The organism is Thalassobaculum sp. (assembly GCF_040219615.1).
Classification (GTDB): Bacteria; Pseudomonadota; Alphaproteobacteria; order Thalassobaculales; family Thalassobaculaceae; genus Thalassobaculum_A.
Map to the genome: position 1 here is coordinate 1 of NZ_JAVJSE010000042.1, position 56,198 is coordinate 56,198.

Below are 56,198 nucleotides of genomic sequence, written 5' to 3' on the forward strand. Positions count from 1 at the left end.
GGTTCCGGAGCCGTCCCGGATCAAGTCCGAGACCCTCCGGAATGACGAAAGTGGGGAGGATCTGGTCGGCTTCCCTCCCGACTCCAACCCTCACTTCGTCATCCCGGAGGGGCTGCGCGAGCAGCCGGCTCCGGGATCCACGCAGTGACGAGCACTGCGAAATACCTCGAGCGGCTGACGTTTTCGCGATGTGTGAACACCGTAGACGAAGTGACGGGCGCCACTGGCCGCCGCTCCTATCCCAGAATCTCGAGCTCGTACTCGGTCGAGGGGATGACGATGCGCTGGAACGAGATCGGCGCGTCGCGGAAGCTGTAGCCGAGCGCCGTCATGTAGATGCCGGGCTCGCCCGGGCCACAGCCGATCAGCGCGGCATGCTCGGGGGCGAGCGGCCGGCAGTTCAGCCGGTGCACGCCACGCAGGGTCGGGGCGTTGTAGCTCTCGTGCAGCAGCACCCGCAGGTTCTTCTGGGTCAGGAAGCCGACCGGCAGGTCGAGCAGCGGCCGGAACCGGGCGGCGTCCAGGTAGAACCGGGAATGCACCTGGAACTCGCCGCCGACGTCGATGACCCGGTCGACCACGATGTGGCTGGCGCCGCCCAGGAAATCCGACCACTCGCCGTGCTCGGCGGTCTCCTCGACCGACCGGACCCGGATCTCGAACGGCATGAGCGACTGCCCGTCGCGGGCCCGGAACCGGAAGTGCCAGACGTTCGCGCCGATATCGCCGGCCTTGGTGATGAAGGTCCCAGCGCCCTGGCGACGGTCCAGCAGCCCGGCGGTGGTGAGTTGCCGCAGCACGCCCTGCACGGTGCCGAGGCTGAGCGACAGCGCCTCCGCCAGATCGCGTTCCGGCGGCAGCTGCTCGCCCGGGCGCCAGGCGCCGCGCTCGATCATCTGCAGGAAGGTCTGGTAGAGCCGCTGGCCCTTCGAGGCCGGCATGCCGGGCGCCGCCTCCTGCATCGCCCGGGCGAGCATGCGCAGGCGCAGGTCGCCCGAGGTGTCGGTTCGCGTTTCGGACATCGTCAGCCCCGCCCGGCCGCACCCGCCCGCGGCCGGCGGGCGAAGCGCCACAGCGAGAAGCAGGTGAGGACGACGAAGAACAACGCGATCGGGCTGGTCAGCAGGATCGTCATGTCCCCCTTGTACATCAGCAGCGACTGCCGGAGCGAGGTCTCGAACAGCGGCCCGAGCAGGAAACCGATCACCAGGCAGACCAGCGAGAACCCGGTCCGCCGCATCAGGTAGCCGAGGCCAGCGAACGCCAGCATCAGCCCGACGTCGAACAGCGAGTTCGACGGGATGTAGACGCCGACGACGCAGAGCACGATCACGATCGGCAGGATCACCGGCTTCGGGACGTAGGTGACGTAGCCCCAGACCTGGATGCCGAGCCGTCCGACCGCCAGGTGGATGACGTTGCACATCAGCATCGAGGCGAAGATCGCGTAGATCAGTTCGCCGTGCTGCTCCATCATGAACGGCCCCGGCACCACGCCGTGGATCATGAACGCGCCGATCAGCAGGGCCGCCGCGATGTTGCCGGGCACGCCGAGCGCGATGGTCGGCACCAGGTTGGCGCCGCAGACCGCGCTGTTGGCGGCCTCCGAGGCCATCACCCCCTCGATGGTGCCGCGGCCGAAGCGCTCGGGCTCCGGCGACGCCCGCCTGGCCGAGCCGTAGCCCAGGAATGCCGCCAGCGACACGCCCAGCCCCGGCAGCATGCCGATGCCGCTGCCGATCGCCGCCGAGCGCAGCAGGGTGCGCCAGTGTCCCCAGAACTCGGCCGCGCCGAGCCGGTTGAGCGCCGGGTCGGCATGGACCACCGCGGCGACGCCCGATCGGTCCGCGCCGCGCCGCAGGTCGAAGATCTGGTGGATCACCGAGCTGAGCGCCAGCACGCCGATCGCCAGGGCGTTCAGCGAGATCCCGTCATACAGCTCGACGATCCCGAAGGTCATGCGCTGGGTGCTGTCGACCGGGTCGAGGCCGACGGTGCTGAGGAACACCCCGAGCGCCGCGGCGACGATGCCCTTGGCCAGCGACCGCCCGGACAGCCCGGCGATCAGGGTGAACGAGAAGATCACGATGGCGGTGAACTCGGCCGGGCCGAACTGCAGGGCGAAGGCCGCGAACGGCGCCGCCACCAGGATCAGCACGATGTCGGAGAAGGTGTCGCCGCACACCGAGGCGTAGAGCGCCGCCTTCATCGCCTTGAACGGCTTGCCCTGGCGGGTCAGCTGATGGCCGTCGAGGGCGGTCGCCGCCGCCTCCGGGGTGCCCGGGGCGTTCAGCAGGATCGCCGGCACCGCGCCGCCCGAGGTGCCGCCCTTGGTGACCCCGACCAGAAAGGCGATAGCGATCATCGGCGACATGTAGAAGGTCACCGGGATCAGGATCGACAGGGCGGTCACGCTGCCCAGCCCGGGCAGGATCCCGACCACGATGCCGAGGGTGACGCCGACCGTCATGAACAGCAGGTTGGCGGGGTGCAGGGCCAGCTCGAAGCCCTGCATCAGCTGCTCGAGGATCATCGCGCGGTCACGGCAGCTGGACGTGCAGGAAGGCCCGGCACAGCCAGTCCAGCACCACCGGCACGGTGACGGCGACGGCGGCCCCGACGACCCACGACCGCAGCCCGGCATAGGCCAGCCATCCGGCCAGCAGCAGCCCGCCGGTGACCACGAAGCCGATGCGCGGCAGCAGCAGCAGCACCAGCACCGTCGAGCCGATCCAGACCGCCAGGTCGGCGACCACCTGGCGCGGTGCCGGGCGCTGGTCGCCGATCTCCTCGTCGCCGCCGGCTTCAGCCCCGCCGGCACCGGCGGGATGGAGCAGCGCCCGCGCCGTCATGACGAGCCCGAGAACGCCGGCGATCGCCACGCACACCAGCGGCATGAAGGCCGGCGCGATGTCGTTGCCGGCGGTTGCGGCCAGGTTGACGTTCGCCGGCACGAACCACAGGCCGGCGACGGCCGCCAGGGCCGTCACCGCCAGTCCGCCGGCAAGGTCGGAGCGCCGCACGGATGCGCCCGCCTGGGCCACGCCCGCCCGGGCCAGGGTCACTGCGTCGCCTCGAGCACGGTCTTCAGGTCGCCGACCATCTCCTTCACCAGAGGCTGCAACGTCTTCTGGCCAATGAAGCTGTTGGGGAACTTCAGCTTCTCGGTCAGCAGGTCGTTGTAGGCGGCCTCCTTGCTGGCCTTCTCGAGCGCCGTCTCCAGTGTCGCCGCGACGTCGTCGGGAGTGCCGGCCGGCGCCACGATCACCGCATAGCTCGGCATCGAGATGCCGTAGATCTCCTTCAGCGACGGGGCGTCCGGCGACGCCGCCAGCCGCGTCGAGTTGAACGACGCCAGCACGTGCATCTTGTCGCCGTATTTCTGGTGGACTCCGCCGCTCCAGGCGATGTCGACCTTGCCGCCCAGCAGGAACGGCACCATCTCGCCGCCGCCCTTGGTCGGAATGGCGGTCCACTCGATGCCTTCCTTCTTGCCCATGTAGTTGATGTAGGCCCGCGACAGCGCGCTCTGGTCGGCGAAGTTCATCCCCGGGTTCTGCCTGGCGTGGGCGATCAGTTCCTTGAAGGTCTTGTACGGCTTGTCCGGGGTGCTGATCAGCGCCTGCTGGTACTCGGTGATCGACGCGATCCAGCGGAAGCTGTCGGCGGTGTAGTCGACCTGCATCGACAGCGGCGGCCAGGTCAGCGCGGTCGCCGCGGCGAACAGGATCGTGTAGCCGTCCGGCGCGGCCTTGGCGACGAAGGTGGCGCCGATCGCCCCGCCGGCCCCGGGCTTGGTGGTGACCAGCACCGGCTGGCCCAGTTCCTTCTCCAGCGCCGCGGCGTAGACCCGGGCCATGGTCTCGGTGCTGCCACCGGCCTGGTACGGCACGACCAGGGTCACCGGCTTGGACGGAAACCCGTCGGCGGCGGCCGAGCCCGGCATGACGGCAGCGGCGGCGGCAACGCCGAGTGCCAAAGCCGAGGCGAGTGCGGTGCGAGTGATGTCGAGCATGTCCGGTCTCCCCCATCGTGACGGAGCCGCGCGGGGCCGGAACGGCCGATGCGCGTCCATGCCGAAAAATGCTATAGAGCTTTCAAAAACCTGACAACCGGATTCGGATTCCCGAAAACGCTCGGCCGCCGACGCTCGGCGTGCCGATATCGTCCATGAATTCAGATTACTGGAAGTACATGGCAACGACTGGAGGCATCCGGTCTCGCCACCCGCATGGCGAAGACCATTGAACCAACAATGCTATGAAGCAATTATGATGCCCTGACCGGCCGCCCGCGAGGCGGCCCCGAAAGCCAGGAGGGAAACGCATGTCGGCGAAGCCAGGAACCGTGGACGACGAGCTGGTGGGCGCGGTCTGGCCGGTGACGCATCCCGGCGAGGACCCGGTGCTGTATGGCCATGTCGAGCTGGAGCCGAAGGGCGCCTTCGAGGCCCGCAGCCTGCAGACCTTCCGCCTCGTCTACACGGTCGGCCGCTACGGCATCGACGACACCGGGGCGATCCGGGTGGTGTTCCGCTTCGTCGGCGACTTCGGCGAGCTGCAGACCACCAACCCGACCGGCTACAACTACGTCACCGCGACCGCCAGCAACGGCGCGCGGATCGCCCTGGAGTTCAGGGGCACCGGCGGCCAGCGCCCGTGGTTCCGCGCCCTTACCGCCCAGCTGTTCGGCGGCTATCTCAGCGAGGGCGACACCATCACCATCGTGTTCGGCGACACATCGAAGGGCTCACCGGGCATGCAGATGCAGACCTTCGTGGAGGCCGGTTTCGAGTTCAAGGTGCTGGCCGACGTCTGTGCGGTCGGCCATTTCGTGCCGCTGCCGGAGTCGCCGGCGGTGTCGATCGTGCCCGGTCGCGTCGACCGCTGGTGCGCGGTGCTGCCGACCCTGCGGCGCCCGGGCGAGCGCTTCCAACTCGGGCTCAAGGCCGAGGACCGCTGGGGCAACCCGACCGACCGCGCCGCCGGCCGGTTCCGGCTGGAGCCGAGCCTGCCGGTCGAGGGCCTGCCCGAGACCGTCGACTACCCGCTCGGCGAACGGTCGATGACCTTCGAGAACCTGACGGTGGCCGAGCCGGGCACCCTGCGCATCCGGGTGCTGGACCGGGCGACCGGCGACCTCGTGGCCGAAGCCGGGCCGCTGCTGGTCCGGGCCGGCGAGGTGTCGGGATACTGGGCCGACCTGCACGGCCAGAGCGGCGAGTCGATCGGCATCGGCACCTCGCGGGCGTATTTCGAGTTCGCCCGGGACTGCTCGTTCCTGGACGCCACCAGCCACCAGGCCAACGACTTCCAGGTCAACAACGCGTTCTGGGCGTATCTCAACCGGCTGACCGCCGAGTTCCACCAGGACCACCGCTTCGTGACCTTCCCGGGCTACGAGTGGTCCGGCAACACCCCGGTCGGCGGCGACCGCAACGTCTATTTCCGCACCGAGGGTCGGCAGATCCACCGCTCTTCGCACGCCCTGCTGCCGGACCGTTCCGACATCCACACCGACGCGCCGAACGCCCGCGCGCTGTTCGAAGCGCTCAAGGACGAGGACTGCGTGATCTACGCCCATGTCGGCGGCCGCTACGCCGACATCCGGTTCGCCCACGACCCGCGGCTGGAGACCGCGATGGAGATCCACTCGGCCTGGGGCACCTTCGAGTGGCTGCTGACCGACGGCTTCCCGCTCGGCCACCGCTGCGGCGTGGTGTGCAACAGCGACGGCCACAAGGGCCGGCCGGGCGCCAGCTATCCCGGGGCCGCCAAGTTCGGCGCCTATGGCGGGCTGACCTGCTTCGTCACCAACGAGCTGACCCGCGACGGCCTGTTCGACGCGCTGCGCCGCCGCCACCACTACGGCACCACCGGCTGCCGCCTGCATCTCGACGTGCGCGCGACCCTGCCCGGCGGCGGGACGCTCTACGACCGCGACCCGAACGCCTTCCCGGACACCGCCAGCCGGCGGGCCGACGAGGTCATGATGGGCGATATCGTGCGCACCGACGCGACCGAGGCGACCCTGTCGATCGAGGTCGCCCACGGCGCCCCGATCGAGCGCGTCGAGGTGCGCAACGGCACCGAGGTGGTCGCGGTGCTGCGGCCGTTCGAGGCGGCCGAGCTGGGATCGCGCATCCGGGTGCTCTGGAGCGGTGCCGAATACCGCGGCCGTGGCCGCCAGACCAACTGGATCGGCCGCGCCCGGTTCGGCGGCTCGGCGATAACCCGGTTCGAGCGCATCAACCGCTGGAACCACGAGCGCCTGCTGGAGCAGAACGGCTCCGACACGGTCGAATGGAACACCCTGACCACCGGCAACTTCGCCGGCTTCGACGCCTGGCTGGACGAGGACCCGGACGGCACCCTCGAGATCGCCACCAACCTCGGCACCTTCAGCGTGGCGATGCGCGACATCGGCCTCGACGACACGGTGATGGAGGCCGGCGGCCTCGCCCGCCGGATCCGGGTGTTCCGGCTGCCCGAGAACAACCCGCACCGCGAGCTGCGCCGCACCGTCACGGTCCCGCTGAAGCCGGACGGCGACAACCCGCTGTGGGTGTCGGTATTCACCGAAGACGGCTTCCAGGCCTGGAGCAGCCCGATCTTCGCGTTCCGGTGAGGGACGCCCGTCGCTCCGTGGGTTCCGGCTCGGCCGCGCCGAGGGCGGCGCGCCCGTCCGGAATGACGACGGGGAGGATGAGGTTTCCGGCGGCCCGTCACCGGAGCTGACGGTCGCGTCGCTCCCCTTGTCGTCATTCCGGACCGGATCGCCGCAGGCGAGACGGAGCCGGAACCCACGGAGCGACGGGCCCCACCGACTTGTAAGGCCTGCCTCCCCGGGTCTAGTCTTTGCCTAAGCAACAATCCCGGAGGAAGCCGCCATGGCCGCGGACATCAGCCTCGTCGTGCGCAACGGCACCATCGTCGACGGCACCGGCGCCGAGCCCTACGAGGCCGACGTGGCGGTGGCCGGCGGCCGGATCGTCGAGATCGGCAAGGTCGCCGGGCGCGGCGCCGAGGAGATCGACGCCCGCGGCAAGCTGGTGACCCCGGGCTTCGTCGACATCCACACCCACTACGACGGCCAGGCGGTCTGGGATTCCCACCTCGCTCCCTCGGCCTGGCACGGCGTCACCACCGCGGTCATGGGCAACTGCGGGGTCGGCTTCGCGCCCTGCAGGCCGGCCGACCGCGAGAAGCTGGTCGAGCTGATGGAGGGGGTCGAGGACATCCCCGCCCCGGTCATGCACGAGGGCCTGAACTGGCAGTGGGAGAGCTTCGGCGAGTATCTCTCGGCGCTGGAGCGCAACCCGCGCGACATCGACGTCGGCGCCCTGCTGCCACATGCCGCGGTCCGGGTCTACGTCATGGGCGAGCGGGCGATCCGCCACGAGGCCGCGACCGCCGACGACATCGCGGCGATGCGGGCCATCACCGCCGACGCGGTGCGCCAGGGCGCCTTCGGCTTCTCGACCTCGCGCACCATCAGCCACAAGAGCCTGAAGGGCGACTACACCCCGACCCTGCGGGCCCATGAGGACGAGCTGACCGGCATCGCCATGGGCATGAAGGACGGCGGCGCCGGCTTCCTGGAGATCGTCTCCGACTGGAACACCCCGGACCCGGCGACCGAGTTCGCCATGCTGCGCCGTGTGATCGAGAAGAGCGGCCGCACCGCGGTGTTCTCGCTGACCCAGCGCCACGACCGCACCGAGTTCTGGAAGGAACTGCTGGCGCTGTCCGGCGAAGCCGCGCGTGACGGCCTGTCGATCCGTCCGGTGGTGGCCCCGCGGCCGATCGGCATCCTGCTCGGCCTGGAGGGCAGCCAGAACCCGTTCTCCGGCACCCCGTCCTACAAGCGGATCGCCGGCCTGCCGCTGGCCGAGCGCGTGAAGGCCATGCAGGACCCCGAGTTCCGCCGGCAGATGCTGTCCGAGGATCCGGTGGCCGGCAGCACCTTCCCGCTGATCCACCGCATCGGCTACGCCCACATGTTCCGGTTCGGCAACCCGCCGGTCTACTCGCCGAGGCGCGAGGACTCGATCGCCGCGATCGCCGAGCGCGAGGGCCGGACCGCGCCCGAGGTGGCCTACGACATGCTGATCGAGGACGGCGGGCGCAACTTCATCTACACACCGCTGGTGAACTACGTCAGCTACGACATGACCACGCCCGAGGCGATGCTGGCCGACAGGAACGCGATCATGGGCCTCGGCGACGGCGGCGCCCATGTCGGCTTCATCCTGGATGCCGGCTTCCCGACCTGGATGCTGACCTACTGGAGCCGCGAGCGCGGCCGCTGGGCGCTGCCGGAGATCGTGCGCCGGCTGACCTCGGACACGGCGAGCGCCGCCGGCCTCGGCGACCGCGGCGTGGTCGCGGTCGGCAAGAAGGCCGACCTGAACGTCATCGACTACGACCGGGTCAGCTTCGGGCGGCCCTACGTCACCGCCGACCTGCCGGCCGGTGGCCGCCGCCTGCTGCAGAAGGCCGAGGGCTACGACGCCACGGTGGTGTCGGGCACCGTCACCTACCGCAACGGCGAGGCCACCGGCGCCCTGCCGGGGCAGCTGGTGCGGGGGCAGCGCGCGGGCTGAGGCCGGCTCAGCCCCGCCGGATCGCCGCGGCCAGCCCGTCGAGCCAGCCGTCGACTCTCGGCATGTCCGCCAGCCCGGCTCCGTCGTCGAACAGCCGGTCGACCGCCCCCGGATCCGCCCCGGGGTTGGCTCGGTTCAGGCAGTCGGTCCATTTCGCCCGCGCCTGGTCGGGCGTGATCGGGTCCTGCAGCGAGCCCGGCAGCGCGGTGACGCTGCGCGAAACCGGCTCGCCCGCCACCGGGTGCAGGGTCACCGTCACCGGCGCGGCGCCGACCTCCGCCCCCTGTTTCGGCGGTGCCGTGTCCTCGACCACCGCCACGTCGCGCAGGCGCTCCTGGACCCCGGGCCGGACGACCGCCTCGTCCGTGAAGCTGCGCAGGTCGATGCGGCCGTCGGTCAGCCCGGCCACCACCGCGTAGGGCGCGCTGAACAGCGCGTTCAGGCCGGACCGCGGATACGGATGGATCAGCGGCTTGGTGGCGCCGCTCGGCATGTCGACCGACATCGACGCGACGTCGGCGAGCGCGAGTCCGCTGTCGCGGCGCAGCGCCAGGGTCGCCTCGATGATCTTGTGCAGCATGTAGCAGCACGGATAGCGCTTCTGCTCGAAGCCCGGCTCGACCACCGCGAACGGCTGGCCGAGTTCGAGGCCCTCCGGCCAGCCCGTCACCGCACCGCCGCTGAAGGCATTCAGATAGCCCTCGCCGTCGAAGGCGTCGGCGGCTCCCTCGATGCCGCCGGCCGCCAACCGGGCCGCCTTCAGGCCGTTGGAGGCTGCGATCCCGACATGCAGCGACTTCACCATCGAGCCGAAGTTGGCGCGCAGCCCCGAGGCCATGCTGGCGGCGATCGCCAGCGCGTGGCCGGTCCGCCGCCGGTCCAAGCCCATCAGCCGGGCGCAGGCCGCCGCCGCCCCGACGGTGCCGAGGGTGGCGGTGGCGTGAAAGCCGAGCGCGTAGTGCCGGAACCCCATGGCCTGGCCGAGACGGATCAGCACCTCGGTGCCGACCGCGAACGCCTCGAGCAGGGCGCGGCCCGAGGCCGCCTGCCGGTCGGCGGCGGCCAGCAGCGCCGACAGCACCGGGACGCTGGGGTGGCACATCGCCAGCACGCTGACGTCGTCGTAGTCGAGCACGTGGCTGGCCATGCCGATCAGCAGCGCCGCGTCGTCCCGGCGGTAGCGTTCGGCGCCCCAGAACGACGGCACCGCCTCGTCGCCGGCATCCGGCACCAGGGTCCCGGCGAGCGCGCGGACCGCTGGCTCGGCGCCACCGGCCATGGTCACCGCCAGGGTGTCCAGGACGATCGGCGTCGCGGCCTTCAGGGTGCGACCGTCGACCGGCGCGCCGACCACGAAGGCGGCCAGCCGGTCGGCGGTGGTGGTGGACGGCTGGTCCGAGGTTTGCGCAAGCGGGATGGCGACGCTCATGACTGCCTCCGGGATGGAATGCGGGTCGAAATGAACGATCCGCCCCGACGGTCTCCGGGTCAACCGGGCGTCGGCCCGCCGACACGCGCCGTCCGGTGGTGCGCTCCCCGCGTCCGGCGGTATGATGCCCGGCCAACCAAGCTCCCGGAGGGCGGATCGGTACCGATGGCCTCGACAGAATCAGGGTTGCCGGCCGGCCACGACGAGCGGTCGGCCATGCCCGCCGCGTCCGGGCCCGAGCCGCAGATGGGGTGGCATTTCGCGGTGCCGATGCTGCGCTGGTGCGCGCCCGATTCCGGTGCCCTGAACGAGGCGCTCGAAGCGCTGATCCTGGCGCGCCGCGCCGTCGGCCCGGAGGCGCATCTCAGCAATGTCGGCGGCTGGCAGTCGCACCCCGACCTGTTCGACGGACCCGCCCCGTGCATCGGCACGCTGCGGCGCCACATCGTGTCCCTGATGCGGATCGTCATGGCGGTCCCGGCCGGCGGCGACCGCACGCGCATCGAAGGCCAGCTCGGCCTGACCGGCTGGGCCAACGTCAACCGCGACGGCGATTTCAACCGGGTCCACGACCATCCCGGCAGCCACTGGTCCGGCGTGTACTACGTCAGCCTGGGCGAGCCCGACCCGGGAACCGAGCTGAACGGCGCGATCGAGTTCCTCGACCCGCGGCCGTCCGCCAACATGCCGATCCCGGGCTATCGTGCCGGGTCGGCGATGTCGATGCTGCCGGCGGCCGGCGAGTTCATCCTGTTCCCGAGCTGGATCCAGCACTACGTGATGCCGTTCCGCGGCCGCGGCGACCGGATCTCGATCGCGTTCAACGCCGGCCTCAAGGACTACCGGGTGCTCTGACCGGAGGCGCTACCCGGCGGTCGCCGCGCGATAGGCCGCCGGGGTGACGCCCTTCACGGTCTTGAAGGCCCGGGTCATGTGGCTCTGGTCGGCGAAGCCGGTCTCGGCGGCGACCGCGGCGAGCGGCAGGCCCTCGCCGATCAGGTCGCAGGCCCGCCGGACCCGACGGTCGCGGACATACCGGCCGGGCGTCGTGCCGACGGTCCGCTTGAAGTCGCGGATCACCTGGAAGCGCGTCACCCCGGCCGCCGCGGCCAGCGCCGACAGCCGCAGCGGCACCGCCAGGTCGGCCGTCACCAGGTCGTCGTAAAGCGCGAGGCGGCCGGCACTGCCCGCCGGTCCCGCGCCCGTATCCTGGGCCCGGCCGTCGCCGAAGCGCCGGACGATCGCCGCCAGCGCCACCAGCATCGCCGCCTCGGACTCCACCGCCCCCTCCGCCCCGGCCCCGGCGTGCGCCACCAGGAAGGACCGCGCCAGGTCCGGCGCCGGCAGCACCGCCGAGCTGAACATCGGCAGGTCGGCCAGTTCCAGTTCGTCGGCGACCTCGCGCATCAGCCCCGGCGACGGGTAACAGGTCCGGTACGACCAGCCGGCCTCGCAGCCCTTCTCGCCGTCGTGCGGCTCCTCCGGGTTGACCACCAGGATCGACCCCGGCGCCGCCAGGTTGTCGGTCCGGCCGACCCGGAACCGCTCGACGCCCGCGGTGACCACGCCGAACACCCAGGTCGGATGGGTGTGCAGGGCGTAGGCGTGATCGCGATAGGTCGCCGCCAGCATCTCCAGGCCGTCGAGCGCCGGATGCCGGGTCAGCCGCGCGGTCTCCCGCAGGTTCGATGCGTTGCGCATGGGGCGACTATCGTCGCTGCGGTCAATCCGGTTCAAGACCCATGCCGCCCGTGGTCGCAGACTGCGCGTCGAGGCCAGAGCATCGGAGGACGCCATGACCGCGAACGACAGGGTGGCAGGGATCACCGACGAGGTGATCGGCTGGCGGCACCGCATCCATGCCGACCCGGAGCTGGGCTTCCAGGAGCATCGCACCGCGGCCTTCGTCGCCGAGCGGCTGCAGTCGTTCGGGCTGACGGTGCACACCGACGTCAGCGCGACCGCCGTGGTGGCGACGCTCCGGCGCGGCACCGGCGGCCGCAGCATCGCGCTGCGCGCCGAGCTGGACGCCCTGCCGATCGACGAGGCTGCCGACCTGCCCTACGCCTCGCGCAACCCCGGCGTGATGCACGCCTGCGGCCATGACGGGCACAGCGCGATCCTGCTGGGGGCGGCCAGGCTGCTGGCCGAGGACGGCGGCTTCGATGGCACCGTGGTGTTCGTGTTCCAGCCTGCCGAGGAGGTGGTCGGCGGCGGCCGCCGCATGGTCGCCGACGGGCTGTTCGAGCGGTTCCCGGTCGACCAGGTCTACGCCCTGCACAACTGGCCGGGGGTGCCGGAGGGCCACATCGCGGTGCGGCCGGGTCCGCAGATGGCGGCGGTCGACGACTTCGAACTGGCGTTCCGCGGCAAGGGCTGCCACGCCGCCATGCCGCATCTCGGCGACGACCCGATCCTCGCCGCCGCCGACTTCGTGGCGGCCGCCCAGCGCGTGGTCAGCCGCAGCATCGACCCCTTGCAGCCGGCGGTGCTGTCGGTCACCCAGATCCATGGCGGCCGGTTCAACAACTTCGTGCCGACCGAGGTTGTCGTCGAGGGCACCTGCCGGTTCTACGACCGCGGCCTGTCCGACCACTGCGAGGCCGAGATCCGCCGGATCGCCGACGGGGTGGCGGCGGTCCACGGCCTGACCGCGTCACTGGCCTACCGGCGCGGCTACCCGCCGGTGATCAACCCCGCCGAGGGCGCAGCGCTGGCCGCCGCCGCCGCCGTCGACACGGTCGGCCCGGATCGGACCATCACCGAGTTCGCCCCCAGCATGGGCTGCGAGGACTTCGCCTTCATGCTGGGGGCGGCCGGCCGGGGCGCCTATGCCTGGATCGGCGCCGGCCCGGTCGGCCCCGGCGAGGGCCTGCACGGCGACCGCTTCGTGTTCAACGACGCGGTCGTACCGGTCGGCATCCGCTGGTTCCTGAACGTGGTGCGGCGGGCGCTGCCGGCTCAGCCCACCAGCCCGTAGAGCCCACCCATGGCGAAGGCGCCGAGGAAGGCGAAGCCGAGATAGGCGGCGAACACCGGCGGCCGGGCCAGGGCCCAGACCGCGATCGCCGCCGGGATCGAGCTGACCCCGCCGGCCAGCAGGAAGGCCATGCCGGCGCCCGGCGCCATGCCCTGCTCGATCAGGCCGCCGACCAGCGGCAACGCGGCGTAGCCGTTCAGATAGGCCGGCACGCCGACGGCGGTGGCGCCCAGGACGGTCAGCCAGCCGTCGCCGCCGATCAGGGAACTGACCTGCTCGGCCGGGACATAGGCCAGCATCAGGCTCTCCAGGAAGAACGCTATGGCCAGCCACTTGCCGAGGAACAGGGTGTTGTCCAAGGCGTTCTTCGCGAACCGCTCGCGCCGCGCCGGCTCGCCCCAGAACCGCCAGGCCACCGCCTTGGGGTTGCGGATCGACGAGGCGCCGCAGCCGCCGTTGCCGACCCCTTCGCGCAGCGGCTCGGCGATCCAGCCGGTCCGGACGATCGCCGCCGTGCCGAACCCGCCGAGCAGGCCGATCGCGATCGCCGCCACGGTCTTGAAGACCGCGAAGGTGGTGCCCAGCGTGCCGGCGGTCAGCAGGAACATCGAGGGGTCCATCAGCGGCGAGGCCAGCCAGAACGCCATCACCGGGGCCAGCGGCACGCCCATCGCCAGCAGCGCAGCGATCAGCGGGATCACCCCGCAGGAGCAGAACGGCGACAGCGCCCCCATCAGGGCCGCCGCCACGATCATGGTCGGCAGGTTGCCGGTGAACGCCCGGGCGATCAGCGCGTCGGCGCCGCTGGCCTTGGCGTAGGCCGCGACCCCGATCGACAGCGCCAGGAACACCGACACCCCGATCAGGGCGTCGCCGGTGAACCGCAGGCTCTCCAGCGCCTGGGCCGGCGCCAGCGCGGCCAGCAGGGCGAACGCCAGCAGGACGACGAGCACGACCGGGTCGATGCGTCCGGCAAGCCGCCTGGTGGCGAGGGCGATTTCGGTCATGGGAGCTTCTCCGCTATTCCCAAGAGTTTCGACATAGTTGGGCAAAAAAAGTCAAGCCGCCGCCTCTTTGGCATCGCAGCCGGCCGTGCCGGCATCGACGCAGCATTCCCGGGTCAGGAAGCCCAGGGTCTCGTCCATGGCGGCGTAGTTGGCGTGGCAGAACAGGGTGGTGCCGTCGCGCTCCTGGTGGACCAGGCCGACGGCGATCAGCTTGTGCAGGTGGTGCGAGAGGGTCGAGCGCGCGCTGCCGGTGCGGCGCTGCAGTTCCCCGACCGGCAGGCCGTCACGGCCGGCCCGGACCAGGATGCGGAACACCTCCAGCCGGGTCTCGTTGCCCAGCGCCTCCAGGCGCATCGCGGTGGTCTTGGTGTCCATGCCGGCAAATATAGGCTGGCCTCCGCCCGACATCAACGGTATTCCCAAGAATAACGGAATATTATGCGATGCATCGGGAATCATCGAATGGACGCCGGTGGCGGCGCCGTGAAAGGATGCTGCACCCGCCCGCCGGAGACCGCCTCGTTGACCGCCTCCCAGCCCGCCCCGACCACCGCCCCGCAGCCCGGTTTGCAGCCCGCATCGCCCGGACGCACCGTCCTCGCCCTGGCCTTCGCCGAGACCATCGTGTGGGCCGGCGTGTTCTACATCTTCCCAGCCCTGATCAAGCACTGGGAGGGCGACCTGGGCTGGGAGAAGACCACGATCGCCGGCGCCTTCACCGCCGCCCTGGTCACCTCGGCGCTGTGCGCCCCGGTCGCCGGCCGGCTGATCGACGCCGGCCACGGCCGCCGGCTGCTGATCGGCGGCGCGGCCTGTGCCGGCCTCCTGATCGGCATGGTCAGCCTGGTGCAGGCGCCCTGGCAGTTCTACGCGCTGTGGGTCGCGCTCGGGGCCTGCATGGCGGCCTGCCTGTACGAGCCGTGCTTCGCCTTCCTGACCCGAACCCGCGGCGGCGCGGCCCGCAAGGCCATCACCCGCATCACCCTGATCGCGGGGCTGGCCGGCACGGTATCGTTCCCGGTCGCCAACCTGCTGGCCGAACTGTACGGCTGGCGGATCGCGACCGCCGGCTTCGCCGCCGCCATCCTGCTGATCGCCGTGCCGCTGTTCGGCCACGGCACCCGGCCGGTTCCGGAGACCGCGGCGCCGGCCGCCGGCGGACCGGACGTCGGCAAGGACGGCGACGGCCTGCGGGCGGCCATGCGGCGGCCGGTGTTCTGGCTGCTGGCGGTGGCGTTCGCGATGATCGCGCTGACCCACGGCATCCTGATCACCCACCTGCTGCCGATGCTGGACGAGCGCGGGATCTCGACCGCGGTCGCGGTGCTCGCCGCCTCCTGCATCGGCCCGATGCAGGTCGCCGGCCGGCTGGCCATGATGGCGGTCGAGCAGCGGGTCTCGATGAACGTGATCTGCGGGCTGTCCTTCGCCTTCATGCTGGCGGCCTCGACGGCGCTGATCGGCGCCGGCGCGATCCCCGCCCTGCTGTTCGTGTTCGTGCTGCTGCAGGGCTCGGGCTACGGCGTCACCAGCATCACCCGGCCGGTGGTGACCGCGAACCTGCTCGGGCGCACCGGCTTCGGCGCGATCTCCGGGGCGCTGGCGCTGCCGTTCATGGGCGCGACCGCGGTCGCGCCGACCCTGGCGGCGGCGATCTGGACGGTCGGCGGCTACGACGCGGTGCGGCTGACGGTGCTGGCGCTGGTCGGACTCGGCGGTCTCAGCTTCGTGCTGGCGATCCTTTCCGCCCGGCGTCGATAGCCTGCACGCATGGGCCGGTGCGCCGCCGTCGGCGCCGGACTACAGTACCGGGGACAGTGGCCGAACCGCCGGAGGACGCCATGGACGCCCCCTACGACCGCGCCCGCGAGGACGTCGGCAACATCGTGCATCTCGAGCACGTCAACCTGCTGATCCCCGACCAGCGGCTCGCCACCCTGTTCTACGTCGTCGGCCTCGGCCTGACCCGCGACCCCTACCTGATGGTCGGCACCACCAACATGTGGGTCAACATCGGGCGCAGCCAGATGCACCTGCCGTCGCGCCAGCCGGTGGCGCAGCGGGTGCGCGGGACCGTCGGCCTGGTCCTGCCGGATCTCGACCGCGCCGAGGCGTCGCTGGCCGCAGTGCGCGGCGACCTGAAGGACACCGCCTTCGGCTTCCGGCGCAACGCCGGCGTGCTGGAGGCGACCTGCCCCTGGGGCAACCGGTTCCGCTGCCACGCCCCGGACCCGGCCTTCGGCCCGGTCGACCTGGGCATGCCCTATGTCGAGCTCGACGTGCCGGTCGGCACCGCCGACCGCATCGCCGCCTTCTACGAGGCGATCCTCGGCGCGCCGTCGAGGGTCGAGGAGCCGGACGGGGTGCCCTGCGCCTTCGTGCATGCCGGCGCCCACCAGACCCTGCGGTTCCGCGAGACCGAGGCGCCGCAGCCGGACTACGACGGCCACCACGTGGCGATCTACATCGCCGACTTCTCGACGCCCTACCGCAAGCTGGGCGAGCGCAGCCTGGTGTCGGTGGAGACCGGGCAGCACGAGTGGCGGTTCGAGGACATCGTCGACCTGCATTCCGGCGAGACGCTTTTCACCGTCGAGCACGAGGTGCGCAGCCTGACCCACCCGCTGTTCGCGAGGCCGCTGGTCAACCGAAACCCGGCCCAGACCCAGCCGGCCTACGCCCGCGGCCTGGACGCCTTCGCCGGCCGGGCGTGAGGACGAACCGCAAGTGCCCGTCGCACCGTGGGTTCCGGAGCCGGGCGCTCACGCGCCCGCTCCGGAATGACGAGAGTTGAGAGAGAATGCGGACTTCGCTGTCCGCCGGCCCCTTCTTTCGTCATCCCGGAAGGCCCGCGCGAGCGGGCGGCTCCGGGATCCACCCGACGCTTCCTGCCGTCACCGCCACCAGCCTAGGAGCCCCCCCGCATGACCCCACCGTCCTCCGGCGTCCCCGGCGGCGGCGCCCGTCCCGCCGCCGACCTGCCCCTGGCACACCCCTGGTTCGCCATCGAGTGGCACGCCGACGGCATCGTGCGGATCTGGGAGCCGCATGTGTCGCGGCTGCTGCGCGCCAACATGTTCCTGGTGAAGGGTCGCGACCGCGACCTGGTGGTCGACGCCGGCATGGGGGTGGAGAGCCTGCGCGGCTTCCTGGCGCCGCTGCTCGACAAGCCGGTGACCATGCTGCTCACCCACGCCCATGTCGATCACGTCGGCTCGGCCCACGAGTTCGCCGGCGACCTGGTCATGCACGCCGCCGAGGCCGAACAGATGCGCAACCCGCCGGACGACTGGCGGCTCAGCTTCGACGAATACCCGGAGGACAAGCGCCGGCGGCTGCAGGCGGCCGGGTTCGACACCACCGGCCTGCTGATCGCCGCCCTGCCCCGCCGCGGCTTCGACCACCGGGCCTGGCGGGTGCCGGGCGCCGAGCCGACCTGGCTGGTCGACGAAGGCGACACGATCGATCTCGGCGACCGCCGGTTCGAGGTGATGCACACCCCCGGCCACTCCCCCGGCTCGATCAGCCTGTGGGAGCAGGCCACCGGCACCCTGATCGGCGGCGACGCGATCTACGACGGGCTGCTGATCGACACGCTGCCGGAAAGCGACCCGGCTGCCTATCGCGTAACCATGCAGCGGCTGAGAAACCTGCCAGCAAAGGTGGTGCACGGCGGTCATCGCGAGAGCTTCGGCCAGTCCAAGCTTCGTCTGCTCTGTGATGACTACCTGGGCAATGCCTGACGAAATTATGACCTTGCCACGCCAGTGTTAGCGGGCGCAGCATTCGGGCTGTCGAATATCCGCGTGTTCCTCGCGGACAACCAAAACAGCACGGCAACGGGGCATGACGGGTCGGTCTCACGCACTCGCCCTGCGCGGGCTTTCCAAATACTACGGCTCGCTTGCAGCGGTCGACGGCGTCAGCCTCGACATCGCGAGCGGGTCGTTCCTGACCCTGCTGGGCCCCTCCGGGTCCGGCAAGACCACGATCCTGATGGCGATCGCGGGCTTCGTCGAACCGAGCGCCGGCCAGATCCTGCTGGACGACGCCGACATCACCGCCCTGCCGCCGGACAAGCGCAACTTCGGCATGGTGTTCCAGGGCTACGCCCTGTTCCCGCACATGACGGTGGCCGACAATATCTGGTTCCCGCTGAAGGTGCGCGGCATCTCGCGCGGCCGGGCCGGTGACAAGATCCGGGCCGCCCTCGACCTGGTGCAGCTCGGCCACCTCGCCGAGCGCTACCCCTCGCAGCTGTCCGGCGGCCAGCAGCAGCGCGTGGCGCTGGCCCGGGCGCTGGTGTTCGAGCCGGCCCTGCTGCTGCTCGACGAGCCGCTGTCGGCGCTCGACAAGAAGCTGCGCGCCGATCTGCAGTGGGAGCTGAAGTCGCTGCACCACCGGCTCGGCACGACCTTCATCTACGTCACCCACGACCAGGAGGAGGCGCTCTCGATGTCGGACGAGATCGTCATCCTGCGCGACGGCAAGATCGAGCAGCAGGGCGGCCCCGGGCTGCTGTACGAGAAGCCGGCGACCCGGTTCGTGGCCGACTTCCTGGGCAAGTCCAACTTCCTGACCGGGAAGGTCGGCGCGGCTGAGACCGACCGCTTCGGCTATGCGGTGGGCGCGCAGACCCTTGTGCAGGCCGGCGCGCCGGCGCACCGCCGGGTCGACGGCAGCGTGCTGGTGGCGCTGCGGCCCGAGAAGATCGTGGTGGCCGAGGCGCGGCCGGACACGGTCAACGCCGTCCCCGGGACCATCACGGCATTCAACTACTACGGCTCGACCTATCACTTCCAGGTCGCCACCGAGCACCTCGGCGAGATGGTCGCCACCGCGCCGGCCTGGACCTGCGCGATCGAACCGTCGATCGGCAATCCCGTATGGCTCGGCTGGCAGCCGGACGCCTCGGTTGTCGTGCGCGACCGCTGACCGACACCAAGGCCGGACTTCCGGCCCTGCCCCCCAGCCGCGGATGGGGCGCGGCACGACAGAGGAGGAGGATGCGATGAGTCTGCTGAAATCCCTTTACGAGAAGGACCTCTATCCCGAGATCGACGACGCCGGGCAGAGCGACTTCGCCCGCGACTGCGTCGAGATCGCCGCCACCCGGCTGGCCCGCGGCGAGATCGACCGGCGCACCTTCATGAAGGCCCTGACCGCGCTCGGCGCGCTGCCGGCCGCCGTCACCCTGGCCGGCCGCCCGGCCGGCGCCGCCGCCGGCGAGGTCGTGGTGGTCAACTGGGGCGGCCCGGCGGTCGAGGCCTACACCAAGGCGTTCGGCGTACCGTTCGAGAAGGCCACCGGCGTCAAGGTGGTGATCGACGGCACCGGCCCGCTCGGCTCCAAGATCAAGGCCATGGTCGACGCCAAGGCGGTGACCTGGGACGTCTGCGACACCGGCACCGGCACCACGCTGGTGCTGCAGAAGCAGGGCGTGATCCAGAAGATCGACTACGGCATCGTCGACAAGTCGAAGATGCAGGAGATGTTCGCCTACGAGTACGGCTGCGCGAACTACATGTTCAGCTTCATCCTGGCCTACAACAAGACCAAGGTGCCGTCGGCCCCGACCGGCTGGAAGGACTTCTGGGACCTCGCCAGGTTCCCGGGCAACCGGACCCTGCGCAAGCAGCCGAACGGCATGCTGGAGGCCTGCATGATGGCGGCCGGGCGGTCGCCGAAGGAGGTCTACCCGATCGACATCGACCTGGCGGTCGGCAAGCTCAAGGAGATCAAGGCGAACGTGATCGCCTGGGGCTCGGGCTCGCAGAGCCAGGAGCTGTTCCGCACCGGCGAGGTGGTGATGGGCAACATCTGGCATACCCGTGCCAACCTGCTGAACCAGGAGACCGGCGGCGACGTCACCTGGACCTGGCAGGACGGCATCGTGACGGCCGGCATGTGGAACGTGCCGAACGACAACCCGGCGGGCACCGAGACCGCGATGAAGTTCATCGCCTCGTCCCAGGACCCCGAGCAGCAGCTGGTGCTGTTCAACGCCATGGGCAACGGCCCGGCCAACCCGGCCGCCGCCGCCAAGGTGCCGGCCGACAAGAAGTACATCGACCCCGGCCAGCCGGAGAACCTGGCGCTGCAGGTCCTGCAGAACGGCCCGTGGTACGAGGAGGACAGCGGCACCCGCAACCTCACCAACGACGAGCTGTCGCGCGAGAAGTGGCTCGACGCCCTGTCGTCGTAAGCCGCGCCCGGAAGTCCACGAGCATCGGCAGGCCGTCCCATGCACGCATCGCTGCGCCGGATCTACTGGTGGCTGATCGCGCCGGCGGTCGTGCTGATGCTCGTGTTCTACATCTACCCGCTGCTCCAGGTGCTGTGGATCAGCGTCACCGATCCGGTTCCCGGCTTCGGCAACTACATGGAACTGATCGAGCGGCCGCTGATCCACCGGATCTGGATCACCACGCTCAGGATCTGCGTGATCACCACCTCGATCACGGTGGTCGCCGGCTATGCCGTCGCCTTCGCCATGGCCCGGGTCGGCGAGCGCCAGCGCACCTGGATGATGTTCTGCGTGCTGCTGACCTTCTGGCTGAGCGTGCTGATCCGGGCCTTCGCCTGGGTCATGCTGCTGCGCAGCCAGGGCATCGTGAATTCCGGCCTCATGGAGCTCGGCCTGATCGACGAGCCGCTGCGGCTGGTCCGCAACGAGTTCGGCGTGATCGTCGGCATGGTGCACTTCATGCTGCCGCTGGCGGTGCTGCCGATCTACTCGAACATGACCGGGATCGACACCCGGCTGCTCAGCGCGGCGCGCGGCCTCGGCGCCTCGCCGGCCGGCGCGTTCCTGAACGTCTACCTGCCGCTCAGCAAGCCCGGCATCATCGCCGCCACCATCCTGGTGTTCGTGTTCTCGCTCGGCTTCTTCATCACCCCGGCGCTGCTCGGCGGCGGCAAGGTCGTGATGATCTCGGAATACATCCAGGTCAGCTTCGAGGAGACCCTGCGCTGGGGCCAAGCCACCATGCTGGCCTCGACCCTGCTGTTCTCGGTGCTGCTGTCGCTGGCTCTGGTGGCGCGCTTCGTCGACCTGAAGAAGGTGTTCGGCGCGCGATGAGGAGGCGAGCGACATGACGAGATCGGCGGCGTGTGGGTTCCGGCTCGGCCGCGCCGGGACGGCGCGTCCGTCCGGAATGACGAGGCCGGGGCGCCGGCCTCTTGTCGACGTCATTCCGGACCGGATCGCCCGCGGCGAGACGGAGCCGGAACCCACCCGCCGCCTCGCCGTATCCAGGAGCGCCCCATGAAGGACCCGCGCGTCGTCTTCGGGCGCTGCCTGATGCTCGGCCTGGCCTGGACGGTGCTGGCCTTCCTGGTGTTGCCGATGATCATCGTGGTGCCGGTGTCGTTCACCGACCAGTACTACCTGTCCCTGCCCAAGGAAGGGCTGTCGCTGCGCCACTACGCGGCGTTCTTCGAGAAAGAGATCTGGCTGGCCGCCACCCGCGACAGCCTGATCGTGGCGGTATTCTCCACGGTGTTCGCGCTGTTCCTCGGCACGCTGTGCGCCATCGGCTGCTGGCGGCTGGCCAGCAACGCCGCCGAGGGCGTGCGGACCTTCATGCTGACCCCGATCATCGTCCCGACCATCGTGCAGGCCCTGGCGATGTACCGGTTCTGGATCGACCTCGGGATCATGGACACCTATTTCGGCCTGATCCTGGCGCACACCCTGATCGCCGTGCCCTATGTGGTGATCACGGTGTCGGCGTCGCTGGCCAACTTCGACGTCCGGCTCGAGCAGGCGGCCCGCAACCTCGGCGCCTCGACCTCGCAGACCATCCGCTGGGTGATCATGCCCAGCATCATGCCGGGGATGCTGTCCGGCGCGCTGTTCGCCTTCACCATCTCGTTCGACGAGATCGTGGTCGCGCTCTTCATCACCAGCCGCAACGTCTACACCCTGCCCAAGCGCATCTGGGACGGCATCCAGGACCATCTCGACCCCACCATCGCCTCGGTCGCGACCATGCTGATCGCAGCCACCCTCGCCCTGCTGTTGACCGAGCTGTGGGCCCGCCAGCGGCGGCGCGCCCGGCTGACGGCCCGGGTCGAGGGCGAGGGCTGACAGACCCCGACCGCGGCAGCCGCCGACGGTCGCCACATCGACGGAGACCCCCATGGCCGCCGAGCTCACGCCGGAGAAGCGGACTGCCCTCGACTGGATCGAGGCCAACGCCGCGCGCCTGTCCGAAGACCACATGACGATCTGGCACCTGCACGAGCCGTCCTGGCGCGAATACAAGTCGGCGGCCTGGTACGTCGAGCGGCTGCGCGCCGAAGGCTTCGACGTGGAACCCGGCTCGGCCGGCATGCCGACCGCGTTCTGCGCCACCTGGGAGCAGGGCAGCGGCGGGCCGACCGTCGGCTGCTACGCCGAGTACGACGCGGTGCCCGGCACCAGCCAGGAGGCCGTTCCCTACCGCAAGCCGCGCGAAGGCGTGCACCCGAACGCCGCCGGCCACACCGACCCGCACTCCGCCCTCGGCCTCGGCGGGCTGACCGGCGCGCTCGCCATGCAGGCGGCGATGCGCGAGCACGGCACCGCCGGGCGCATCAAGTTCTTCGGCGAGCCGGCTGAGAAGATGTGCGGCTCCAAGCCGATCCACGCCAGCCACGGCTACTACGACGACCTGGACGCCGCCATCAGCTTCCACCCGACCTCGCTGCCGGCGCTGTCGAACACGGTGATCTGGGAGACCCACTGCGGCTGCTACTGGTCGAAGGTCTACACCTTCACCTCGCCCGACCCCGAGACCTGGGGCAGCGCCGGCGAGCGCAAGGGCGCCCAGAACAGCCACTCCATCGCCCGCGCGCCGGCCGCCATGGACGCGGTCTGCCTGATGTACACCACGACGAAGTACACCAAGGAGAACATGCTGCCGCACCGCGGCAGCTGGACCCTGAACGAGGCGATCCTGAATTCCGGCTTCGCGACCGCGGACAACCTGCCGCCGCGGTTCGGGCAGATCCAGTTCGCCTGGCGCTGCCCGTCGGTCGAGATGGCCGAGGCGATCGAGCGGGTGCTGGACAACAACGCCGCGCATGTCGCCGGTCTGACCCATTGCCAGGTGCAGGGCGACTGGGTGACCAAGACCCGCCCCGGCCTGGCCAACAACGCGCTGGCCGAGATCACCTACGGCAATTTCGAGATCGTCGGCCCGCCGAAGTTCCCGGAGGAGGCCAAGGAATTCGGCCGCGCGATGATCCGCAGCCTCGGCTACGAGCCGCCGGCCGAGCCGTTCCCGGAGATCCTCGAGCAGCTGGTCGACCCGCGCGAGGGCGAGGCGGCGCTGCGCGCCCAGCTGCCGTCCTGGCAGAAGAACTACACCTCGGACGACTACACCGACTACACGTGGCATGCGCCGACGGTCCGGCTCTACGTCGGCCGCGCCGCCATCAAGAACCCGGCGCCGGGCGTGCGGGTGCCGCACTGGTGCCACTGCGCGCTCGGCGGCGTGCCGGCCGCCATGGACCCGATGTTCCTGACCGCCGGCAAGGTGATCGCGCTGACCGGCCTGGAACTGCTGACCGACACGGCGGCGCTGGCCCGCTGCCGGGCCGAGTTCGAGGAGCGCACCGGCGGCGGCATCGGCGGCTCGAAATGGCTGCCGCCGCTGCTCGGCAAGGACTACCCTGCCCCGGTGCACTACCCGTGGCCGGAATACGTCGAGACCGCGCGCGGCACCGAATGGGTGCTGCCGACCCTGCCCGCCTGATAGGAACCGACCACAAGAACCGATCCTGGGAGACCCCCGATGGGCGCCGTCAGCGAGTTCGAGTACCGCTACAACATGACCATCAAGACCTTCCCGTCGCATGCCGAGCCGGGCTTCGAGTCGCCCGAGCAGCAGGCGACGGTGTGGGGTCGGCAGTGGGGCTGCGACAACGACGTCGGCCGACTGCGCATGGTGCTGATGCACCGGCCGGGCGACGAGATGAAGATCCTCGACCCCGCCAAGCGGCTCGAGCATCTCGGCTCGTTCGGCGACGCCGAGGGCGAGACCTGGTACTGGCGCGGCGACAGCATCACGCCGCTGGAGGTCCAGCAGGCCCAGCACGACGGGCTGGCCGACGCCCTGCGCAAGGAGGACGTCGAGGTCGTCTACCTGACACGCTGCGCGCCCGGCCGGCACAAGTCGATCTACACCCGCGACAGCTGCATCGGCGTGAAGGGCGGAGCCATCGTCACCCGGCTCGGCCCGATCGTGCGGCGCGGCGAGGAGGCGCCGGTCACCGAGACCCTGGCCAAGGTCGGCATGCCGATCCTGCGCACGATCCACGGCACCGGCCTGATGGAGGGCGGGAGCTTCGTCTGGCTGAATCCGCGCACCGCGGTGATCGGCCGGTCGTCGCGGGTCAACGAGGAAGGCACCCGGCAGGTCGAGGAGGTGCTGAACGCCCAGGGCGTCGAGCTGCTGCGGGTCGACCTCACCGGCTACCGGCTGCACATCGATGGCGCCCTGGTGATGATCGACGTCGACACCGCGATCATCAACCCGACCCAGCTGCCGTTCTGGTTCCTCGGCAAGCTGCAGGAACTCGGCATCCGCACCATCGAGGTGCATCCGGACGACCCCTCCGGCGTGGTCAACTGCATCGCCGTCCGGCCCGGCCGGGTGCTGATGCAGGCCGGCGCCTCGCCGCGCACCGCCGAGGCGCTCGACACGCTGGGCATCGAGATCGTCCCGGTCGAGTACGAGGGCGTGTTCCAGGGCGGCGGCGGCATCCACTGCTCGACCTCGCCGCTGATCCGCGACCCGATCGAGTAGGTCGCGATGGCCCCGCCACGCCCGTCGCTCCGTGGGTTCCGGCTCGACCGCGCCGGCGCGCGTCCGTCCGGAATGACGAACGGGGAATTGGTTCTTTGTTCCTCGTCATTCCGGACCGGACCGCCGCAGGCGGGACTGAGCCGGAACCCACCTGCCGCTCCGTCGCCGGAGCCACTCCCATGACCCTCGCCGCCACCGGCCTGTTCCGCCCCGTCGGCAGCTATCTCGGGGTGCCGCAGACCCTCGATCCCGCGTCGGCGGGCGCGAAGGCCGCGATCGTCGGGCTGCCGTTCGATTCCGGCCGGCATCCCAAGCGGGTCGGCGCCCGGCTGGGGCCGGCGGCGATCCGCATGATGTCGACCGACATGGTCCGGCACTACCGGCCGGGCGTGGCCGCCGACTTCGACCCGGTGCGGGCCTTGCGGCTGGTCGACGTCGGCGACGTCGGCGTCACCTCGGGCGACATCGAGGACTCGGTCGAGCGCATGGGCGCGGCGATCGCGGCGGTGATCGCGGCCGGCGCCATGCCGATCGGCCTGGGCGGCGACGGGGTGATCAGCGTGCCGATGATGCAGGCGCTCGGCCACGCCCATCCCGGCCTCGCCGTGCTGCATTTCGACTCCCACACCGACGCCTATCCCGAGGGCGGCAACGCCATCGACCTGAACCCGGCGACGACCTTCTCCTTCGCCGCCGAGAAGGGCTATGTCGACCCCAGCGTGTCGCTGCATTTCGGCCTGCGCGGCACCGCCTACGTGCCCGGCGTGTTCGACTACACCCGCGGCCTCGGCTACCACGTGATTCCGATCGACGAGTTCGAGGACCAGGGCCCGGCGGCGATCCTGGAACGGTTCCGCGCGGTGATCGGCGACCGGCCGGTGTTCGTGTGCTTCGACATGGACGTGTTCGACCCGTCGGTCGCGCCCGGCGTGTTCACCCCGGCCTGGGGCGGCCTGACTGCGCGCGAGGGCCTGCGGCTGATCCGCGGCCTGCAGGGCCTGAACATCGTCGGCTTCGACGTCAACACCACCACGCCGACCTACGACGTGCAGGGCATGACCGCCTGGCTGGCCGCCACCGTGGTGCTGGAGTTCTGCTACCTGGCGGCGGCCGCGCTCGGGCTGCAGGGGGCCGGGCCGGAGTACTGACCGGCGCCGGTCGCTTCGTGGGTCCCGGAGCCGTCCGCTTGCGCGGACTCTCCGGGATGACGACCACAAGACACCGTCATTCCGGAGGGGGCGCGACCGCGCCCGGCTCCGGAACCCACAAGCTGCTTCCGATTCCTCAGTCGCTCTGCGGCCAGCCGGCGACCGCCTTGACCTCCAGGAAGTCCTCGAGGCCCCACTTGCCACCCTCGCGGCCGTTGCCGGACTGCTTGTAGCCGCCGAACGGGCTGCCCGAGGCGCGGCCCGCGCCGTTCAGCTGCACCATGCCGCTGCGCAGTTGCCGGGCCACCCGCCTGGCGCGCTCGGGATCGCCGGTCTGGACATAGGAGGTCAGGCCATAGGGCGTGTCGTTGGCGATCCGGATCGCCTCCGCCTCGCCCTCGAACGGGATGATCGACAGCACCGGGCCGAAGATCTCCTCGCGGGCGATGGTCATGTCATTGGTGACGTCGGCGAACACGGTCGGCCGCACGAAGTAGCCGCGGTTGAAACCCTCCGGCCGGCCCGGGCCGCCGGCGGCCAGCCGGGCGCCCTCGGCGATGCCCTTCTCGATCAGCCCCTGGACCTTGTTGAACTGGGCCTCGGAGACCAGCGGGCCGATATGCGGGCCCTCCTCCGCCGGGTTGCCGACCTTGGTGTTCTCGGCGGTCTCGACGGCGATCCTGACGACCTGGTCGTAGACCGAACGCTCGGCCAGCATGCGCGTCGGGGCGTTGCAGGACTGCCCGGTGTTGTTGAAGCAGTGGGCCGCCCCGGCCGCCACCAGCTTCTGCAGGTCGGCATCGGCGAACACGATGTTCGGCGACTTGCCACCGAGTTCCAGGGTCACCCGCTTGACGGTGTCGGCAGCCGCCTTGGTGACCGCGGTGCCGGCCCGGGTCGAGCCGGTGAACGACATCATGTCGATGCCCGGGTGGCGGGACATCGCCTCGCCGACGCTGGGCCCGTCGCCGTTCACCAGGTTGAACACGCCCTTCGGGAAGCCGGCCTCGTGCACGATCTCGGCGAACAGCATGGCCGACAGCGGCGAGACCTCGGACGGCTTCAGTACCACGGTGCAGCCGGCCGCCAGCGCCGGCACGACCTTCAGGGTCACCTGGTTCATCGGCCAGTTCCACGGCGTGATCAGGCCGCACACGCCGATCGGCTCGTAGATGATGTGCTCGCCGCGGGCGTCGTCGCGCAGCGGGTGCTCGAAGGTGAACTCCTGCAGGACCCGGATGAACGCCTTGATGTGGCCGTAGCCGGCGGCCGCCTGGGCCCTGGTCGCCAGGGTGATCGGGGCGCCCATCTCCTGGCTGATGGTCTTGGCCATCTCCGGCGACCGCGCCTTGTAGACCTCCGCGAGCTTCTCGAGCAGCGCCAGCCGCTCCTCGCGACTCGTAGCACTCCACCCCGGGAAGGCGGCGCGGGCGGCGGCCACCGCCCGGTCCACGTCACCGCCCGCGCCCAGCGAGATGGTCGCGAAGGCGGTCTCGTCGGCCGGGTTGATGACCTCCAGGTCGTTCTCGGCGAGCGGCGCCACCCAGGCGCCGTCGATGTAGAAGTCCGTCTTGCGGATCATCGCTCTGCTTCCTGTCGAAGGGTCTGAAGCGGCCCGCTTCCGGGCCTTGCGGCCAGACTATAGGCCGGTTGGCGCGGCGTGGGCAGACCATTGCCGCAGCGGTGGCAGGCCATTGCCGTGCCCCGTTCTGGGTCCAAGACCACGGCCGGCGGGTGCGACGAGCCGCCACGTTCCCTGGCGTAGGGAAACAATGTCAGAGTCGCTGACGCGATAGACAGCCGCCAACGTCTTGACGTGGCGTGCCGGCCGGGTTCCTACTCCTCACGCGAAGGCTCGTGTCCAAACGGGTCGAGGCGCACCGCAGGTGGGGAGGATTGGCCTTGCGGGCCACGGATATCGCAGACCCGAGTTATTTCCATAAGGTCGTCGACTGCCAGTGGGCCTGCCCGGCCCACACCCCGGTGCCGGAGTACATCCGGTTGATCGCCCATGGGCGATACACCGACGCCTACATGATCAACTGGAAATCCAACGTGTTCCCCGGAATCCTCGGGCGGACCTGCGACCGGCCGTGCGAGCCGGCCTGCCGTCGCGGCCGGGTCGAGGACGAGGACGTGGTGGGCGGCCGCAAGGAGCCGGTGGCGATCTGTCGCCTGAAGCGGGTGGCCGCCGACAACAAGGAGCCCCTGAACGGCCGCCTGCCCTCGGCGCCGGCCAGCAATGGCCGGCGCATCGTCTGCGTGGGCGGCGGGCCGGCCTCGCTGACGGTCGCGCGCGACCTCGCGGTGCTCGGCTACGAGGTCACCGTCGTCGACCAGGACCCGAAGCTCGGCGGCATGATCCGCACCCAGATCCCACGCTTCCGGTTGCCGGAATCGGTGATCGACGACGAGGTCGGCTACATCACCGGGATCGGCAACGTCGCCTTCCAGCAGCGTCGGATCGACAGCCTGAAGGACCTGGTCGACGAGGGCTGGGACGCGGTGTTCGTCGGATCCGGCGCGCCGCGCGGCCGCGACCTGGACATCCCGGGCCGGCAGGAAGCGGCGGCCAGCATCAGCATCGGCATCGACTGGCTGTCGTCGGTGTCGTTCGGCCATATCGACAAGATCGGCAAGCGCGTCATCGTGCTCGGCGGCGGCAACACGGCGATGGACTGCTGCCGGACCGCGCGCCGGCTCGGCGGCGAGGACGTCAAGGTGATCGTCCGTTCCGGCTTCGAGGAGATGAAGGCCTCGCCCTGGGAGAAGGACGACGCGATCTCCGAGGACATCCCGATCCTCAACTACCTGGTGCCGAAGAGCTTCGTGCATGAAGGCGGCCGCCTGGTCGGCATGACCTTCGAGAAGGTGCAGGCCGAGTACGACGCCAACGGCCGGCGCAGGCTGGTGCCGACCGGCGAGCCTGACCCGTTCTTCGAATGCGACGACGTGCTGGTCGCGGTCGGCCAGGAGAACGCCTTCCCGTGGATCGAGCGCGACATCGGCATCGAGTTCGACGAGCGCTGGGACATGCCGAAGGTCGACGAGGCCACCATGCGGTCGACCCACCCGAAGGTGTTCTTCGGCGGCGACGCGGCGTTCGGGCCGAAGAACATCATCTGGGCGGTGGCGCACGGCCACGACGCCGCGCTGTCGATCCATATCGCGCTCGAGGGCGGCGACCCCGCGGTCCGGCCGGCCCCGGGCGTCGACGTCGTCAGCCAGAAGATGGGCATCCACGAATGGAGCTACGACAACGACGTCGCTCTCGACACCCGGTTCAAGGTGCCGCACCGCCCCAAGGAGGAGTCGCTGCGCGACATCCGGGCCGAGGTCGAACTCGGCTTCGACGTCGAGCTCGCCTGGAAGGAGGCGCAGCGCTGCCTGAACTGCGACATCCAGACGGTGTTCACGCCGCAGCTCTGCATCGAGTGCGACGCCTGCGTCGACATCTGCCCGATGGACTGCATCACCTTCACCGACAACGGTGAGGAGGCCGACGTCCGGACCCGGCTGAGCGCCCCGGCGACCAACCTGACCCAGGATCTCTATGTCGGCGACGGCCTGAAGACCGGCCGCATCATGGCCAAGGACGAGGACGTATGCCTGCATTGCGGGCTATGCGCCGAGCGCTGCCCGACGGGAGCCTGGGACATGCGGAAGTACCTCATCGAAATGACCCACGCGGAACACGCATGCGGCAAGCACTGAAAGCGACCAACGACTTCGTCGTCAAGTTCGCCAACGTCAACGGCTCCGGTTCGGCATCCGCCAACGAGCTGTTCGCGCGATCGATCCTGCGCATGGGCGTGCCGGTCAGCCCCCGCAACATCTTCCCCTCGAACATCCAGGGCCTTCCGACCTGGTACGAGGTGCGGGTGTCGGAGGACGGCTATCTCGGCCGGCGCGGCGGAATCGACATGATCGTCGCCATGAACCCCGAGACCTGGGCGCAGGACGTCGCCGAGCTGACGCCGGGCGGCTACCTGTTCTACGACTCGACCCGGCCGATGCCGCCCAGCATGTTCCGCGACGACGTCACCGTCATCGGCGTGCCGCTGACCGCGATCACCAACGCCACCTACAGCGATCCGCGCCAGCGCCAGCTGTTCAAGAACATCATCTACGTCGGCGCCCTTTCGGTGCTGCTCGACATCGACCCGAAGGTCATCGAGTCGCTGTTCGGCGAGCAGTTCAAGGGCAAGGAAGCGCTGATCGACTCCAACGTGAAGGCGCTGCATCTCGGGCGCGACTGGGCGCTGCAGAACCTGGAGCCGGGGCTCTGCGGCCTCAAGGTCGAGGCCCGCGACAAGGTCGGCGACCGGATCTTCGTCGAGGGTAACGCCGCGGCGGCGCTCGGCTGCGTCTACGGCGGCGCCACCGTGTGCGCCTGGTATCCGATCACCCCGTCGTCGTCGCTGGCCGAGGCGTTCGCCGCCTACTGCAAGCGGTACCGCCACGACCCCGACACCAAGGAGGCGAAATACGCGGTCATCCAGGCCGAGGACGAGCTCGCCTCGATCGGCATGGTGATCGGCGCCGGCTGGAACGGCGCGCGCGCCTTCACCTCGACCTCCGGCCCCGGCATCAGCCTGATGACCGAGTTCATCGGCCTGGCCTATTTCGCCGAGATCCCGGCGACCATCATCAACGTGCAGCGCGGCGGCCCGTCGACCGGCATGCCGACCCGCACCCAGCAGGCCGACCTGGTCTCCTGCGCCTACGCCTCGAACGGCGACACCAAGCACGTGCTGCTGTTCCCCGAGGACCCGCGCGAGTGCTTCGACTTCTCGGCCGCCGCCCTCGATCTCGCCGACCGGCTGCAGACCCCGATCTTCGTCATGACCGACCTGGACATCGGCATGAACCACCGGCTGTGCGAGCCATTCGAGTGGGACGACTCCCGCCGCATGGACCGCGGCAAGGTGATGACCGCCGAGGAACTGGAGGCCGGCCGGGAATTCGGCCGCTACCTGGACGTCGACGGCGACGGCATCCCCTACCGCACCCTGCCCGGCACCCACCGGAGCAAGGGCGCGTTCTTCACCCGCGGCACCACCAAGAACGCCTATGCGCGGTACTCCGAGGAAGGCCACGACTACCTCGAGAACATGGAACGGCTGCTCCGCAAGTTCGACACAGCCAAGGCCCTGGTGCCGCAGCCGGTGCTGCGCGCGGCCGCCAGATCGACCCGCTACGGGGTGCTGTATTTCGGCTCGACCAGCCCTTCGATGAGCGAGGCGCTCGACCGGCTGCAGGCCGACGGCCTGCATGTGAACGCCATGCGCCTGCGCGCCTTTCCGTTCCCCGACCAGGTCCGCGACTTCATCCTCGCCCACGACAAGGTCTTCGTGGTCGAGCAGAACCGCGACGGCCAGCTCCGCAACATGCTGACCACCGAACTCGGCATCGACCCGGCGCGACTGGTGCCGGTGCTGCACTACGACGGCACCCCGATCACCGCGCACTTCATCCTGGGCGAGATCCGGCGCCGGCTCGCGCAATACAACGTCGTTCCGCTCGAAAGGGCCGTGTGATGACCTACATCACCAAGCCGAAGCTGCACCACCCGAGCCTGCCGAAGAACAGCGTCGGCTTCACCCGCCGCGACTACGAGGGCCGGGTGTCGACGCTGTGCGCCGGCTGCGGCCACGACTCGATCAGCGCCACCATCGTGCAGGCCTGCTACGAGCTGGCGATCGAGCCGCACCGGGTGGCCAAGTTGTCCGGCATCGGCTGCTCGTCGAAGGCGCCGACCTACTTCCTCGGCGCCAGCCACGGTTTCAACACCGTGCACGGCCGGATGCCGAGCGTGCTGACCGGCGCCCACCTGGCCAACCGCGAGCTGATCTATCTCGGAGTGTCCGGCGACGGCGACAGCGCCTCGATCGGCCTCGGCCAGTTCGCCCACGTCATGCGGCGCGGCGTGAACATGGTCTACATCGTCATGAACAACGGCGTGTACGGCCTGACCAAGGGCCAGTTCTCGGCGACCGCCGACAAGGGCTCGGTCGCCAAGAAGGGCGCGGTCAACAACGACAGCGGCATCGACCTGGCCTCGCTCGCGATCCTGATGGGCGCCACCTTCGTGGCCCGCTCGTTCTCCGGCGACAAGCACCAGCTGGTGCCGCTGATCAAGGCGGCGATCAGCCATCCGGGCGCCGCCATCCTCGACGTCGTCTCGCCCTGCGTGGCGTTCAACAACCACAAGGGCTCGACCAAGAGCTACGACTACGTGCGCGAGCACAACGAGGCGGTGAACCGGCTCGACTTCATCACCGGCCAGGAGCCGATCACCGCCGAGTACGAGCCGGGCACGACGGTCGAGATCATGCAGCCGAACGGCACCCTGCTGCGGCTGGCCAAGATCGACGCCGACTACGACCCGTCGGACAAGGCGGCGGCCCTCGGCTACATCCAGGAGAAGGAGCGGGCCGGCGAGGTCGCGACCGGGCTGCTCTACCTCGATGCCCAGCCGCGCGACCTGCACGGCAGCCTGCGGACGGTGCAGACGCCGCTTAACGGCCTGGACGAGCAGGAACTCTGCCCGGGCAGCGACGTCCTCGACCGGATCAACGCCGCGCTACGGTAGCCCTCGGGACCTTCAGAACCGCCGGCGCCACAGAAAAATTCCCATCGGCCTCGCCGATCGCGGATAATCGCGTACAGCCCAAGCGTATATGTCCGGAGATCTCCTCGCTGAAGGGCGCGCGGGAATGACCGATCTGGACGTGGTTGCGCATATTCAGCGGCTGCGGCGCTATGCCCGCTTCCTGTGCCGGGATGCCGCCGACGCCGACGACCTGGTCCAGGAGACCCTGGTCAAGGCGATCCGCCGGGCCGGGCAGTTTCGCCCGGATGCGGATTTGCGCGCCTGGTTGTTCGGGATCCTGCACAACACCTTCGTGTCCGGCACCCGCACGTCCGAGCGGCAGCGGCGGGCTATCGACCGCAATGAATCCGATGGTGAGTACCGGTCACAGAACCTCGCCCAGGAGACCCGGATCGAGCTGCGGCGCGCCCTGGCCGCCGTCGACCGACTCCCGGAGGACCAGCGCCGCGTGGTCCTGCTGGTCTCGGTCGACGGCATGAGCACCGACGAAGCCGCCGTCGTGCTCGGGTTGCCGGTCGGCACGGTACGGTCGCGACTGGCGCGCGGGCGCGAGGCCCTGCGCCGGGCGCTCCGCAGCGAGGGACCGGCCCGGTCCACGCTCCGCGTGGTTGGAGGACATGATGTCCAGGACGATTGATGCCGCGGAACTGAGTGCGTATGTCGACGGCGATCTCTCGCTGGCCAGGATGGCCGAGGTCGAGCGGGCGGTGGCCGGCGATCCGGCGCTGCGCCGGCATCTCGACGAACTGCTGGCCGACCACGCGATCCTCCGCGACCTTGCTCGTGCCGAATCGAGGGATCTGGGCGGAATTCCGCCGAGGCTCACCCGGCTCGCCGAGCGCCTGGACGGCAGCTTGCGGACGCTGGCCGCGCGGCGGGAACGGCCGCGGTCGGCGGGCGCCTGGGCGACGCTCTGGCGTCAGGTCGCCGGCCTGGCCGCGGCGGCGGCGGTCGGCTGGACCGCCGCATCCTGGGCGGCACCGGGCCCGGACGCGCTTTCCGACTTCATCGACGAGGTCACCGAGGTGCATCGGGTGACCGCCCTGGCGCCGGGCTTCTCCCTGGAAGCATCGGGTCCGGTGATCGACAGCCTTGGCAAGTTGTTCGCCCACAAGCTCACGCCGCCCGACCTGAGCGATGCCGGCTTCGCCCTGTCCCGCGTCGACGTGGCCGCGACCGACAGCGGCCCGGCGGCGGTCTTCTTCTTCACCGACCCCGAGGCACGGCGGGTGTCGCTGGTGCTGTCGCTGGACTCCCCCATCCTCGACGCCCTCCGCCACGACACCGCCGTGCCTCGGGTGACCACGCATGACGGCCTTGCCGTGGCCTATGGCGAACGGGACGGCGTCGCCTTTGCGCTGGTGGGCTCGATCCCCGAGCCGAATGCCCGCCAACTCGCCATGCGCGCCGCCCGCGCGCTGTCCAACTGAGTGCAGGCCATGCGCTTTCTGTCCCCGGGTGACTTCCTGCCGGATTTCCAGGCCGACAGCACCGTCAACCCCGAATTCAGGTTCAATACGCTGGGGGGGCGCCGCTTCGTGCTGGCCTTCATCGGTTCGGCCAAGACCGATCTCGGCCGCAACCTGGCGCAGACCCTCATCGCCCAGGCGGACTGGCTCGTTCAGCAGCAGGTCCTGGTCTATGTCGTGACCGCCGACAAGCCGAGCACGAAAGACGAGGTGCTGGCGCAGCTGACCCGGACGTTCGTCGTGTTCTGGGACCACGGCAGGTCGATCTACCGGCAGTTCGGAATGGAAATGCCGTCACCGGACAACATTCCGGGGCAGTCGATCCTGCGGGTCGGCCTGATGCTGGCCCGCTGCAATCTCCGCCTGCACGCGCACATCCCAGCCACGCCGCTCGATACGGTCGGCACGCGGATTCGCGAGGCGGTGGCGACCCTGCCGGTGCCCGAGCCGGAGCGCATCATCCGGGGCCAGGCGCCGGTCCTGCTCGTACCGGATGTCCTGAGCCCCGGGCTCTGCCGTCGCTATATCGAGCACTACGAGCGGACCGGCGGCTACGAGAGCGGCTTCATGCGGGACATCGACGGCCAGACCAGATCGGTTCTCGACCCGAAGAGGAAGCGCCGAAAGGATGTGAACATCGCCGACCCGGACTTGCAGAAGCGGCTTCGCGATGCCCTCGTAGAACGGGTCCTGCCCGAAATACGGAAGGCCTATGTCTACAACGCGACCCGGATCGAGCGGTATGTGATCGGCTGCTACGACGAGACCGACCAGGGATTCTTCGGCGAGCACCGCGACAACGTCTCGAAGGCGACCGGCCACCGGGCGTTCGCCGTCAGCATCAACCTGAACAGCAACGAGTACGAAGGCGGCGAGCTGCGGTTCCGCGAATACGGCTTGGATCTCTACAAGCCGGATACCGGCGCCGCCGCGGTGTTCTCCTGTTCGCTGCTACACGAGGCGACGCCGGTGACCCGCGGGCGCCGTTACGTCATCCTGCCGTTCCTGTACGACGACCATGCCGCCGTCGTGCGCGACGAGGGCGAGAAGTACCTGAGCAGCGAGCCCGCGCTGCGCCTGAACTCCCTGCCAGCCGCCTGAGGCGACGGCGGTTCGGCGATGTGCTAGCCTACGATCCGGAACGATACGCCAGAACAGGCGGACTACGCCGATGAACGGCCCGGGTTTCGAGATTTCGGTCGACCGCCGGAACGACATGGTCACCGTCGCCTATGTCGGCCTGCTGAGCCTCGACGTGGCGAAGCGGGCGCTCGACGCCGCCGTCGGCCATCCGGATGTCGGGCCCTCCACCCTGGTGCTGCTCGACACCACGCAGGCGATCGTCCACGAGATCGACGTCGACTGGCTGCGGCACTATCAGGCGTACCGGGAATCGCGCGGATACCCGTCCCAGCTGACGGCCCTGGTGGTGTCCGGCGACGAAGGCCACCAGATGCTCGGGCATCTCTGGGCCGCCATGCGCGCGACCACCGGGGCGCAGACCCCCGGCGTGTTCACCGACACTGTCGCGGCCGCCGAGTGGCTGATCGAGCAGCGCACGGCCGGCAGCGGGCGGACGCTCCGCGCCTGACGTCCCGCCGCTACGCCTACGGTGTTCACACATCGCGAAAAGGCGTGCGGTTTCATGCGGTTCGTGACGCCCGTCACTTCGTGGTTCCCGGAGCCGGCTGCTCACGCAGCCTCTCCGGGATGACGAAAGGGGGGTGGGATCTCGCGGTGAAAGCGGCCGAATTCCGCCAAACTTCCGTCATTCCGGAGGGGACGCCTGAGCGTCCGGCTCCGGAACCCACCCGCCGCCGAGAGATGTGTGAACACGGTAGGCCGCTACGCGGGCGCCGGGCCGCCCGGCCGGCGCACGTCGTCGGCGCCGGAAACCGTGCAGCCGAGATCCCGGATCACGCCGTCGTCGAGGCCGTATACCCAGCCGTGAATCGCCAGGCTGCGGCCACTGCGCCAGGCGTCCTGCACGACCGGAGTCTGCGCCACCCGTCCGACCGTCTGCTCCACGTTCAGCTCGCACAGCCGTGCGAGCCGCGCCTGGGCGTCCGGCAGGGCCGCGAGATCCGGCTCGAACCGCTCGTACACGTCCTGGATCGGCCGCAGCCAGTGGTCGATCAGCCCGTGGCGCTGGCCGTCGACCGCCGCCGCCACGCCGCCGCAGCCGTAGTGCCCGCACACGATGATGTAGGAGACCTTCAGCACCTCGACCGCGAACTGCAGCACCGACAGGCCGTTCAGGTCGCCCGGGTGCAGCAGGTTCGCGACGTTGCGGTGCACGAACACCTCGCCCGGCTCGAGCCCGGTGATCACGTTCGCCGGCACCCGGCTGTCGGAACAGCCGATCCACAGGTATTGCGGCGCCTGCAGCCCGGACAGCCGCTTGAAATAGTCCGGGTCGTTGCGCACGCGCTCCGCGGCCCAGGCCTTGTTGTGCTCGAGCAGCGCCTCGATCATCTGTCAGTGTCCCCGTACATCGGTTTCAAGTTGCCGAATTCCTGATCTAGGCTGCGGTCCAACGGCATCCAGCCCATGCACTCAATTCCGGAGACGCCGACCATGACCCCCGACGCCTTCCGCCGCTCGCTCGCCGACCCGGTTCCGCCGGCCGGCGCCTCGCCCGCCCTCGCCGCCCTCTGGCACCAGGGCCGCGGCGACTGGCAGGCCGCCCACGAGGCCGCCCAGTCCGACGACGGCCGCGACGCCGCCTGGGTGCACGCCCACCTGCACCGGGTCGAGGGCGACGAGGCCAATGCCGGCTACTGGTACCGCCGCGCCGGCCGGCCGCACAGCCGCGACCCGCTCGACGCCGAGTGGAGCGCGATCGCCGCCGCCCTGCTGGCCGGCTAGCGCCCCGTCACCAGCCCGCCGCCTTGCGCGCCGGCTCGGCCAGCCGCGCCAGGCAGAAGATCGTGAACAGGATCTGCGCCGCCGCATGCGCAGTGTTCGAGGTGGCGTCGTATTGCGGCGCCACTTCCACCACGTCGCCGCCGACCATCGGCAGGCCCGCCAGGCCGCGCAGGATCTCCATCGCCTCCAGCGAGGTCATGCCGCCGATCTCCGGCGTGCCGGTGCCGGGCGCATAGGCCGGGTCCAGGCTGTCGACGTCGAAGGACACGTAGAACGGCTGGTCGCCGACCACCGCCCGCGCCTTTTCGGCGACCGCGGCCGGCCCAAGCTTCAGGACGTCCTCGGCGTGCAGCACCGTCATGCCCGACTCGTAGGAGAACTCCCAGAGATACTCGGCGGCACCGCGGATGCCGATCTGGATGGTGCGTTCCGGGTCCAGCACGCCCTCCAGCACCGCCTGGCGGAACGGGCCGCCGTGATGGAACTTCGCGCCCTCGTAGGGGCCGCTGGTGTCGCAATGGGCGTCGATATGGACCAGGCCGAGCGGCCGGCCGCGGCCGAGGGCCTTCAGGATCGGCAGCGAGATCGAGTGGTCGCCGCCGATCGCCAGCGGCACCACGCCGGCGCCACGAACCTTGTCGAAATACGCCTCGATGTCGGCATGGCAGCCGGCCAGGTCGTAGCGGCTCTGCATCGCCACGTCGCCGACGTCGGCGACCGCGCAGCCGGCCAGCGGCGCGATCTTCAGCATGTGCTCGTAGGGGCCGATCCGCTCGATCGCGCGCACCGCGCGCGGGCCGAGGCGGGAGCCGGCGCGGTTGGTGACGCCGAGGTCCATGGGCACCCCGATCAGCGCATAGTCCAGGCCGTCGAGATCCGGGTCGTCGCCCTTCATGGGCCGGTAGGGCGCGTCCAGGAAGGTCGACACGCCGGCAAACGGCCACAGCCGGCGGCCGCCGCGGAAGATCTGCTTGCCGACCTCGGCGAAGTCGGGATCGAAGATCGTACCCTCGGGGGCGGAGCCGTATTTCTCCCGCAGGGCGCGCAGCTTGTCCTGGTCCATGGTCGGTCTCCGGTCGCCGAAGGCAGTGAACTGGGGCGTCGCGAATTCGCGGTCCCGACATAGCAGACGGCCGGGCGGCCGTCTTCACCCGGTTAGTCCGCCGCCATCGCCGCCGACGCCTCGGCCAGCAGCCGGCGCAACGCCCGCCCGCCGTCCGCCCCGAGCCGCTCTCGGACCGCGATCTCGGCCTGCCGCCAGACCGGGCGGGCCGCCTCCAGCACCCGCCGGCCGTCCTCGCTCAAGGTCACCGCCCGCGAACGGGCATCGGCCCCGGGCCCGAGCCGCACCCAGCCCGCCGCCTCCAGGGGCCGCAGGTTCCGGGTCAGGGTCGTCCGGTCCATCATCAGGGTCTCGGCCAGGTCCGTAATCGAGGGGTCTTCGGCCTGGGCCAGGGCGTTCAGAACCGAGTATTGCGTCAGCCTGAGGCCCGTGGGCTTCATCGCGTCGTCGTAGAACTGCGTCAGGCGGCGTGTGGCCCGGCGCAGGGCGGCGCCGGTGCAGCGCATCTCGGCGGCCATCGATGCCGGCTCGGCACGGGTGCCGGTACGATCGTCGGGATCACACATCGTTGACTCATTCGTGCAGGTACACCAGTGTAAGCACACGCATTATAACGAAGCCCTCCGCGTCTTCCAACGGCCCAGCGTCAGTCGAGGTTTCCGATGACCAGCACCGCATCCACCCAGCCCGGCCCGGCCTCCTATGGCTGGCGCACGCCCCTGGTGGTGATCCTTGCCGGTTGCCTGATCGCCATGGTCGGCTTCGGCGTCCGTTCGGTGTTCGGCCTGTTCCTGGAGCCCATGACGGTCGCCCATGGCTGGGACCGCAGCACCTTCGGCCTCGCGATGGCGATCCAGAACCTGCTGTGGGGCATCGGCGTGCCGATCGCCGGCATGATCGCCGACCGCTACGGCCCGTCCCGGGTGCTCGCGGTCGGCGCCGTGGTCTACGCGATCGGTGTGTGGGGATTCGCGCACGCCGGCAACGCCCTCGAACTGCACCTGTTCGGCGGCGTGCTGACCGGGCTCGGCGTCGCCTTCACCTCGTTCTCGCTGGCGATGGCGGCGATGGCCAAGGTGGTCGGGCCGGAGCGCCGGTCGCTGGCGCTGGGTCTCGGCACCGCCTCCGGTTCGTTCGGGCAGGTGGTGTTCTCGCCGCTCGGCCAGGCCTTCATCCACCAGTTCGGCTGGGAGCCGGCGCTCGGCTACCTGGCGCTGTCGGCCCTGCTGGTCATTCCGCTCGCCTTCATCCTGCCGAACGCCCAGGCGCCCAAGAGCGAGATGATGCAGGACCAGAGCCTGCTGCAGGCCCTGCGCGAGGCCAGCGGCCACCGCGGCTTCGTGCTGCTGACCGTCGGGTTCTTCGTCTGCGGCTTCCACGTCGCCTTCATCACCGTGCATTTCCCGGCCTACGTCTCCGACCTCGGCCTGGACCCGGCGGTCGGCGCCACCGCGCTCGCGCTGGTCGGATTCTTCAACATCGCCGGCTCGTTCGGAGCAGGGCTGGTCGGGCAGCGCTGGAGCAAGAAGACCGGCCTAGCCTGGATCTACTTCCTGCGCTCGATCGTCATCATCGGCCTGCTGCTGGCCCCGAAGACCGACTGGACGATCTACCTGTTCGCCGGATCCATGGGGCTGCTGTGGCTATCGACCGTGCCGCTGACCACCGGCATCGTCGCCCAGGTGTTCGGGGTGCGTTATATGGCGACCCTGTTCGGCGTGGTGTTCCTGAGCCACCAGCTCGGCAGCTTCCTCGGCGTGTGGCTCGGCGGCTACCTGTACGACACGGTCGGCTCTTATGACGGCGTGTGGTGGGCCGGCGTGGCGCTCGGCCTGATCGCGGCGGCAATCCACGTGGCGATCGACGAGAAGCCGCTGGCCCGCCTGACCCCGGCGACCGCCTGAGCCTGCCAAGGGGCTGGACAGCGGGGCGTGCGAGGAACCATACCGACGGCATGAGCCGTCTCCTCCTCCGCCTGGCCCAGCCGCTGGAAGCCGCCGTCGTGTTGGCGGTCTATGGCCTGCTCGGCCTGCTGCCGCCGGCCGCCAGCTCGGCCGCCGGCGGCTGGCTGCTGCGCCGTATCGGGCCGCTGCTGCGGGCCCATCGGGTCGCCCGCCGCAACCTGGAGCTCAGCTACCCGGGCCGACCGTCGGCGGAGCTCGACGCCCTGCTCGGGGGCATGTGGGAGAATCTCGGTCGCAACATCGGCGAGTTCCCGCATCTGCGCCGCCTGCTGACCGACCCGGCCGCGGTCGAGATGGCCGGCACCGAGACCCTGGAAGCCCTGCGGGCCGGCGGCAAGCCGGTGATCTTCGTCGGCGCCCATCTGGCGAACTGGGAGATCGCGCCGGCGGTGGCGGTGCGCTGCGGCTTCGCGGTCGACTACATCTACCGCGCGCCCAACAACCCGTGGGTCGACCGGCTGCTGGCCCGCCGCCGGATCGATCCGGACGGCGCCATGATCCGCAAGGGCGCGGAAGGCGGCCGGCAGGCGATGGCGGCACTCCGGTCCGGCCGCTCGCTCGGCATCCTGGTCGACCAGAAGATGAACGAGGGCATCGAGGCGCGCTTCTTCGGGCGCCCGGCGATGACCACGCCGGCCTTCGCCCAGCTCGCCCTGCGGCTGGGCCTGCCGGTGGTGCCGATCCGGTTCGAGCGGCTGGGCGGGCCGCGCTTCCGGGTCACCGTCGACCCGCCTGTCGAGATCACGGCGACCGGCGACCGCGCCGCCGACGTCGCCGCCCTGGTGCAGGCGGTCAACGACCACATCGAGACCTGGGTGCGCGAGCGCCCCGAGCAGTGGTTCTGGGTGCACCGGCGCTGGCGCGACCGCCCCGCGGTCAGCGAGCCGGACGCAGCGCCAGCAGGGCCGTGAGCGCGAAGGCCGCCAGCGCGGCGGCGAACCGCACATGGTTCCAGAACGTCCAGCGCTCGCTGTAGTCGGCCCACACCGCCGGCAGGTCGGCGGTCGCCGGGTCGATCCCGGCCAGGGCCTCGTTCATCGGCACGTTGACCACGGCGGTGATCCCGACCGAGGCCAGGCAGAACGCCAGGGCCAGCACCGCCGCCAGGCCGGCGCCGGCGCCGTCGCGCCGCCACAGGAAGGCGGCGGCGACCGTGGCCGCCACCGGCGCGCCGAAGAACGACACCGCGAACAGCGGGTTGCGGACCACCCGGTTGACGCCCTGCATGGCCTCGACCGCGGCTGCCGGCGCCGTGTCGTCCAGCCCCCACATCACGCTGTTGCTGTAGGCGTAGAAGAAGCCGGCGAGCAGGCCGAGGAGCAGCAGGCTGACGAAGTGCAGCAACCGGGTCATGGCGCCTCCCCTGGCCTCAGCGCCCGGCGGCGACGGCCGCCGGTTGCTCGTCGTCACGGAACTGCAGGGCGTGCAGCCGCGCATACAGCCCACCGCGCGCCAGCAGCTCGGCGTGGGAGCCGGACTCCACCACCCGGCCGCGCTCGAAGGCGTGGATCACGTCGGCGTTCTGCACGGTCGAAAGCCGGTGGGCGATCACGATGGTGGTGCGCCCGACCATCAGCCGGGCCAGCGCTGCCTGGATCTGCCGCTCGGACTCGGTGTCAAGCGCGCTGGTCGCCTCGTCCAGCAGCAGGATCGGCGCGTCCTTCAGGATCGCCCGCGCGATGGCGATGCGCTGGCGCTGGCCGCCGGACAGCTTCAGGCCGTGCTCGCCGACCCGGGTGGCGTAGCCGGCCGGCATCTCCGAGACGAAGCCGTGCGCCGCCGCCGCCTCGGCGGCCGCCTCGACCTCGGCGTCGGTCGCTTCCGGCCGGCCGAAGCGGATGTTCTCGGCCACCGTGTCGTCGAACAGCACGACCTCCTGGCTGACCACCGCGATCGCGGCGCGCAGGCTCCGCATGGTCAGGCCGCGCACGTCACGGCCGGCGACCTTCACGGTGCCGTGCTGGACGTCGTAGAAGCGCGGGATCAGCTGCAGCACCGTGCTCTTGCCCGCACCCGACGGCCCGACCAGGGCGGTGACCTTGCCGGCCGGCGCGGTCATGTCGAGGCCGGTAAGCGCCTCAGTGCCGTCGGGATAGCTGAACCCGACGCCCTCGAACGCCACCGCCGCCGGCGCGCGCGCCAGCGCCACCGCGTCCGGCGCGTCGGCGATCGCCGACTGGCGGTCGAGCAGGCCGAACAGCCGCTCGGCCGAGGCCAGCCCCTCCTGCATCGTGGTGTTGACCTTGCCGAGGCCGCGCAGCGGCTGATAGGCCATCAGCACCGCCGCGATGAACGAGAAGAACGCGCCCGGCGTGGTCACCCCGTCGATCACCCGCAGGCCGCCGTAGACGATGACCCCGGCGACCGCCAGGCCGCCCAGCACGTCGATGATCGGCTGCACCGCGGCGCGCACCCGGCCCTGCCGGTAGGCCAGCCGGAACAGCGCCTCGACCACCTCGCCGACCCGCCGGCGCTCGGCCGCCTCCATACCGTAGGCCTTGATCACCCGGATGCCCTGGAACGCCTGGCCGAGCAGGGTCGTCAGTTCGCCCATGCGGATCTGCGACTCGCCGGACACCCGGCGCATGCGCTTGCCGAGCCTCTGGATCGGCGCCACCGAGACCGGCGCCACCACCAGCGCGATCAGCGACAGCAGCCAGTCCTGGTAGACCATGACCGCCGCCAGGAACACGATCGACAGACCGTCGCGGCCGAGCCCGACCAGCGCGGTCGACACCGCCTGCCGAAGCGCCTGCACGTCGTAGGTGAAATGCGAGACCAGGGTGCCGGTCTGGCGGCTCTGGAACAGCGCCACGTCCTGCTCCAGCAGGTGCGCGAACAGCCGCTCCTGCACGTCGGCCACAATGCGCTGGCCGACGAAGGCCAGCACCGCCTCCTGCAGGTAGGCGGCGACCGACTTGACCACGAAGATCGCCAGCACCCCGCCACCGATCAGCCACAGCATGTCGCGGTCGCGTTCGACGAACACCTTGTTGACCACCGGGTCCAGCAGCCAGGCCGAGCCGGCGGTCGCCGCCGCCACCACCGCCGAGGCGACCGCCGCGCCGACCAGCCACAGGGCGTAGGGGCGCACGAAGTCGCGCCACAGCCGGCCGAGCAGCGGCCAGCTGCGCTCGTCGGCGATCGGGATGCGGCTCTTCTCGGGCTTGGAAGTGCTCATCGGGGCTCGGCGGGCGACCGGCCCGGGCCGCCGCAGGGTCCGGAATTGCTGTGTCGGGGCTTGGCCATACGGTCCGTGACGCGCTTTCCAGCGCGGGGGCGCTGTGTTAGTGGGTACGGCCCGCTCAACCTAGTGCCGAACGTCCGATGGCGCCACAGATTGTTGGCCGGACGGCCGCCGCGGCGACCGCCGCCGGAACGGCCGCCGAGGAGGCCCGCCATCACGCCGGCTGACCCCCAGACTGCCGAGGCCGGCCACGCCCGCACGGGCGGCGACGCGCTCGCGACCGCGGTGCTGTCCGCCGGCCTGTTCCTGTTCCCCGCCATAGGCGCCGCGTCCAAGCAGGCGCTGGCCCCCCTGGCGATCGCCCTGGCGGCCGCCCTGCTGGCCCTCACGCTGTGGCGCGACCGGCGGGCGGCCCTGCCGTCGCCGTCGGTCGGGCTGCTGTTCGTGGCCTTCTTCGGCTATGTCGCGGCGGTCCACCTGCCGCCCGCACCCGGCATCGCCGGTATCGGCGAGACCCTCGAAAAGTTCGGCATGCTGGCGGTGGTGCTGTGGCTGGCGGCGGCCGGCTGGACCCGGGTGGCGGCCTGCGCCCGGCTCGACCGGGTGGCGATGTGGACGCTCGGCGGCCTGGCGCTCGGCTCGCTCTTCCTGCTGATCGAGCTCGGCTTCGACGCGCCCCTGCACCGGCTGGCGGACGGGCTCGGCCCGGCCGCGACGGTCGATCCGGCGCGCTACAACCGGCCGGCCGTGGCCATGCTGCTGCTGTGCCTGCCGCTCGCCGGCCTGCTGGCCCGCCGGGTCGGCCGGCGGCATGCCGCCGTCGCCCTGCTGCTGGGCGCGGCCCCGGTGCTCGGCGGCGACTCGGCGGCCGGATGGCTGGCGGCGGCGGCCGCCGCCCTAGTCTATGCCGCCGCCCGCCTGCGCCCAGGCGCCGTGCTGGCGGTCGGCGGCGTCCTGACCCTGGTCATGATCGTGGCCGCCCCGCCGATCCTGGCGACCGCCTACCAGATCGCGACCCGCCACGAGATCCGGATGCCGCTGTCCTTCACCGACCGGCTGGAGATCTGGGACCACGCCGCGGCCGAGGTGGCGAAGGCGCCGGTGCTGGGCCACGGACTGGGCGCCGTGCGGAGCCTGCCGCTGACCGACGAGCAGCGCGCCCGCTATCGCTTCCACAAGGCGCCGTCGACCCATGCGCACAACGCCGCCCTGCAGCTGTGGGTCGAATTCGGCGCGGTCGGGATCGCCGCCGGGCTCGCCCTGCTCGGCATCGCCGCCGCTGCGATCCGGCGCCTGGACCGGTCCGCCCAGGCGACCGCGCTGGCCACCGCCGCCGCCCTGCTGGTCATCGCCATGCTGTCCTTCGGGCTGTGGCAGGAGACCTGGCTCGGCCTGATCGGCGTGACGCTGGCGCTGCTGCGGCTGGCGGCGCTGCCGGTCGACCGGGCGCCTGCGCCATGAGCGGCGGCCCCGCGCCCGAAAGCGTACTGGTCTATGTCGGCCTCGACCTGGTGGGCGACGGGCTGATGAAGCTGCCCTTCGTGCGGGCCCTGCGCAACGCCTGCCCCGGCGCCCGCATCGTCTGGCTGGCCGGCAAGGGCCGCAGCACCTATGCGGGCGTGCTGGCGCCGCTGGTCGAGGGCCTGATCGACACGGTGGTCGAGGAGGCCGGCGTCGGCCTCGGCTGGGACGAGCTGCGGCGCCCGGCGCTCGCCGGCACCCCACTGGCCGGGCAGCGCTTCGACCTGGTCCTCGACACCCAGCGGCGGGTCAAGACCACGCTGCTGCTGCGGCGGATCCCGCACCGCGAGTTCGTGTCGGGTGCCGCCGGCTACTGGCTGTCCGACCGCCGGCCGCCGCGCGGCCACCGCCGGCCGCCGGCGATGATCCGGCAGATGCTCGACCTGCTGGAGGCGGCGACCGGCAGGCCGGCGGTGCCGACGGTCACCCGGGTCGCCGACCCGGAGTCCGCCGCCCTCGCCGACCGCCTGCTGGCGGGTCGTGACCGGCTGGTCGGGTTCGCGCCGGGCGCCGGCGGGCGGCAGAAATGCTGGCCGCTCGACCGCTACGTCGAACTCGCCCGGCGCGTCGCCGCGCGTGGCCGGACCCCGGTCTTCCTGCTCGGCCCCGACGAGGCCGACTGGGCCGCCCGGATCCGCGACGCCCTGCCCGACGCGGTGCTGCCGCTGCAGGACCCGGCCGCCGGCGCCCTCGCCGGGTCGCCGCTGCTGACCATCGCGGTCGCGGCGCACCTCGACGCGGCGGTTGCCAACGACAGCGGCGGCGGCCATATGCTGGCGGCCGCCGACATTCCGCTGCTGTCGCTGTTCGGCCCGACCCCGCCGGCCAAGTTCGCGCCGTTCGTGAGCCGCGGGGCCGTCGTCCGGGCCCAGGACTTCGGCGGCGGCGGAATGGACGCGATTCCCGTCGATGCCGTGGACGCGGCGCTCGAAACCCTGCTGGCCGCCGCCCGACACGGACACCGATGATCGACCTGCCCCACCGCGCCGCCCCGACCGAGCCGATGACCACCGACCAGCGCCGTCGCGCCTGGTGGAACATGCTGCTGGTCGACCACGGCTTCCTGCGGCACTTCTACGTCCATCGCCACAAGGTCGCCGACGGGGTGTGGCGGGCCGCCCAGCCCGGCCCGCATCACCTGGAGCGGTTCGCCGCGGAGGGCGTGCGCACCATCCTGAACCTGCGCGGACCGCGCGTGGAGTGCGGCGCCTACCGGCTGGAGCGCGAGACCTGCGCGCGGCTCGGCCTGACCCTGATCGACTTCCCGATCCGCTCGCGCGCCTGCCTGGACCGCGAGACCATCCTGGCCGCCCTCGACCTGTGGGACGGCCTGGAGCTGCCGTTGGTCATGCACTGCAAGTCGGGGGCGGACCGCACCGGCTTCATGGCCACCCTGTACCTCTGGCAGGTCCGCGGCGTGCCGCTGCGCCGGGCGATGGACCAGCTGTCCCTGCGCTTCGGCCATGTCCGCCAGGCCAAGACCGGGGTCATCGACTTCTTCTACGAGAGCTATCTGGCGGCCGAGGCCCGGACTGGCATCGGCTTCCGCGAGTGGATCGAGACCGAGTACGACCCGAAGGCCCTGACCGCGGCGTTCCGGGAGAACTGGCTGGCCGGGATCCTGGTCAACAAGGTCCTGCGCCGGGAATAGGCCGCGGGTTGACCCCGGCGCGCGACGGCGACACGCTGCCGCACTGCACCATCGACCATGGGAGGTGCCGGTGGAGGGCTTCGTCGGGCGGCGCGGGCTGATCGAGCCGCAGCGGCTGAAGGAACTGTCGGGGCGGTCCGACCTCAAGGGCGCGACCCAGATGGCCGGCCACCTGGGGGCGCTGGCCGCGACCGGTATCGCCCTGCACCTGGCCTGGGGCGGTTGGTGGGCGGTCCCTGCCTTCCTGGCGCATGGCATCGTCCTGAACTTCCTGTACGCCGCCCAGCACGAGCTGAGCCACGCCACCCCGTTCAGGACCCGCTGGCCGAACCTGGCGTTCGGCCGGGCGATCGGCTTCGCCATGCTGTACCCGCGCGACTTCGACCAGATCCAGCACTTCGCCCACCACCGCCATACCCAGGACTGGGAGCGGGACGGCGAGCTGGCCGGCCGGCCGCGCTACACGCTCGCCAGCTACCTGCTGTGGATGTCCGGCCTGACCTACTGGCAGAGCCGGGTTGCCCGCATCCTGCGGCTGGCCCGCAGGGTGGTGGTCGAGCCGTACATCCGCGAGGTCGAGAAGCCGCTGGTGATCCGCGAGGCGCGCTGGCACCTGGCCGGCTACGCCCTGATCGCCGCGGTCTCGCTGGCGTCCGGAAGCTGGGCGGCGGTGCTGTACTGGCTGGCCCCGATGGTCGCCGCGAAGCCGGTGCATCAACTTCAGAATACAATCGAGCATCTTGGCCTAACACATTCTTCCGACACACTTTCCAATACCAGAACGATTCGCACGAATCCGGTGCTGCGCCGGCTCGGCTGGAACATGGCCTATCACACCGCGCACCACACCTTCCCGGCGGTGCCGTTCCACGCCCTGCCGGCCCTGCATGCCGAGATCGTGACGCGCAGCGGCCGCGAGCCGCCGACCATGGGCTATCTGGAATTCCAGGCCCGGATGATCGCGGCGCTGGCGCGCGGCGGCGAGGCCGCCTATGGCGACGACCGGTCCTGGGTCGTCGCCCCGGCCGCCCCGGACCGCCGGACCGCGGCATGACCCGCACGGTCGCCGACGAAGTCCGGTTCTGGCGGCACGGCGGCACCGGGGTCGAGCTGCTGAAGGCCCGGTTCGGCGGCCATGCCTACGACCGGCACGCCCACGACAGCTACGCGATCGGCGTCACCCTGCAGGGCCGGCAGGGCTTTCACCATCGCGGCCGCCGTCACGTCAGCACCCCGGGCCGGATCATCGCCATGAACCCGGACGACGCCCATGACGGCGAGGCTGCCGGCGACGAGGGCTTCACCTACTGGATGCTGTACCCGTCGGCCGGGCTGTGGCGCGGCCTGCTGGAGGATGCCGGCGAGCGGCCGGCCGATCCGCCGTTCTTCGCCGACACCCTGGTCGACGACCCCGGCACCGCGCGCCGGCTGCTGCGGCTGTGCCGGGTGCTGTGCGACCCTGCCGGCGACGCGCTGGAGGCCGACGAGGCGGTCGCCGACGCCCTGCTGCCGCTGGCCCGCCGGCACGGGCGCGCCGGCCCGCCGGCCGCGACCCGCGCCGGCGACGCAGCGATCGCCCGGATCCGCGACCTGCTGCACACCCACTACGAGCGGGAGTTCAGGCTCGACGACCTGGCCGCCGAGGCCGGGCGCAGCCGGTTCCAGGTCTCCCGGGCGTTCGCCGCCGCCTACGGTCTGCCGCCGCACGCCTGGCTGACCCGCCGCCGCCTGGCGGTCGCCCGCGAGCTGCTGCTGGCCGGCGAGCCGGCGGCCGAGGTCGCGACCGCCGTCGGCTTCGCCGATCAGAGCCACCTGATCCGCCGGTTCAAGGCCAGCTACGGCATCACCCCCGGCGAGTTCCGGGCGGCCTGCACGGACGTCCAATCCGCGGCCCCGGCCGGCGGCTAGTTCGGTACGGCACAGGCCGTCACCGGGAGCCGCCCATGAACCACGACACCAAGATCGCCATCGCCGTCCGCGCCAACCTGGCGACCTGGCAGAAGCTGAACGTCACCGCCTTCCTGGCGAGCGGCGTCGCCGCCCAGGCACCAGGCAGCATCGGCGAGCCGTACCGCGACGCCGACGGGGTCGGGTATCTCGCCATCTTCGGCCAGCCGGTGGTGGTGCTGGCCGGCGACGGCGCGGCGCTGACCAAGGCGCACCGCCGTGCCCTCGAACGCGGCCTGGCCCTGGCGGTCTACACCGAGGGCATGTTCAGGACCGGCAACGACGTCGACAACCGGGCGGTGGTGGCGGCCCTGCCGACCGCCGAACTCGACCTGGCCGGCCTGGCCGTGCATGGCGACCGCCGCGACGTCGACAAGGCCCTGAAGGACCTGAAGCTGCATCCCTGACGCCGCGGCGGCGAGTGGGTTCCGGCTCGATCCGGTCAACTGACGTTGGCCGTCTCGTCCGGAATGACGTCGAAAGGGGAAGGCGCTTGGTCTGCCCCCGCCGGCGTTCGAGCCACCCTCGGTCGTCATTCCGAACGACGCCGCCGCCCCGGCGCGGTCGAGCCGGAACCCATCCGCCGTCGGGCTGCCGGAGCGGTGGCCCGCCGATGATCAATCGGGCGCCAGCCTGCTCAATTCATTCGCACAACGGAGCGACAAATCCGACGGGCGGCCCGAAAGCCGCAGCGGCGAAGGCGCGGATATCGGGGACTTGGCCATGCCTCTCGACTCGTGCAACGCTTGGCATGGTCGTTGCCAAGGCAACGACGGTCGTCCCTCCTCTGGCGTCAGGGTTCCCCTCGCCGTGCTACAGCACATCGCCCACCGACTGCTGATCTCGATTCCCGTCCTGATCGGCGTCCTGCTCATCGGATTCCTGCTGCTGCAGGTGGTCCCGACCGACCCGGCTACGGTGATGGCCGGCCCCACCGCGACCCACGAGGAGATCGCGGCGATCCGCGAGTCCATGGGGCTGAACGAGCCGGTCTTCGTGCAGTTCGGCATCTACCTCTCGCGCGTGCTCCAGGGCGACCTCGGCCGCTCGATGATCTCGAACACCGCGGTGGCGACCGAGCTCGCCAACACCGTCGGGCCGACCATCGAACTGATGCTGGCCAGCCTGATCTGGGCGGTGCCGCTCGGGGTGATCCTCGGCACGCTCGCCGCGGTGCGGCGCGGCCGGCTGTCGGACCGGGTCATCATGGCGATCTCGGTCGCCGGCGTGTCGATGCCGATCTTCTGGTTCGGCCTGATGCTGATCCAGTATGCCGGCTTCCACTGGAAGCTGTTCCCGTTCCAGGGCCGCGGCGGGCCGCTGTGGACGCTGGACGGACTGGACCACATCGTGCTGCCGGCCCTGACGCTCGGCGGCGTGTTCATCGGCCCGGTGGCCCGCATGACCCGGACCTCGCTGCTCGAGGTGCTCGGCAGCGACTTCGTGCGCACCGCCCGCGCCAAGGGCGTGTCCGAGTACCGAGTCGTGGTCGGCCACGCACTGCGCAACTCGCTGATCCCGGTGGTCACGCTGATCGGCCTGCAGATCGGCTTCCTGCTCGGCGGTGCCGTGGTGACCGAGACCCTGTTCGCCTGGCCCGGGGTCGGGCGGCTGGCGGTCGGCGCCATCGTCTCGGCCGACTACGCGCTGGCCCAGGGCGCCATCCTGGTCCTCGCGCTTTCCTTCCTCATGGTCAACCTGGTGGTCGACGTGTTGTATGCCGTCCTCGATCCGCGGGTGCGGGCCCGATGACCGAGCTGTCCGCCACCCCGGCCGCGATCCTGCCGGACGACGCCCCGACCGAACGGCTCAAGCGGCCGTCGATCCTGCGCAAGCTGCGCCGCGACAAGGCGGCGATGCTGTCCGCCGGCTTCCTGGCCGTGGTGGTCGCGCTCGGCCTGCTGGCGCCCTGGATCGCGCCCTACGACCCCTACGACAACAACCTGCGGATGATGCTGAAGCCGCCGAGCGCGGCGTTCTGGCTCGGCAACGACGGCCTCGGCCGCGATATGGTCAGCCGGCTGCTGTTCGGCATCCGCACGACCCTCGCCATGGGCCTGCTGGCGGTCCTGGCCGGCGGCTCGATCGGCGCGGTGCTGGGCCTGACGGCGGCGTATTTCCAGCGCCTGGAAGGCCCGATCATGCGGGTCGTCGACATCCTGCTGTCGTTCCCGTCGATCCTGTTCGGCCTGGCGATCGCCGCCGTGCTCGGCGCCGGCACCACCTCGATCACCATCGCGCTGACGGTGGCGGCGGTGCCGTCGATCGCCCGCATCACCCGGGGCGCGGCGATGGTGGTGATGCAGCAGGAGTACATCTCGGCCTGCCGGGCGATCGGCATGAGCGACGCCCGCATCATGTTCCGCCACCTGCTGCCGAACTGCGCGTCGACGATCTTCGTCTACCTGACCCTGCAGCTCGGCCAGACCATCCTGCTGGGCGCGGCGCTCAGCTTCATCGGCCTCGGCGCCCAGCCGCCGACCGCCGAGCTCGGCACCATGGCGGCCGACGGCCGCAACTTCCTGTTCTTCGCGCCGCACGTCTCGACGATCCCGAGCGTGGTGATCTTCATGATCGTGCTCGCCTTCAACGTTCTCGGCGACGCGCTGCGCGACGTGCTCGACCCCAGGCTCCGCCAGTGAGGCGTGCGGAGCCCGGACGCCTGGACTGCAATCAACAAGGAGGGTGAAGCGATGAGGACACCGAAACGGGGCACACTGCTGGGGACGCTGGCGCTGGCCGCCCTGCTCCCGGCCGCCCTGCTGCAGGCGGCGGCGCCGGCCGCGGCCCAGAGCACCGTCACCGTGATGCGGACGATCGACACCGACCGCTACGACCCGCACAAGTCGACGGCGCGCTCGACCGCCGAGGCGCTGTTCATGGTCGGCGACACCCTGGTCGCGCTCGATCCCGACCTGAAGACCGTCCACCCGCTGCTGGCCAAGTCCTGGACCGTGTCCGAGGACGGCAAGCTGTACACCTTCAAGCTGCGAGACGACGTCACCTTCTGCAGCGGCAAGAAGTTCACCGCCAAGGACGTCAAGGGCTCGATCGACCGCTGGCTCGATCCGGAGACCAAGGGCGTGGTGAAGAACCGCGCCGGCGACGTGAAGGAAGTGCGCGCGGTCGACGACTACACGGTCGAGTACGAGCTGACCCAGCCGTATTCCGAGCTGCTGTTCCAGATGACCCAGCACTTCCACACCATCATCAACATCGATCAGGTCAAGGAACTGGGCGCCGACTTCGGCGTGAAGGGCTTCGACGGCACCGGCCCGTACTGCTTCGAGTCCTGGGAGCCGCGCAACGAGCTCGTCCTGAAGAAGCACGAGGCCTACAAGTGGGGCCCGGCGTTCTACGACAACAAGGGCCCGGCCAAGGTCGACAGGCTGGTCTGGAAGATCGTGCCGGAGGACAACAACCGGGTCGCCGGCATCCAGTCGAACCAGGGCGACGCCACCCAGTACATCCCCTACTGGGCGGTCGACCAGCTGGAGGCCAACCCGCAGATCGCGGTCACCAAGGCGCCGAACTACTTCTGGACCTATTTCGTCGGCTTCAAGATCACCCGCGAGATCGCCGACGACCTGACCATCCGCAAAGCCCTCAACCTGGCGGTCGACCAGAAGGCGATCGCCGAGGGCCCGTTCTTCGGCAAGGCCGAGCCCGCCTACTCCTACATCCACCCCAACGTGCTCGACTACAACAAGCAGGGCGTCGACCAGTCGCTCTTCGGGTTCGACCCGGAGGCGGCGAAGAAGCTGCTCGACGAGGCCGGCTGGAAGGTCGGCAGCGACGGCTTCCGCTACAAGGACGGCAAGAAGCTGCATCTGCTCGCCTACAGCTTCACCAACATCTGGCAGCAGATCATGGAGGCGATGCAGGGCGACATGCGCAAGGTCGGCGCCGAGCTCGAGATCCAGGTGTTCGACGCCACGGTGATCTGGGGCAAGCTCGCCACCCAGGACTTCGACATGTTCACCATGTCGTATCCCTACGTCTCGGCCGGCGACGCCATGAACCTGTACTTCCCGTCAGCCAACCGGCCGACCCCGAACCGGGTCAACTGGGCGGACGACGAGACCGACAAGTGGCTGCTGGAGGGCCGCGGCGCCCTGACTCCGGAGGACCGCTTCGCGGCCTACGCCAAGATCCAGAAGAAGGTGCACGACGCCGCGATCTGGATCCCGATCGTGCACGAGCCGATGTTCGTTGCCGCCGGTCCGCGCCTGAAGCCGATCCCGGCCCATGGCATCTACGGCGCCGGCCTGTACAAGGGTCTCGGCATCGAGCTGAAGTAACCGGGTCCGCCTGTTGGAACCGGCAGCGGGGCCGCCCATCGGGCGGCCCCGTTCACATTTCCGCGCCGCCTTTCCGGAACGCCTGCGGGGTCTCCCGCGTTTCCGGTGCGAACGACCATCCGCAACGGAGACCTGCATGCCCGGACGCAGCGGCTGTGCCGCACTGGCCCTCGGCACGGCGCTGCTCGCCGCCCTGGGGACCGCCCCCGCCTTCGCCGACCCTCCCGACCAGACCGCCAAGACCTGCATGGACGAGGCCGCCCGGTTCCAGAACGCCCTGGCATCGATCCCGCTGCCGCCGGATGAGCGCGAGGAGATCGAGCGCACCCTGGTCCACGCCCACGAGGAGGCGAAGGGCGGCAACGCCACCGCCTGCCACAACGCCCTCGGCCGCGCGCAGCACTTCGTCGAAGAGGCCGGCGGCCGGCCGATGCTGGCCGAGATACCGGCGCCGCAGAGCCCCGTCAGCACAGGGATCGCCCAGTTGCTGGCGCAGGCCGGGCTGACCGAGGCCGCGGGCGCGACCGTGGCGAACGCCGACGGCGAGACGGTCGGCGCGGTCGACCGGGTGGCGCGCAGCCGGGACGGGCGCCGGACCTTCCTGGTGGTGGGCATAGGCGGCTTCCTCGGCATCGGCGAGCGCGACGTTGCGCTGCCGCTGGAGGCGTTCCGGCCCGGGGTCAAGCAACTGACCCTGGCCGGCTACGACCGGCCGGCGCTGGAGGGGCTGCCGGCCTATGACCCGGCCGACGCCCTGGCGGTCGCGCCGCCGGCCGCCGGCAATGCCCCGCCCGACTGACCGGGGTCGCCCCCTACAGCCACTTCTCCATGAAGATCAGCTCGTCGCGCCCGTAGCCGAGCCGCCGGTAGAACCGCTCGACCCCGGCGTTGTCCGGCTCGATCAGCAAATTGACCTTGTCGCAGCCGATCGCGGCCAGGCGCCCCTCGGCCTCGGTCATCAGCCGGTCGCCGAGCCGCCCGCCGCGGGCCGCCGGGTCGACCGCCAGCCGGTTGATCCAGCCGCGCCGGCCGTCCCAGCTTGCCATCACGCTGCCGACGATCTCGCCGTCCCGTAGCGCCGCCAGGAACAGCCCGCCGCAGAACTCGATCAGGGCCGCCAGCCGCTGGTCGGTGTCGGAGGCGCTCGGATGCAGCCCGCAGCGCTCCCACAGCCCGCGCAGGGCCGGCAGGTCGGCGGCGACGGCCGGGCGGATGACGATGGTGTCGGTCATGAAGATCTTGGTGCGTCGGAGCGGCGGGTGGGTTCCGGATGCGCCCCACTTGCGGTGGTCCGCTCCGGAATGACGATAGCAGGAGAAACGCCCCGTTCTTCGTCATTCCGGACCGGGTCGCCAGCGGCGGCACGGAGCCGGAACCCACGAAGCGACGGGCTCCGTGGCGTCCCCCTCAGCCCGCCGGGATCTCCATGCCGCGCTGCACCGCCGGGCGGGCCATCAGGCTGTCGAACCAGCGCTTCACGTTCGGGTAGTCGGCGAGGTCGACATGCTGCCACTCGTAGCGCGCCACCCAGGGCAGGATGGCGATGTCGGCGATCGAGTACTCGTCGTTGGCGAAGAACGACTTGCCCTCGAGATGGGCGTCCATCACCGCGTACAGCCGCCGGCACTCGGTGCCGTAGCGCTTCTTGCCGTAGGGGACGTCCTCCTTGGCGGCGCGCTCGAAATGGTGGACCTGGCCGAAGATCGGCCCGACCCCGCCCATCTGGAACATCAGCCATTCGACCGTCTTCCACTTGCCGTCCGGATCCTGCGGCCAGAATTTGCCCGACTTTTCGGCGAGGTACATCAGGATCGCACCGGATTCCATCAGCGACCTGCCGTTGTCGCGGTCAACGATCGCCGGGATCTTGTTATTCGGGCTGATCTTCAGAAAAGCAGGGTCGAACTGCTCGTCCTTGCCGATATTCACCGCATGTGTCGTATAGTCGAGCCCGCACTCCTCAAGCATGATGGAGACCTTGCGGCCGTTCGGCGTAAACCAGGTGTAAAAATCGATCACGTGTTGCTCTCCCTTGCGTCGCGATAACTGGTTCGAAATTGACTTTTCAGCGTGTCAGCTCGGACGCCATGACATCCGCCTTGATGCCGCCCGCTTCCGCGGCGGCGAAGTTGAGTTCGACCTTCACCCCATTCGGATCGAGCAGGAAAAGCTGAAATAGCCCCTGATCGTCGACCTGGCGTCGCGTGTACGCGATTCCCTTCGCGTCAAGGTGCGCCATCATTTCCGGCAACCCGGTCGCCCGAAAGGCGACATGGTCGACGACACCCGATCCATGCGTCTCGGTCGTCTGCTGGCCGAGATATTTCTTCCGGTTTTCGGACACGGCAGCACCCCCGGTCGTCAGATGAAGGACCGGCTCGTCGCCAAGATACAGCCAGTGAACCGGGAATTTGAAATCCGGATGGGGCCCCGCGACCATTCCCAGGACATCCACATACCAGTCTCGCGTTCCATCAAGGTCTTCGGCCTGTATCAGAAAGTGCTCCAGATGGGTAAGCGGCATTTTTCTTCCACCCGTGTTTGTTTGCCTTGCCGCACACTATCCTATTTTTCTGGGCGACGAAATCACAGGGTCGTGGGATGATCGCGGGCCCCCACGCCGGGAAATTTTCCCGCTCAACGGAAGTCAGATCGGCTATACCTGCCGCCAGCGGAATTTAGGGAGAAACGGCATGACCGCCTACTGGCTGGCCCGCGCCAAGATCAACGACTACGACGAATACATGAAGTACGCGACCAAGGTCCCCGACATCCTGAAAAAGTTCGACGGCAAGGTCCTGACGCGCGGCGGCAATCACAAGACGCTGGAGGGCCGCGACTATTTCGAACGTTTCGTCGTGATCGAGTTTCCGTCCCTGGCCGATGCGGAAGCCTGTTTCAACTCACCGGAATACAAGGCTGCCGCCGCTTTCCGCCGCCAGAACAATGTGGGCGACAACGAGCTTACCATCGTCGAAGCCGACGACCTGACACCGACAGACTGAAATCGCAAACAGGAGACCGATACGTGACCAGCTATGCCGTAAAGCCGATGGAAATTCCCTGCGTCCCCGTCGCGGGGACGGACGACGTGTTTCCCGTCCGCCGCATCTATTGCGTGGGGCGGAACTACGCCGAACACGCCCGCGAAATGGGCTCGGACCCCGACCGCGATCCGCCGTTTTTCTTCATGAAGCCCAACAACACGATCATTCAGGACGGCGCGAATTTCCCCTACCCGTCCCAGTCGAAGAATGTCCACTACGAGATGGAGCTGGTGGTCGCGATCGGCAAAGGCGGCAAGGATATCCCGCAGGCGAAGGCCAACGACTACATCTTCGGCTACGCCGCCGGCCTCGACATGACCCGGCGCGATCTGCAGACGAAAATGCGCGAAGCCGGGCGGCCCTGGGAAGTGGGCAAGGCGTTCGACGATTCCGCGCCCTGCGCCGAGATCCAGCCGACGTCGAAGATCGGCCACCCCTCGACCGGCGCCATCTGGCTCAAAGTCAACGGCGAGACCAAGCAGAACGCCGATATTTCGGATCTGATCTGGAACGTACCTGAAACCATCGAATATCTCTCGGGCCTGTTCGAACTTCAGCCGGGCGACCTGATCTACACGGGCACCCCGGCCGGCGTCGGC

Annotated in this window: 53 protein-coding genes; 36 read left to right on the forward strand and 17 right to left on the reverse strand. The window is 70.3% G+C overall.

Annotated features, from left to right (window positions below):
- Positions 1-236: 236 nt before the first annotated feature.
- From RIC31_RS25930 to RIC31_RS25945, 4 genes are read right to left on the reverse strand one after another with little or no spacing between them, the layout of a single operon-like run.
- On the reverse strand, positions 237-1,022 hold the full coding sequence (locus RIC31_RS25930; RefSeq protein WP_350115243.1) for a GntR family transcriptional regulator: 786 nt from the start codon (positions 1,020-1,022) through the stop codon (positions 237-239).
- 2 nt (positions 1,023-1,024) lie between these two features.
- Entirely contained in the window at positions 1,025-2,533 is a 1,509-nt protein-coding gene (locus tag RIC31_RS25935) for a tripartite tricarboxylate transporter permease (RefSeq protein WP_350115246.1), read from the reverse strand.
- Positions 2,534-2,540: 7 nt separating this feature from the next.
- Entirely contained in the window at positions 2,541-3,065 is a 525-nt protein-coding gene (locus tag RIC31_RS25940; RefSeq protein WP_350115249.1) for a tripartite tricarboxylate transporter TctB family protein, read from the reverse strand.
- A complete protein-coding gene (locus RIC31_RS25945) occupies positions 3,062-4,015 on the reverse strand; it encodes a tripartite tricarboxylate transporter substrate binding protein (RefSeq protein WP_350115251.1) in 954 nt (317 codons plus the stop codon). Before RIC31_RS25945 ends, RIC31_RS25940 begins: the two co-directional genes overlap by 4 nt.
- Before the next feature lie 311 nt (positions 4,016-4,326).
- On the opposite strand from RIC31_RS25945, the gene RIC31_RS25950 reads away from it, so the two are divergent.
- On the forward strand, positions 4,327-6,627 hold the full coding sequence (locus RIC31_RS25950; protein WP_350115254.1) for a DUF3604 domain-containing protein: 2,301 nt from the start codon (positions 4,327-4,329) through the stop codon (positions 6,625-6,627).
- Between the two features lie 262 nt (positions 6,628-6,889).
- Positions 6,890-8,605 carry an N-acyl-D-amino-acid deacylase family protein gene (locus tag RIC31_RS25955; RefSeq protein WP_350115257.1) on the forward strand — a complete coding sequence of 572 codons (1,716 nt, stop codon included), beginning with the start codon at positions 6,890-6,892 and terminating at the stop codon, positions 8,603-8,605.
- Positions 8,606-8,612: 7 nt separating this feature from the next.
- Here RIC31_RS25955 and RIC31_RS25960 read toward each other — a convergent pair whose 3' ends face one another.
- The gene (locus RIC31_RS25960) at positions 8,613-10,034 is read right to left on the reverse strand and encodes an MmgE/PrpD family protein (protein WP_350115260.1); all 1,422 of its coding nucleotides are present in this window, start codon (positions 10,032-10,034) and stop codon (positions 8,613-8,615) included.
- 216 nt (positions 10,035-10,250) lie between these two features.
- On the opposite strand from RIC31_RS25960, the gene RIC31_RS25965 reads away from it, so the two are divergent.
- Positions 10,251-10,889: a TIGR02466 family protein gene (locus RIC31_RS25965; RefSeq protein WP_350115263.1), complete on the forward strand. Its 639-nt coding sequence runs from the start codon at positions 10,251-10,253 to the stop codon at positions 10,887-10,889.
- 9 nt (positions 10,890-10,898) lie between these two features.
- Here RIC31_RS25965 and RIC31_RS25970 read toward each other — a convergent pair whose 3' ends face one another.
- Positions 10,899-11,735, reverse strand: coding sequence for an AraC family transcriptional regulator (locus RIC31_RS25970; RefSeq protein ID WP_350115265.1), 837 nt, complete (start codon positions 11,733-11,735; stop codon positions 10,899-10,901).
- 94 nt (positions 11,736-11,829) lie between these two features.
- Between RIC31_RS25970 and RIC31_RS25975 the strand changes: the two genes are divergently transcribed.
- Positions 11,830-13,014, forward strand: coding sequence for an amidohydrolase (locus tag RIC31_RS25975; protein ID WP_350115268.1), 1,185 nt, complete (start codon positions 11,830-11,832; stop codon positions 13,012-13,014).
- On the opposite strand, the gene RIC31_RS25980 is transcribed toward RIC31_RS25975, so the two are convergent.
- Both RIC31_RS25980 and RIC31_RS25985 read right to left on the reverse strand, forming a co-directional pair.
- Positions 12,996-14,021, reverse strand: coding sequence for a permease (locus RIC31_RS25980; RefSeq protein WP_350115271.1), 1,026 nt, complete (start codon positions 14,019-14,021; stop codon positions 12,996-12,998). The genes RIC31_RS25975 and RIC31_RS25980 overlap by 19 nt on opposite strands.
- A 51-nt stretch (positions 14,022-14,072) precedes the next feature.
- Complete coding sequence (locus tag RIC31_RS25985; protein WP_350115274.1) at positions 14,073-14,429, reverse strand: ArsR/SmtB family transcription factor; 357 nt, start codon at positions 14,427-14,429, stop codon at positions 14,073-14,075.
- Between the two features lie 114 nt (positions 14,430-14,543).
- Here RIC31_RS25985 and RIC31_RS25990 point away from each other — a divergent pair, with 114 nt between their 5' ends.
- The 10 genes from RIC31_RS25990 (at position 14,544) to RIC31_RS26035 (ending at position 25,965) form a co-directional block, all read left to right on the forward strand.
- Positions 14,544-15,782 (forward strand): MFS transporter, encoded by a 1,239-nt coding sequence (locus RIC31_RS25990; protein ID WP_350115277.1) that lies wholly within the window; start codon positions 14,544-14,546, stop codon positions 15,780-15,782.
- Positions 15,783-15,862: 80 nt separating this feature from the next.
- The gene (locus tag RIC31_RS25995; RefSeq protein ID WP_350115281.1) at positions 15,863-16,735 is read left to right on the forward strand and encodes a VOC family protein; all 873 of its coding nucleotides are present in this window, start codon (positions 15,863-15,865) and stop codon (positions 16,733-16,735) included.
- A gap of 210 nt (positions 16,736-16,945) precedes the next feature.
- Complete coding sequence (locus RIC31_RS26000) at positions 16,946-17,764, forward strand: MBL fold metallo-hydrolase (protein WP_350115284.1); 819 nt, start codon at positions 16,946-16,948, stop codon at positions 17,762-17,764.
- A gap of 103 nt (positions 17,765-17,867) precedes the next feature.
- Positions 17,868-18,956, forward strand: a complete 1,089-nt coding sequence (locus RIC31_RS26005) for an ABC transporter ATP-binding protein (RefSeq protein WP_350115287.1) — start codon at positions 17,868-17,870, stop codon at positions 18,954-18,956.
- A 76-nt stretch (positions 18,957-19,032) separates the two neighbouring features.
- Positions 19,033-20,226, forward strand: a complete 1,194-nt coding sequence (locus RIC31_RS26010) for an ABC transporter substrate-binding protein (protein WP_350115290.1) — start codon at positions 19,033-19,035, stop codon at positions 20,224-20,226.
- A gap of 39 nt (positions 20,227-20,265) precedes the next feature.
- Positions 20,266-21,102 carry an ABC transporter permease gene (locus tag RIC31_RS26015; protein ID WP_350115294.1) on the forward strand — a complete coding sequence of 279 codons (837 nt, stop codon included), beginning with the start codon at positions 20,266-20,268 and terminating at the stop codon, positions 21,100-21,102.
- Between the two features lie 186 nt (positions 21,103-21,288).
- Entirely contained in the window at positions 21,289-22,113 is an 825-nt protein-coding gene (locus RIC31_RS26020) for an ABC transporter permease (RefSeq protein ID WP_350115297.1), read from the forward strand.
- A 52-nt stretch (positions 22,114-22,165) separates the two neighbouring features.
- Positions 22,166-23,764, forward strand: a complete 1,599-nt coding sequence (locus RIC31_RS26025; RefSeq protein WP_350115300.1) for a zinc-binding metallopeptidase family protein — start codon at positions 22,166-22,168, stop codon at positions 23,762-23,764.
- Between the two features lie 39 nt (positions 23,765-23,803).
- A complete protein-coding gene (locus RIC31_RS26030) occupies positions 23,804-24,817 on the forward strand; it encodes a dimethylarginine dimethylaminohydrolase family protein (protein ID WP_350115303.1) in 1,014 nt (337 codons plus the stop codon).
- Positions 24,818-24,996: 179 nt separating this feature from the next.
- Positions 24,997-25,965 (forward strand): arginase family protein, encoded by a 969-nt coding sequence (locus tag RIC31_RS26035; protein WP_350115306.1) that lies wholly within the window; start codon positions 24,997-24,999, stop codon positions 25,963-25,965.
- Between the two features lie 136 nt (positions 25,966-26,101).
- On the opposite strand, the gene RIC31_RS26040 is transcribed toward RIC31_RS26035, so the two are convergent.
- Positions 26,102-27,547: an aldehyde dehydrogenase family protein gene (locus RIC31_RS26040; RefSeq protein ID WP_350115309.1), complete on the reverse strand. Its 1,446-nt coding sequence runs from the start codon at positions 27,545-27,547 to the stop codon at positions 26,102-26,104.
- A gap of 320 nt (positions 27,548-27,867) precedes the next feature.
- On the opposite strand from RIC31_RS26040, the gene RIC31_RS26045 reads away from it, so the two are divergent.
- From RIC31_RS26045 to RIC31_RS26075, 7 genes are all read left to right on the forward strand, one after another.
- A complete protein-coding gene (locus RIC31_RS26045; RefSeq protein ID WP_350115312.1) occupies positions 27,868-29,679 on the forward strand; it encodes an FAD-dependent oxidoreductase in 1,812 nt (603 codons plus the stop codon).
- Entirely contained in the window at positions 29,664-31,505 is a 1,842-nt protein-coding gene (locus RIC31_RS26050; protein ID WP_350115315.1) for a 2-oxoacid:acceptor oxidoreductase subunit alpha, read from the forward strand. Before RIC31_RS26045 ends, RIC31_RS26050 begins: the two co-directional genes overlap by 16 nt.
- Complete coding sequence (locus RIC31_RS26055; RefSeq protein ID WP_350115318.1) at positions 31,505-32,560, forward strand: 2-oxoacid:ferredoxin oxidoreductase subunit beta; 1,056 nt, start codon at positions 31,505-31,507, stop codon at positions 32,558-32,560. The genes RIC31_RS26050 and RIC31_RS26055 overlap by 1 nt, the downstream gene beginning before the upstream one ends.
- Positions 32,561-32,684: 124 nt before the next feature.
- Positions 32,685-33,218, forward strand: coding sequence for a sigma-70 family RNA polymerase sigma factor (locus RIC31_RS26060; protein WP_350115321.1), 534 nt, complete (start codon positions 32,685-32,687; stop codon positions 33,216-33,218).
- Complete coding sequence (locus RIC31_RS26065; RefSeq protein WP_350115324.1) at positions 33,202-34,011, forward strand: anti-sigma factor family protein; 810 nt, start codon at positions 33,202-33,204, stop codon at positions 34,009-34,011. The genes RIC31_RS26060 and RIC31_RS26065 overlap by 17 nt, the downstream gene beginning before the upstream one ends.
- Before the next feature lie 9 nt (positions 34,012-34,020).
- Positions 34,021-35,151, forward strand: coding sequence for a 2OG-Fe(II) oxygenase (locus RIC31_RS26070; RefSeq protein ID WP_350115327.1), 1,131 nt, complete (start codon positions 34,021-34,023; stop codon positions 35,149-35,151).
- Between the two features lie 70 nt (positions 35,152-35,221).
- Complete coding sequence (locus tag RIC31_RS26075) at positions 35,222-35,641, forward strand: hypothetical protein (RefSeq protein WP_350115329.1); 420 nt, start codon at positions 35,222-35,224, stop codon at positions 35,639-35,641.
- Positions 35,642-35,895: 254 nt separating this feature from the next.
- Here the strand turns inward: RIC31_RS26075 and RIC31_RS26080 are convergent, their stop codons facing one another.
- On the reverse strand, positions 35,896-36,525 hold the full coding sequence (locus RIC31_RS26080; protein WP_350115332.1) for a carbonic anhydrase: 630 nt from the start codon (positions 36,523-36,525) through the stop codon (positions 35,896-35,898).
- Between the two features lie 102 nt (positions 36,526-36,627).
- On the opposite strand from RIC31_RS26080, the gene RIC31_RS26085 reads away from it, so the two are divergent.
- Positions 36,628-36,918 carry a hypothetical protein gene (locus RIC31_RS26085; RefSeq protein WP_350115335.1) on the forward strand — a complete coding sequence of 97 codons (291 nt, stop codon included), beginning with the start codon at positions 36,628-36,630 and terminating at the stop codon, positions 36,916-36,918.
- 7 nt (positions 36,919-36,925) lie between these two features.
- Here the strand turns inward: RIC31_RS26085 and speB are convergent, their stop codons facing one another.
- Together speB and RIC31_RS26095 are read right to left on the reverse strand one after the other, a co-directional pair.
- Positions 36,926-37,981, reverse strand: coding sequence for an agmatinase (speB, locus tag RIC31_RS26090; RefSeq protein ID WP_350115338.1), 1,056 nt, complete (start codon positions 37,979-37,981; stop codon positions 36,926-36,928).
- A 92-nt stretch (positions 37,982-38,073) separates the two neighbouring features.
- Positions 38,074-38,547, reverse strand: coding sequence for a MarR family winged helix-turn-helix transcriptional regulator (locus RIC31_RS26095; RefSeq protein WP_350115341.1), 474 nt, complete (start codon positions 38,545-38,547; stop codon positions 38,074-38,076).
- A 96-nt stretch (positions 38,548-38,643) separates the two neighbouring features.
- Here RIC31_RS26095 and RIC31_RS26100 point away from each other — a divergent pair, with 96 nt between their 5' ends.
- Together RIC31_RS26100 and RIC31_RS26105 are read left to right on the forward strand one after the other, a co-directional pair.
- Entirely contained in the window at positions 38,644-39,885 is a 1,242-nt protein-coding gene (locus tag RIC31_RS26100; RefSeq protein WP_350115344.1) for an MFS transporter, read from the forward strand.
- Between the two features lie 50 nt (positions 39,886-39,935).
- A complete protein-coding gene (locus RIC31_RS26105) occupies positions 39,936-40,856 on the forward strand; it encodes an LpxL/LpxP family acyltransferase (RefSeq protein ID WP_350115347.1) in 921 nt (306 codons plus the stop codon).
- Here the strand turns inward: RIC31_RS26105 and RIC31_RS26110 are convergent.
- Positions 40,822-41,298 carry an anthrone oxygenase family protein gene (locus tag RIC31_RS26110; protein WP_350115350.1) on the reverse strand — a complete coding sequence of 159 codons (477 nt, stop codon included), beginning with the start codon at positions 41,296-41,298 and terminating at the stop codon, positions 40,822-40,824. The two genes, RIC31_RS26105 and RIC31_RS26110, sit on opposite strands and share 35 nt — an antisense overlap.
- Before the next feature lie 16 nt (positions 41,299-41,314).
- Positions 41,315-43,126 carry an ABC transporter ATP-binding protein gene (locus RIC31_RS26115; protein ID WP_350115353.1) on the reverse strand — a complete coding sequence of 604 codons (1,812 nt, stop codon included), beginning with the start codon at positions 43,124-43,126 and terminating at the stop codon, positions 41,315-41,317.
- A 291-nt stretch (positions 43,127-43,417) separates the two neighbouring features.
- Here RIC31_RS26115 and RIC31_RS26120 point away from each other — a divergent pair, with 291 nt between their 5' ends.
- The 10 genes from RIC31_RS26120 to RIC31_RS26165 all read left to right on the forward strand — a co-directional run bounded on the left by RIC31_RS26120 (position 43,418) and on the right by RIC31_RS26165 (position 53,351).
- Positions 43,418-44,593 carry an O-antigen ligase family protein gene (locus tag RIC31_RS26120; RefSeq protein ID WP_350115356.1) on the forward strand — a complete coding sequence of 392 codons (1,176 nt, stop codon included), beginning with the start codon at positions 43,418-43,420 and terminating at the stop codon, positions 44,591-44,593.
- Positions 44,590-45,621, forward strand: a complete 1,032-nt coding sequence (locus RIC31_RS26125; protein ID WP_350115359.1) for a glycosyltransferase family 9 protein — start codon at positions 44,590-44,592, stop codon at positions 45,619-45,621. Before RIC31_RS26120 ends, RIC31_RS26125 begins: the two co-directional genes overlap by 4 nt.
- Entirely contained in the window at positions 45,618-46,304 is a 687-nt protein-coding gene (locus tag RIC31_RS26130) for a phosphatase domain-containing putative toxin (protein WP_350115362.1), read from the forward strand. The genes RIC31_RS26125 and RIC31_RS26130 overlap by 4 nt, the downstream gene beginning before the upstream one ends.
- Positions 46,305-46,374: 70 nt before the next feature.
- Entirely contained in the window at positions 46,375-47,358 is a 984-nt protein-coding gene (locus RIC31_RS26135; protein ID WP_350115365.1) for a fatty acid desaturase, read from the forward strand.
- A complete protein-coding gene (locus RIC31_RS26140) occupies positions 47,355-48,212 on the forward strand; it encodes a helix-turn-helix transcriptional regulator (RefSeq protein ID WP_350115368.1) in 858 nt (285 codons plus the stop codon). The genes RIC31_RS26135 and RIC31_RS26140 overlap by 4 nt, the downstream gene beginning before the upstream one ends.
- A 35-nt stretch (positions 48,213-48,247) precedes the next feature.
- The gene (locus RIC31_RS26145) at positions 48,248-48,658 is read left to right on the forward strand and encodes a DUF2000 family protein (protein ID WP_350115371.1); all 411 of its coding nucleotides are present in this window, start codon (positions 48,248-48,250) and stop codon (positions 48,656-48,658) included.
- Between the two features lie 403 nt (positions 48,659-49,061).
- Positions 49,062-50,003 (forward strand): ABC transporter permease, encoded by a 942-nt coding sequence (locus RIC31_RS26150; protein WP_350115374.1) that lies wholly within the window; start codon positions 49,062-49,064, stop codon positions 50,001-50,003.
- Complete coding sequence (locus RIC31_RS26155; RefSeq protein ID WP_350115377.1) at positions 50,000-50,893, forward strand: ABC transporter permease; 894 nt, start codon at positions 50,000-50,002, stop codon at positions 50,891-50,893. The genes RIC31_RS26150 and RIC31_RS26155 overlap by 4 nt, the downstream gene beginning before the upstream one ends.
- Before the next feature lie 51 nt (positions 50,894-50,944).
- Entirely contained in the window at positions 50,945-52,552 is a 1,608-nt protein-coding gene (locus RIC31_RS26160) for an ABC transporter substrate-binding protein (protein WP_350115380.1), read from the forward strand.
- Positions 52,553-52,688: 136 nt separating this feature from the next.
- Positions 52,689-53,351 carry a PRC-barrel domain-containing protein gene (locus tag RIC31_RS26165; RefSeq protein WP_350115383.1) on the forward strand — a complete coding sequence of 221 codons (663 nt, stop codon included), beginning with the start codon at positions 52,689-52,691 and terminating at the stop codon, positions 53,349-53,351.
- Between the two features lie 13 nt (positions 53,352-53,364).
- On the opposite strand, the gene RIC31_RS26170 is transcribed toward RIC31_RS26165, so the two are convergent.
- The 3 genes from RIC31_RS26170 to RIC31_RS26180 form a co-directional block, all read right to left on the reverse strand.
- The gene (locus tag RIC31_RS26170) at positions 53,365-53,784 is read right to left on the reverse strand and encodes a GNAT family N-acetyltransferase (protein ID WP_350115386.1); all 420 of its coding nucleotides are present in this window, start codon (positions 53,782-53,784) and stop codon (positions 53,365-53,367) included.
- A 175-nt stretch (positions 53,785-53,959) separates the two neighbouring features.
- Entirely contained in the window at positions 53,960-54,571 is a 612-nt protein-coding gene (locus tag RIC31_RS26175; protein ID WP_350115389.1) for a glutathione S-transferase family protein, read from the reverse strand.
- Between the two features lie 46 nt (positions 54,572-54,617).
- The gene (locus RIC31_RS26180; protein ID WP_350115392.1) at positions 54,618-55,076 is read right to left on the reverse strand and encodes a VOC family protein; all 459 of its coding nucleotides are present in this window, start codon (positions 55,074-55,076) and stop codon (positions 54,618-54,620) included.
- Between the two features lie 169 nt (positions 55,077-55,245).
- Between RIC31_RS26180 and RIC31_RS26185 the strand changes: the two genes are divergently transcribed.
- Positions 55,246-55,557 carry a DUF1330 domain-containing protein gene (locus RIC31_RS26185; RefSeq protein ID WP_350115395.1) on the forward strand — a complete coding sequence of 104 codons (312 nt, stop codon included), beginning with the start codon at positions 55,246-55,248 and terminating at the stop codon, positions 55,555-55,557.
- A gap of 23 nt (positions 55,558-55,580) precedes the next feature.
- On the forward strand, positions 55,581-56,198 hold a 618-nt coding region (locus RIC31_RS26190; protein WP_350115398.1), incomplete at its 3' end, for a fumarylacetoacetate hydrolase family protein.

Bases quoted from the DNA above. Each gene is read 5' to 3' on its own strand.
- RIC31_RS25930 (WP_350115243.1), bottom strand. From the start codon at position 1,022: ATGTCCGAAACGCGAACCGACACCTCGGGCGACCTGCGCCTGCGCATG.
- RIC31_RS25935 (WP_350115246.1), bottom strand. From the start codon at position 2,533: ATGATCCTCGAGCAGCTGATGCAGGGCTTCGAGCTGGCCCTGCACCCC.
- RIC31_RS25945 (WP_350115251.1), bottom strand. From the start codon at position 4,015: ATGCTCGACATCACTCGCACCGCACTCGCCTCGGCTTTGGCACTCGGC.
- RIC31_RS25950 (WP_350115254.1), top strand. From the start codon at position 4,327: ATGTCGGCGAAGCCAGGAACCGTGGACGACGAGCTGGTGGGCGCGGTC.
- RIC31_RS25955 (WP_350115257.1), top strand. From the start codon at position 6,890: ATGGCCGCGGACATCAGCCTCGTCGTGCGCAACGGCACCATCGTCGAC.
- RIC31_RS25960 (WP_350115260.1), bottom strand. From the start codon at position 10,034: ATGAGCGTCGCCATCCCGCTTGCGCAAACCTCGGACCAGCCGTCCACC.
- RIC31_RS25965 (WP_350115263.1), top strand. From the start codon at position 10,251: ATGCCCGCCGCGTCCGGGCCCGAGCCGCAGATGGGGTGGCATTTCGCG.
- RIC31_RS25970 (WP_350115265.1), bottom strand. From the start codon at position 11,735: ATGCGCAACGCATCGAACCTGCGGGAGACCGCGCGGCTGACCCGGCAT.
- RIC31_RS25975 (WP_350115268.1), top strand. From the start codon at position 11,830: ATGACCGCGAACGACAGGGTGGCAGGGATCACCGACGAGGTGATCGGC.
- RIC31_RS25980 (WP_350115271.1), bottom strand. From the start codon at position 14,021: ATGACCGAAATCGCCCTCGCCACCAGGCGGCTTGCCGGACGCATCGAC.
- RIC31_RS25985 (WP_350115274.1), bottom strand. From the start codon at position 14,429: ATGTCGGGCGGAGGCCAGCCTATATTTGCCGGCATGGACACCAAGACC.
- RIC31_RS25995 (WP_350115281.1), top strand. From the start codon at position 15,863: ATGGACGCCCCCTACGACCGCGCCCGCGAGGACGTCGGCAACATCGTG.
- RIC31_RS26000 (WP_350115284.1), top strand. From the start codon at position 16,946: ATGACCCCACCGTCCTCCGGCGTCCCCGGCGGCGGCGCCCGTCCCGCC.
- RIC31_RS26005 (WP_350115287.1), top strand. From the start codon at position 17,868: ATGACGGGTCGGTCTCACGCACTCGCCCTGCGCGGGCTTTCCAAATAC.
- RIC31_RS26010 (WP_350115290.1), top strand. From the start codon at position 19,033: ATGAGTCTGCTGAAATCCCTTTACGAGAAGGACCTCTATCCCGAGATC.
- RIC31_RS26015 (WP_350115294.1), top strand. From the start codon at position 20,266: ATGCACGCATCGCTGCGCCGGATCTACTGGTGGCTGATCGCGCCGGCG.
- RIC31_RS26020 (WP_350115297.1), top strand. From the start codon at position 21,289: ATGAAGGACCCGCGCGTCGTCTTCGGGCGCTGCCTGATGCTCGGCCTG.
- RIC31_RS26025 (WP_350115300.1), top strand. From the start codon at position 22,166: ATGGCCGCCGAGCTCACGCCGGAGAAGCGGACTGCCCTCGACTGGATC.
- RIC31_RS26030 (WP_350115303.1), top strand. From the start codon at position 23,804: ATGGGCGCCGTCAGCGAGTTCGAGTACCGCTACAACATGACCATCAAG.
- RIC31_RS26035 (WP_350115306.1), top strand. From the start codon at position 24,997: ATGACCCTCGCCGCCACCGGCCTGTTCCGCCCCGTCGGCAGCTATCTC.
- RIC31_RS26040 (WP_350115309.1), bottom strand. From the start codon at position 27,547: ATGATCCGCAAGACGGACTTCTACATCGACGGCGCCTGGGTGGCGCCG.
- RIC31_RS26050 (WP_350115315.1), top strand. From the start codon at position 29,664: ATGCGGCAAGCACTGAAAGCGACCAACGACTTCGTCGTCAAGTTCGCC.
- RIC31_RS26055 (WP_350115318.1), top strand. From the start codon at position 31,505: ATGACCTACATCACCAAGCCGAAGCTGCACCACCCGAGCCTGCCGAAG.
- RIC31_RS26060 (WP_350115321.1), top strand. From the start codon at position 32,685: ATGACCGATCTGGACGTGGTTGCGCATATTCAGCGGCTGCGGCGCTAT.
- RIC31_RS26065 (WP_350115324.1), top strand. From the start codon at position 33,202: ATGTCCAGGACGATTGATGCCGCGGAACTGAGTGCGTATGTCGACGGC.
- RIC31_RS26070 (WP_350115327.1), top strand. From the start codon at position 34,021: ATGCGCTTTCTGTCCCCGGGTGACTTCCTGCCGGATTTCCAGGCCGAC.
- RIC31_RS26075 (WP_350115329.1), top strand. From the start codon at position 35,222: ATGAACGGCCCGGGTTTCGAGATTTCGGTCGACCGCCGGAACGACATG.
- RIC31_RS26080 (WP_350115332.1), bottom strand. From the start codon at position 36,525: ATGATCGAGGCGCTGCTCGAGCACAACAAGGCCTGGGCCGCGGAGCGC.
- RIC31_RS26085 (WP_350115335.1), top strand. From the start codon at position 36,628: ATGACCCCCGACGCCTTCCGCCGCTCGCTCGCCGACCCGGTTCCGCCG.
- speB (WP_350115338.1), bottom strand. From the start codon at position 37,981: ATGGACCAGGACAAGCTGCGCGCCCTGCGGGAGAAATACGGCTCCGCC.
- RIC31_RS26095 (WP_350115341.1), bottom strand. From the start codon at position 38,547: ATGTGTGATCCCGACGATCGTACCGGCACCCGTGCCGAGCCGGCATCG.
- RIC31_RS26100 (WP_350115344.1), top strand. From the start codon at position 38,644: ATGACCAGCACCGCATCCACCCAGCCCGGCCCGGCCTCCTATGGCTGG.
- RIC31_RS26105 (WP_350115347.1), top strand. From the start codon at position 39,936: ATGAGCCGTCTCCTCCTCCGCCTGGCCCAGCCGCTGGAAGCCGCCGTC.
- RIC31_RS26110 (WP_350115350.1), bottom strand. From the start codon at position 41,298: ATGACCCGGTTGCTGCACTTCGTCAGCCTGCTGCTCCTCGGCCTGCTC.
- RIC31_RS26115 (WP_350115353.1), bottom strand. From the start codon at position 43,126: ATGAGCACTTCCAAGCCCGAGAAGAGCCGCATCCCGATCGCCGACGAG.
- RIC31_RS26125 (WP_350115359.1), top strand. From the start codon at position 44,590: ATGAGCGGCGGCCCCGCGCCCGAAAGCGTACTGGTCTATGTCGGCCTC.
- RIC31_RS26130 (WP_350115362.1), top strand. From the start codon at position 45,618: ATGATCGACCTGCCCCACCGCGCCGCCCCGACCGAGCCGATGACCACC.
- RIC31_RS26140 (WP_350115368.1), top strand. From the start codon at position 47,355: ATGACCCGCACGGTCGCCGACGAAGTCCGGTTCTGGCGGCACGGCGGC.
- RIC31_RS26145 (WP_350115371.1), top strand. From the start codon at position 48,248: ATGAACCACGACACCAAGATCGCCATCGCCGTCCGCGCCAACCTGGCG.
- RIC31_RS26155 (WP_350115377.1), top strand. From the start codon at position 50,000: ATGACCGAGCTGTCCGCCACCCCGGCCGCGATCCTGCCGGACGACGCC.
- RIC31_RS26160 (WP_350115380.1), top strand. From the start codon at position 50,945: ATGAGGACACCGAAACGGGGCACACTGCTGGGGACGCTGGCGCTGGCC.
- RIC31_RS26165 (WP_350115383.1), top strand. From the start codon at position 52,689: ATGCCCGGACGCAGCGGCTGTGCCGCACTGGCCCTCGGCACGGCGCTG.
- RIC31_RS26170 (WP_350115386.1), bottom strand. From the start codon at position 53,784: ATGACCGACACCATCGTCATCCGCCCGGCCGTCGCCGCCGACCTGCCG.
- RIC31_RS26180 (WP_350115392.1), bottom strand. From the start codon at position 55,076: ATGCCGCTTACCCATCTGGAGCACTTTCTGATACAGGCCGAAGACCTT.
- RIC31_RS26185 (WP_350115395.1), top strand. From the start codon at position 55,246: ATGACCGCCTACTGGCTGGCCCGCGCCAAGATCAACGACTACGACGAA.